General features: G+C 59.9%; 49 protein-coding genes, 1 tRNA gene, 1 pseudogene and 1 riboswitch (1 of these 52 running past the window's edge). Of the genes and pseudogenes, 29 read left to right on the top strand and 22 right to left on the bottom strand.

From position 1 onward, the window contains the following. The 6 genes from mapR to RGM3321_RS06770 form a co-directional block, all read left to right on the top strand. Positions 1–903, top strand: partial view of a GntR family transcriptional regulator MpaR gene (gene mapR / locus RGM3321_RS06795; protein WP_244392242.1) — the 3' portion only. 507 nt of this gene lie to the left of the window's left edge; 903 of the gene's 1,410 nt are visible here — the last part of the coding sequence; its start codon lies beyond the left edge, outside the window; it ends in the stop codon at positions 901–903. 541 nt (positions 904–1,444) lie between these two features. Continuing rightward, positions 1,445–2,434 carry an aldo/keto reductase gene (locus tag RGM3321_RS06790; RefSeq protein WP_244392241.1) on the top strand — a complete coding sequence of 330 codons (990 nt, stop codon included), beginning with the start codon at positions 1,445–1,447 and terminating at the stop codon, positions 2,432–2,434. 57 nt (positions 2,435–2,491) lie between these two features. Then, complete coding sequence (locus RGM3321_RS06785) at positions 2,492–3,484, top strand: aldo/keto reductase (protein WP_244392239.1); 993 nt, start codon at positions 2,492–2,494, stop codon at positions 3,482–3,484. Between the two features lie 65 nt (positions 3,485–3,549). After that, positions 3,550–4,029, top strand: coding sequence for a cupin domain-containing protein (locus RGM3321_RS06780; protein ID WP_244392237.1), 480 nt, complete (start codon positions 3,550–3,552; stop codon positions 4,027–4,029). Between the two features lie 125 nt (positions 4,030–4,154). Beyond that, positions 4,155–4,817, top strand: a complete 663-nt coding sequence (locus tag RGM3321_RS06775) for a carboxymuconolactone decarboxylase family protein (RefSeq protein ID WP_244392235.1) — start codon at positions 4,155–4,157, stop codon at positions 4,815–4,817. 2 nt (positions 4,818–4,819) lie between these two features. Beyond that, positions 4,820–5,902 (top strand): alpha/beta fold hydrolase, encoded by a 1,083-nt coding sequence (locus RGM3321_RS06770; RefSeq protein WP_244392233.1) that lies wholly within the window; start codon positions 4,820–4,822, stop codon positions 5,900–5,902. 145 nt (positions 5,903–6,047) lie between these two features. On the opposite strand, the gene RGM3321_RS06765 is transcribed toward RGM3321_RS06770, so the two are convergent. Then, positions 6,048–6,123, bottom strand: a tRNA-Asn gene (locus RGM3321_RS06765). 245 nt (positions 6,124–6,368) lie between these two features. On the opposite strand from RGM3321_RS06765, the gene RGM3321_RS06760 reads away from it, so the two are divergent. Further along, positions 6,369–8,366: a methyl-accepting chemotaxis protein gene (locus tag RGM3321_RS06760; protein ID WP_244392231.1), complete on the top strand. Its 1,998-nt coding sequence runs from the start codon at positions 6,369–6,371 to the stop codon at positions 8,364–8,366. A gap of 41 nt (positions 8,367–8,407) precedes the next feature. Here the strand turns inward: RGM3321_RS06760 and RGM3321_RS06755 are convergent, their stop codons facing one another. Genes RGM3321_RS06755 through RGM3321_RS06735 form a run of 5 tightly spaced genes read right to left on the bottom strand, consistent with a single transcriptional unit; the run spans position 8,408 to position 14,963 of the window. Further along, complete coding sequence (locus RGM3321_RS06755; protein WP_244392229.1) at positions 8,408–9,262, bottom strand: energy transducer TonB; 855 nt, start codon at positions 9,260–9,262, stop codon at positions 8,408–8,410. Further along, on the bottom strand, positions 9,259–9,705 hold the full coding sequence (tolR, locus tag RGM3321_RS06750; RefSeq protein ID WP_244392226.1) for a protein TolR: 447 nt from the start codon (positions 9,703–9,705) through the stop codon (positions 9,259–9,261). Before tolR ends, RGM3321_RS06755 begins: the two co-directional genes overlap by 4 nt. 9 nt (positions 9,706–9,714) lie before the next feature. Further along, entirely contained in the window at positions 9,715–10,425 is a 711-nt protein-coding gene (tolQ, locus tag RGM3321_RS06745) for a protein TolQ (RefSeq protein ID WP_244392223.1), read from the bottom strand. Between the two features lie 55 nt (positions 10,426–10,480). Then, positions 10,481–12,409, bottom strand: coding sequence for a phytase (locus RGM3321_RS06740; RefSeq protein ID WP_244392218.1), 1,929 nt, complete (start codon positions 12,407–12,409; stop codon positions 10,481–10,483). Between the two features lie 37 nt (positions 12,410–12,446). Next, positions 12,447–14,963, bottom strand: coding sequence for a TonB-dependent receptor (locus RGM3321_RS06735; RefSeq protein WP_244392213.1), 2,517 nt, complete (start codon positions 14,961–14,963; stop codon positions 12,447–12,449). A gap of 750 nt (positions 14,964–15,713) precedes the next feature. Between RGM3321_RS06735 and RGM3321_RS06730 the strand changes: the two genes are divergently transcribed. Both RGM3321_RS06730 and RGM3321_RS06725 read left to right on the top strand, forming a co-directional pair. Continuing rightward, the gene (locus RGM3321_RS06730; RefSeq protein ID WP_244392209.1) at positions 15,714–16,628 is read left to right on the top strand and encodes a GGDEF domain-containing protein; all 915 of its coding nucleotides are present in this window, start codon (positions 15,714–15,716) and stop codon (positions 16,626–16,628) included. Between the two features lie 9 nt (positions 16,629–16,637). Continuing rightward, a complete protein-coding gene (locus tag RGM3321_RS06725) occupies positions 16,638–17,675 on the top strand; it encodes an AraC family transcriptional regulator (RefSeq protein ID WP_244392206.1) in 1,038 nt (345 codons plus the stop codon). 7 nt (positions 17,676–17,682) lie between these two features. On the opposite strand, the gene RGM3321_RS06720 is transcribed toward RGM3321_RS06725, so the two are convergent. Genes RGM3321_RS06720 through RGM3321_RS06710 form a run of 3 tightly spaced genes read right to left on the bottom strand, consistent with a single transcriptional unit; the run spans position 17,683 to position 19,941 of the window. Next, positions 17,683–18,357 carry a response regulator transcription factor gene (locus RGM3321_RS06720; RefSeq protein ID WP_244392203.1) on the bottom strand — a complete coding sequence of 225 codons (675 nt, stop codon included), beginning with the start codon at positions 18,355–18,357 and terminating at the stop codon, positions 17,683–17,685. A gap of 19 nt (positions 18,358–18,376) precedes the next feature. Further along, a complete protein-coding gene (locus tag RGM3321_RS06715; RefSeq protein WP_244392201.1) occupies positions 18,377–19,246 on the bottom strand; it encodes a phosphatase PAP2 family protein in 870 nt (289 codons plus the stop codon). Beyond that, positions 19,246–19,941 carry a histidine phosphatase family protein gene (locus tag RGM3321_RS06710; RefSeq protein ID WP_244392198.1) on the bottom strand — a complete coding sequence of 232 codons (696 nt, stop codon included), beginning with the start codon at positions 19,939–19,941 and terminating at the stop codon, positions 19,246–19,248. The genes RGM3321_RS06715 and RGM3321_RS06710 overlap by 1 nt, the downstream gene beginning before the upstream one ends. A 519-nt stretch (positions 19,942–20,460) precedes the next feature. Between RGM3321_RS06710 and RGM3321_RS06705 the strand changes: the two genes are divergently transcribed. The 7 genes from RGM3321_RS06705 (at position 20,461) to RGM3321_RS06675 (ending at position 27,829) form a co-directional block, all read left to right on the top strand. Next, a complete protein-coding gene (locus RGM3321_RS06705; RefSeq protein ID WP_244392195.1) occupies positions 20,461–21,615 on the top strand; it encodes a mandelate racemase family protein in 1,155 nt (384 codons plus the stop codon). 86 nt (positions 21,616–21,701) lie between these two features. Beyond that, on the top strand, positions 21,702–23,324 hold the full coding sequence (locus RGM3321_RS06700) for an ABC transporter substrate-binding protein (protein ID WP_244392192.1): 1,623 nt from the start codon (positions 21,702–21,704) through the stop codon (positions 23,322–23,324). A gap of 40 nt (positions 23,325–23,364) precedes the next feature. Beyond that, positions 23,365–24,402 (top strand): ABC transporter permease, encoded by a 1,038-nt coding sequence (locus RGM3321_RS06695; protein ID WP_244392188.1) that lies wholly within the window; start codon positions 23,365–23,367, stop codon positions 24,400–24,402. After that, the gene (locus tag RGM3321_RS06690; protein ID WP_016981374.1) at positions 24,402–25,307 is read left to right on the top strand and encodes an ABC transporter permease; all 906 of its coding nucleotides are present in this window, start codon (positions 24,402–24,404) and stop codon (positions 25,305–25,307) included. The genes RGM3321_RS06695 and RGM3321_RS06690 overlap by 1 nt, the downstream gene beginning before the upstream one ends. 49 nt (positions 25,308–25,356) lie before the next feature. Beyond that, positions 25,357–26,196 (top strand): ABC transporter ATP-binding protein, encoded by an 840-nt coding sequence (locus RGM3321_RS06685; protein ID WP_244392260.1) that lies wholly within the window; start codon positions 25,357–25,359, stop codon positions 26,194–26,196. 10 nt (positions 26,197–26,206) lie between these two features. Next, complete coding sequence (locus tag RGM3321_RS06680) at positions 26,207–26,971, top strand: ABC transporter ATP-binding protein (RefSeq protein ID WP_244392186.1); 765 nt, start codon at positions 26,207–26,209, stop codon at positions 26,969–26,971. A 135-nt stretch (positions 26,972–27,106) separates the two neighbouring features. Continuing rightward, positions 27,107–27,829 carry an oligogalacturonate-specific porin KdgM family protein gene (locus RGM3321_RS06675; RefSeq protein WP_057411655.1) on the top strand — a complete coding sequence of 241 codons (723 nt, stop codon included), beginning with the start codon at positions 27,107–27,109 and terminating at the stop codon, positions 27,827–27,829. 196 nt (positions 27,830–28,025) lie between these two features. Here RGM3321_RS06675 and RGM3321_RS06670 read toward each other — a convergent pair whose 3' ends face one another. After that, positions 28,026–28,760 carry a FadR/GntR family transcriptional regulator gene (locus tag RGM3321_RS06670; RefSeq protein WP_244392184.1) on the bottom strand — a complete coding sequence of 245 codons (735 nt, stop codon included), beginning with the start codon at positions 28,758–28,760 and terminating at the stop codon, positions 28,026–28,028. 108 nt (positions 28,761–28,868) lie between these two features. On the opposite strand from RGM3321_RS06670, the gene RGM3321_RS06665 reads away from it, so the two are divergent. The 5 genes from RGM3321_RS06665 to RGM3321_RS06645 all read left to right on the top strand — a co-directional run bounded on the left by RGM3321_RS06665 (position 28,869) and on the right by RGM3321_RS06645 (position 34,867). Next, complete coding sequence (locus RGM3321_RS06665; protein WP_244392182.1) at positions 28,869–29,585, top strand: FadR/GntR family transcriptional regulator; 717 nt, start codon at positions 28,869–28,871, stop codon at positions 29,583–29,585. 18 nt (positions 29,586–29,603) lie between these two features. After that, positions 29,604–29,804: riboswitch (cobalamin riboswitch) on the top strand. A 129-nt stretch (positions 29,805–29,933) separates the two neighbouring features. Next, positions 29,934–30,947, top strand: a complete 1,014-nt coding sequence (locus RGM3321_RS06660) for an ABC transporter substrate-binding protein (protein WP_244392180.1) — start codon at positions 29,934–29,936, stop codon at positions 30,945–30,947. Then, positions 30,944–31,966, top strand: a complete 1,023-nt coding sequence (locus RGM3321_RS06655) for an iron chelate uptake ABC transporter family permease subunit (RefSeq protein ID WP_244392178.1) — start codon at positions 30,944–30,946, stop codon at positions 31,964–31,966. Before RGM3321_RS06660 ends, RGM3321_RS06655 begins: the two co-directional genes overlap by 4 nt. Then, positions 31,963–32,754, top strand: coding sequence for an ABC transporter ATP-binding protein (locus tag RGM3321_RS06650; RefSeq protein ID WP_244392176.1), 792 nt, complete (start codon positions 31,963–31,965; stop codon positions 32,752–32,754). The genes RGM3321_RS06655 and RGM3321_RS06650 overlap by 4 nt, the downstream gene beginning before the upstream one ends. A 106-nt stretch (positions 32,755–32,860) precedes the next feature. After that, entirely contained in the window at positions 32,861–34,867 is a 2,007-nt protein-coding gene (locus RGM3321_RS06645) for a U32 family peptidase (RefSeq protein WP_244392174.1), read from the top strand. A gap of 59 nt (positions 34,868–34,926) precedes the next feature. Here RGM3321_RS06645 and RGM3321_RS06640 read toward each other — a convergent pair whose 3' ends face one another. Continuing rightward, on the bottom strand, positions 34,927–35,421 hold the full coding sequence (locus tag RGM3321_RS06640; protein WP_244392172.1) for a GNAT family N-acetyltransferase: 495 nt from the start codon (positions 35,419–35,421) through the stop codon (positions 34,927–34,929). A gap of 592 nt (positions 35,422–36,013) precedes the next feature. On the opposite strand from RGM3321_RS06640, the gene nirB reads away from it, so the two are divergent. Together nirB and nirD are read left to right on the top strand one after the other, a co-directional pair. Continuing rightward, complete coding sequence (gene nirB / locus RGM3321_RS06635; protein WP_244392170.1) at positions 36,014–38,575, top strand: nitrite reductase large subunit NirB; 2,562 nt, start codon at positions 36,014–36,016, stop codon at positions 38,573–38,575. After that, positions 38,575–38,961: a nitrite reductase small subunit NirD gene (gene nirD, locus RGM3321_RS06630; RefSeq protein WP_244392168.1), complete on the top strand. Its 387-nt coding sequence runs from the start codon at positions 38,575–38,577 to the stop codon at positions 38,959–38,961. Before nirB ends, nirD begins: the two co-directional genes overlap by 1 nt. A gap of 68 nt (positions 38,962–39,029) precedes the next feature. On the opposite strand, the gene RGM3321_RS06625 is transcribed toward nirD, so the two are convergent. Then, complete coding sequence (locus RGM3321_RS06625; RefSeq protein ID WP_244392167.1) at positions 39,030–40,028, bottom strand: alpha/beta hydrolase; 999 nt, start codon at positions 40,026–40,028, stop codon at positions 39,030–39,032. Positions 40,029–40,274: 246 nt separating this feature from the next. On the opposite strand from RGM3321_RS06625, the gene RGM3321_RS06620 reads away from it, so the two are divergent. Then, a complete protein-coding gene (locus RGM3321_RS06620) occupies positions 40,275–41,204 on the top strand; it encodes a LysR family transcriptional regulator (protein WP_244392165.1) in 930 nt (309 codons plus the stop codon). On the opposite strand, the gene pstB is transcribed toward RGM3321_RS06620, so the two are convergent. The 4 genes from pstB to pstS form a co-directional block, all read right to left on the bottom strand. After that, entirely contained in the window at positions 41,205–41,984 is a 780-nt protein-coding gene (pstB, locus tag RGM3321_RS06615; RefSeq protein WP_002553918.1) for a phosphate ABC transporter ATP-binding protein PstB, read from the bottom strand. Continuing rightward, on the bottom strand, positions 41,984–42,868 hold the full coding sequence (gene pstA, locus RGM3321_RS06610) for a phosphate ABC transporter permease PstA (protein WP_002553919.1): 885 nt from the start codon (positions 42,866–42,868) through the stop codon (positions 41,984–41,986). The genes pstB and pstA overlap by 1 nt, the downstream gene beginning before the upstream one ends. Continuing rightward, entirely contained in the window at positions 42,865–43,860 is a 996-nt protein-coding gene (gene pstC, locus RGM3321_RS06605) for a phosphate ABC transporter permease subunit PstC (RefSeq protein ID WP_003371940.1), read from the bottom strand. Before pstC ends, pstA begins: the two co-directional genes overlap by 4 nt. A gap of 81 nt (positions 43,861–43,941) precedes the next feature. Further along, positions 43,942–44,961 carry a phosphate ABC transporter substrate-binding protein PstS gene (gene pstS / locus RGM3321_RS06600; protein ID WP_244392163.1) on the bottom strand — a complete coding sequence of 340 codons (1,020 nt, stop codon included), beginning with the start codon at positions 44,959–44,961 and terminating at the stop codon, positions 43,942–43,944. 518 nt (positions 44,962–45,479) lie between these two features. On the opposite strand from pstS, the gene RGM3321_RS06595 reads away from it, so the two are divergent. Then, the gene (locus tag RGM3321_RS06595) at positions 45,480–45,764 is read left to right on the top strand and encodes a hypothetical protein (RefSeq protein ID WP_244392161.1); all 285 of its coding nucleotides are present in this window, start codon (positions 45,480–45,482) and stop codon (positions 45,762–45,764) included. Between the two features lie 93 nt (positions 45,765–45,857). Next, positions 45,858–46,160: a hypothetical protein gene (locus RGM3321_RS06590; protein WP_244392160.1), complete on the top strand. Its 303-nt coding sequence runs from the start codon at positions 45,858–45,860 to the stop codon at positions 46,158–46,160. On the opposite strand, the gene RGM3321_RS06585 is transcribed toward RGM3321_RS06590, so the two are convergent. After that, positions 46,136–47,839, bottom strand: coding sequence for a VRR-NUC domain-containing protein (locus tag RGM3321_RS06585; RefSeq protein ID WP_244392158.1), 1,704 nt, complete (start codon positions 47,837–47,839; stop codon positions 46,136–46,138). The genes RGM3321_RS06590 and RGM3321_RS06585 overlap by 25 nt on opposite strands. A 169-nt stretch (positions 47,840–48,008) precedes the next feature. Between RGM3321_RS06585 and RGM3321_RS06580 the strand changes: the two are divergent. Beyond that, positions 48,009–48,523, top strand: a pseudogene (locus tag RGM3321_RS06580) (nucleoside 2-deoxyribosyltransferase). Positions 48,524–48,537: 14 nt separating this feature from the next. Here the strand turns inward: RGM3321_RS06580 and RGM3321_RS06575 are convergent. Beyond that, entirely contained in the window at positions 48,538–49,440 is a 903-nt protein-coding gene (locus RGM3321_RS06575; RefSeq protein WP_244392157.1) for a LysR family transcriptional regulator, read from the bottom strand. 106 nt (positions 49,441–49,546) lie between these two features. Between RGM3321_RS06575 and RGM3321_RS06570 the strand changes: the two genes are divergently transcribed. Continuing rightward, entirely contained in the window at positions 49,547–50,635 is a 1,089-nt protein-coding gene (locus RGM3321_RS06570; RefSeq protein ID WP_244392156.1) for an AbrB family transcriptional regulator, read from the top strand. Between the two features lie 23 nt (positions 50,636–50,658). Here the strand turns inward: RGM3321_RS06570 and RGM3321_RS06565 are convergent, their stop codons facing one another. The 4 genes from RGM3321_RS06565 to RGM3321_RS06550 all read right to left on the bottom strand — a co-directional run bounded on the left by RGM3321_RS06565 (position 50,659) and on the right by RGM3321_RS06550 (position 56,192). Next, positions 50,659–51,903, bottom strand: coding sequence for an AGE family epimerase/isomerase (locus RGM3321_RS06565; protein WP_244392154.1), 1,245 nt, complete (start codon positions 51,901–51,903; stop codon positions 50,659–50,661). Between the two features lie 125 nt (positions 51,904–52,028). After that, the gene (locus RGM3321_RS06560; protein ID WP_058407774.1) at positions 52,029–53,654 is read right to left on the bottom strand and encodes a methyl-accepting chemotaxis protein; all 1,626 of its coding nucleotides are present in this window, start codon (positions 53,652–53,654) and stop codon (positions 52,029–52,031) included. Positions 53,655–53,849: 195 nt separating this feature from the next. Further along, positions 53,850–54,989 (bottom strand): glycerate kinase, encoded by a 1,140-nt coding sequence (locus RGM3321_RS06555; protein WP_244392152.1) that lies wholly within the window; start codon positions 54,987–54,989, stop codon positions 53,850–53,852. A gap of 111 nt (positions 54,990–55,100) precedes the next feature. Next, the gene (locus tag RGM3321_RS06550) at positions 55,101–56,192 is read right to left on the bottom strand and encodes a sugar diacid recognition domain-containing protein (protein ID WP_244392150.1); all 1,092 of its coding nucleotides are present in this window, start codon (positions 56,190–56,192) and stop codon (positions 55,101–55,103) included. A gap of 230 nt (positions 56,193–56,422) precedes the next feature. Between RGM3321_RS06550 and RGM3321_RS06545 the strand changes: the two genes are divergently transcribed. Further along, complete coding sequence (locus tag RGM3321_RS06545) at positions 56,423–57,517, top strand: alpha/beta fold hydrolase (RefSeq protein ID WP_244392259.1); 1,095 nt, start codon at positions 56,423–56,425, stop codon at positions 57,515–57,517. Positions 57,518–57,671: the final 154 nt, after the last annotated feature.

Genomic DNA, 57,671 nt, shown 5'->3' with positions numbered 1-57,671 from the left:
GACGAACTGGTGATCACCAACGGCGCGATGGAAGCCCTGAACCTGTGCCTGCAATGCGTCACCAAGCCCGGCGACCTGGTGGCCATCGAAGCACCTGCGTTCTATGCCTGCCTTCAGGTGCTGGAGCGGCTCAAGCTGAAAGCCGTCGAAATTCCTGTGCATCCGCGTGACGGCGTGGATCTGGACTCTTTGCAGGACAGCCTTACACGCCTGCCGATCAAAGCCTGCTGGTTCATGAGCAGCTTCCAGAACCCACTGGGCGCGAGCATGACCCAAGCGAAAAAACTCAGGCTCTACAACCTGCTGGAACGCAAGCAGATCCCGCTGATCGAGGACGATGTGTACGCCGAGCTGTATTACGGTGCCAATGCACCCCATCCGGTCAAAAGCCTTGATCACAGCGGGCTGGTAATGCACTGCAGCTCGTTTTCCAAGACCCTGGCTCCCGGCTACCGTGTTGGCTGGGTGGCAGGCGGGCGTTTTACCGAACAGATCAATCGGCTGAAACTGATGACCACCATTTCACCTTCTGTCCCCGCCCAGGCAGCGATTGCCGACTACCTCAAACATGGCGGCTACGACCGCCACCTGCGCAAATTGCGCGACACCCTCGAACTGCAACAAGGCGCGATGCTGGCCGCTGCCGCTCGTTATTTCCCGGCAGCGACACGCGTCACCCGCCCCGCTGGCGGGTACTTTCTGTGGTTCGAATTCCCCGGGCAAGTGGACTCGCTGCAGGTGTTCCAGATGGCCCTGGCCCAAGGTATCAGTATGGCACCCGGCCCGATCTTCTCGGCCTCGCAGCGCTTCAAGAACTGCGCACGCCTGAACTACGGCACGCCCTGGGATGAACGCAGCGAGCAGGCCATGGCGATGCTTGGACGAATCATTGCGTCGTTCTGAAGTATTTATGTTCGGCCCGCGCACAACTGATCCGTATTTTTAATCTGTTTCTGAATCTGTACCAGAATCTGCCTGCGCAGGATAATGGCCACGCATTAAAACACGCAGGACAACCGTCAGAGCCCGGAACCTGCGACTCGTTACAGACAGACCGATCGGCAGGAGACGCTCATGGGCAAGCTCGGACTTTCATTGATAGGTTTTTTGTTGTTGGCGATAGCGGTGGGTTTGCTGGGGACTATTTCGCCGTATTGAGCATTGATTATCGCCGTCATGCTCATCGCTCACGGTTATACACACTTCCTGATGACTATCGCGCCCATGCTGCGTATGGGCGCGAAAATCTGCTCCAGGCTCGTTCAGCAGCCGATTAATTAGTTTTCCTCATATACCCTTGCCGATTTACCCGTCTAGTACCGCTGCCTTCCCTCGCATAACTTCCTCTCGACCGATGTTGCTGCAGTGCAATCGTCACTGAGAACAGCCCATCCATGTTTTTTCGCCCGCGAGCTCTGCTGGTTCGCTCCACGGGAGGCACACGATGCAAAAACGCAATTTAGGCAACAGTTCTCTTCAGGTATCGGCGCTGGGCCTTGGCTGCATGGGCCTTAGCCACGGTTACGGTCCGGCTACCGAGACAGGCAAAGCCGTTTCGCTGATTCGCTCTGCCGTAGACCTCGGCATTACTTTTTTCGATACCGCCGAGCTGTACGGTCCTTACCTGAATGAAGAAGTAGTGGGCCAGGCCCTGGCGCCGGTTCGGGATCAGGTCGTGATCGCCACCAAATTCGGCTTCACATTCGGCGAAGACAACCGGCAGCAGATTCTGAACAGCCGCCCGGAGCATGTCAGGGCGGCTGTCGAGGGTTCACTGCGCCGAATCAAGACAGACTACATCGACTTGCTGTATCAACACCGCGTTGACCCCGATGTACCTATCGAAGACGTGGCTGGAGTCGTCAAGGAGCTCATCGCCGAAGGCAAGGTCAAGCATTTCGGCCTTTCCGAGGCAGGCGTGCAAACCATCCGACGAGCGCATGCCGTTCAGCCGGTCACTGCGCTGCAAAGTGAATACTCACTGTGGTGGCGAGAGCCCGAGCAGGAAATCTTTCCAACGCTCGCAGAGCTGGGTATCGGCTTTGTACCGTTCAGCCCGCTGGGCAAGGGTTTTCTCACCGGGACGATTTCGGCGGATGCCTCGTTTGGCAGTGATGATTTCCGCAGTGTGGTTCCACGCTTCACTCAGCAAGCGCTGAAGGCCAACCAGAATCTGGTTTTTCTATTGGGCGAGATCGCCAAGCAAAAAGGCGTGACGCCTGCCCAGATCGCACTTGCCTGGCTGCTTGCACAGGCGCCCTGCATTGTTCCGATCCCCGGAACGACCAAGCTGCATCGCCTCGAAGAAAATGTCGGCGGTGCGTCTATCACCCTTTGCGAAGCTGACCTGCAGGCAATCGCTTCGCTTCTGGCACAGATCAGCATTGAGGGCGACCGCTACTCCGAGTCTCTCAAAGCTCGTGTGGGTCGCTGAGGGAGGGGTTCCCACGCTGAATAACACGCTAACTTCATTTCCGGACAGGAGATTGCAATGAAAACCCGCATACTGGGCAACTGCCTGGAAGTATCCGCTCTGGGCCTGGGCTGCATGAGCATGACCTCGGCCTATGGCCCGGCCGCCGACCGGCAGGCCATGATCAGCCTGATCCGCAGCGCGCACGAACGCGGGGTCAACTTCTTCGATACCGCGGAAGCCTACGGCCCGTTCAGCAACGAAGAGCTACTGGGCGAAGCCTTGCAGCCGATTCGTGATCACGTGGTCGTAGCCACCAAATTCGGCTTCGATATCGACCTGATCAGCGGTGCCAGAGCCGCGGGCACAAACAGTCGCCCGGAGCATATTCGCGCCGTTGCCGAAGCGGCGTTGAAGCGCCTGCGCACTGACCGCATTGATCTTTTCTACCAGCACCGCGTCGACCCCTCTGTCCCCATCGAAGATGTTGCAGGCACCGTCAAAGACCTGATTGCCGAGGGCAAGGTCAAGCATTTTGGCCTGTCCGAGGCGAGTATCGATACCGTTCGCCGCGCCCATGCGGTGCAGCCGGTGACAGCCGTGCAGAGCGAATACTCGCTGTTCTGGCGTGGTCCTGAGCAGGACCTTCTGCCTGGGCTTGAAGCGCTCGGGATCGGTTTCGTGCCGTTCAGCCCACTGGGTGCGGGGTTCCTGACCGGAAAGATCGACGAGCACACGCAGTTCGATGCCTCGGACTTTCGCAGCGTCGTACCGCGCTTTTCCCAGGAAGCACGCCAGGCCAACATGGCGCTGGTCGACGTCGTCAAGGCGGTTGCCCAGCGCAAGAACGCTACGCCTGCGCAAGTGGCGCTGGCCTGGCTGCTGGCCCAAAAGCCCTGGATCGTCCCGATACCCGGCACCACGAAACAACATCGCCTTGATGAAAACCTCGGGGCAGTCGAGCTGGAACTGACTGCGGAGGACTTGCACATGATTCACGAGCAGACAGACCGCATCGCTCTACTCGGTGATCGCCTGCCCGAAGCGGCGCTGAAGATGACCGGTCTGTGACCGCACATTGATGAAGGCTGCTGCCAATGCGCAGCAGCGTCCCTTCCCTGTCAGGAATTATTCCGATGAAAACCCTGATTGCCCTGCCTGCTGTCTTCTCGTTGGTCACCGGAGTGGCGCATGCCGAGCAGTCTGCGGACATCCGCATTACCCGTGCAGGCACGCAGCCTTCCATTCAAGGCAGCGCCGAAAACTTTACCGGCGCAGTGCGTGTTGACAGCCTGTTCAAGGCAGACAGTCCAGCCCGCATTGGAGGCGGCACGGTGACCTTCGAACCTGGCGCACGTACCGCCTGGCACACCCATCCGCTCGGGCAAACGCTCATCGTGGTTGCCGGTGTCGGCTATGTGCAAAAAGAAAGTGGGCCTCGTCAGGAAATACGTCCCGGGGACGTGGTCTGGATCCCGCCATCGGTACGCCACTGGCACGGAGCGACGGCCACCAACGGCATGACGCATATCGCGCTGGCAGAAGCTTTGGAAGGTAAAGCTGTTACATGGGCCGAAAAGCTCTCCGACACAGAATACGAGGGCATGCGCCAATGACAACGTCGCTTTTCGGCTCAGTACTTCATCGCAGAGCCCGGCCACTGGCTGCTTTACTGGCAGCGTGCCTCGGATTGGGAAATGTAACAGCCGCTGTCGCTCAGGAGCATGCGCCAGCGCCCGCCATGACAAAAACGACGCCACCGGCTGGCACGCTGTCTGGCAAGCAGCAAGCCATTCCATTGATCGCCGCGTTCATGGCGACCAGCGACATGCCAAAGCTTGAATCAGCGTTGAATCAGGGGCTCGACGCTGGCCTATCCATCAGTGAGGCCAAGGAGATTCTGGTTCAGCTCTACGCCTATGCCGGGTTTCCACGCAGCCTCAATGCGCTGAACGAACTGATGAAAACGGTCGAGGCGCGCAAACAGCGCGGCATTCAGGACGCACCCGGAAACGAACCCGGCCGGGCGATCCCCACAGGCGAGGCGTTGCGTGAGGCAGGAGTAGCCAATCAGACACGCATCTCCGGCGGCACCGTCAAAGGGCCTTTATTCGACTTCGCCCCTGTCATCAATCAGTTCCTGCAAACCCATCTGTTCGGCGACATCTTCGAGCGCGACAACCTCGACTGGCAAAGCCGCGAGCTGGCCACCGTCGGCGCCCTGGCAGCAACGCCGGGTGCCGAGCCGCAGTTGCGTTCCCATATGCTGGCGAGCATGAGGGTGGGTTTAAGCGCTGCACAGTTGCGCGAAGTGACCAACATACTTGCCGAACAGGCAGATGAAACCATCGCCAGACGCGCACGCGAGGCGCTGACACAAGCACTCGAAACGTCAAAGGAATGATCATGAACGTGGCAAGAAACCTTCTGGCGCTTGCTATGGCGGGCATGCTGGCAGCCTGTGCGGTGAGTTCCAGCGAACCGGGCAATAACAGCGCGCCACTGGCGATCCAGAAACAAGGCAGCTTTACCGCCGGTGGCGAGATGATCACTGCACCGGGCACTTTCAACCCGCGCAAACCCATGCAGCCCGATGGCCAGACTTACCACGGGGACCATGCCTATGTGTTTTATCAAGTGCCGGTCAACGCACGAAAACTGCCAATCGTCATGTGGCATGGCGCAGGTCAGTTCTCCAGGACCTGGGAAACTACCGCTGATGGCCGTGAGGGTTTTCAGAATATATTTCTGCGGCGCCGGTTCGGCGTCTACCTGATCGATCAGCCGCGCCGCGGCGACGCCGGTCGCAGCATGGTCGAGGCAACACTCAAACCCACACCGGACGAGCAACTCTGGTTCAACCAGTTCCGCATCGGCCTGTGGCCCGAGTACTTCAATGGCGTGCAGGTTGCTCGTGATCCCGGCACACGCGAGCAGTTTTTCAGGGCCATGACGCCAAACACCGGGCCATTCGATATGAACGTCATCTCTGACGGGGTATCGGCAATATTCGACAAGATCGGCCCCGGTATTCTGTTCACTCACTCCCAGGCGGGCGGCCCGGGCTGGCTGACGGTCATCAAGAACGAAAAGGTGAAAGCCGTGGTGGCATTCGAACCCGGCAGTAGCTTCGTCTTTCCAGAGGGTGAAGTTCCGGCACCGATCCCCAGTGCATTCGATACGGTGCAGGGTGTCGGCGTGCCCATGGCCCGATTCACGGCGCTTACGCGGGTTCCGATCCTGATCCTCTACGGCGATAATATTCCCGACCAGCCCATTGACCTGCCGGCCCAGGACAGCTGGCGCGCCCGACTCGCGATGGCCCGCTCATGGCGCGACACCGTCAACCGGCATGGAGGCGACGTCACGCTGATTCACCTTCCTGAAATCGGCATCAGGGGCAATACGCACTTCCCGATGTCCGACCTGAACAACGTCCAGATTGCAGACCTGGTAGCGAAGTTTCTCGCCGAGAAGAATCTGGACTGACAGGTCATCGGCAACGCACGGTGGTTTTTCTGCCAAGTCAATGACTTGTGGCGTTGCCAGAGCTCGGCGCCAAAACGAAAAAACCCGCCAGAAGGCGGGTTTTTGGTGTTTCAAAGATTTTTAAAGTCTTCTCTGAAACCTTGTCTGGCTCCACGACCTGGACTCGAACCAGGGACCCAGTGATTAACAGTCACTTGCTCTACCAACTGAGCTATCGCGGAATGAGCGCTATGTTACTGATTAGGAAAAGGAAGTCAAGCGAGGGGCTGAAAAATTTTCTGCGTTGCGGCTTGCGCGATATCGGTTGTCCTGATGCCCCCACGGGAGAGTACCTCTAGTGCCCTACGCGACACGGGACGTAGCTGATCGTACTGAAGTTGGCAGTTCTGTCACATCAAGAAACATCTATCCCGGTCGACATCTGAGTCAGGTAATTCCTTTCCTACGGACCAGGTATAACAACAAAATGGCCTCGCTCAAGACAGTACAAGCTCGCTACACCGCAACCTTCGTAGGATTCATGGCGCTGGTCATTGTTCTGACGGGGTATGGCATCGGTCAGTTCGTGTCCCCCAGGCTTACAGCCAACGATGAAAACATGCTGACCGCCAAGGCGGCAGACATCAGCAATGAGATAAAGACTGAACTGGCACGCGTGCAGGCACAGGCGCGGGTGATCACTGAACTGGTGCCGCAACTGTCCAGTGACGATATCGACCGCCTGCTGCCGTTCATGGTTAACCAGTACGGCGAAGCCAAGGTGTTTGGCGGCGGGATATGGCCTTTGCCGAACGTGCGCACGCCCGGTCGTGCCAAGCACAGCACCTTTTACCATCGCGATGCGTCGGGTAAGTTGATCGTCAACACCCACTGGAACTCGCCTGAGTCGCTTAACTATTTCGAACAGGGCTGGCATAAAGGCGGCTTGAACTCCCCTGCTGGCCAATGCGCCTGGGCGCCAGCCTATCAGGACGCCGCCAGCCCGGAGCCGCGTACCAACTGCGCCATGGCGATCACCAAGGACGGCCAGCCGTGGGGCGTGTCGACCATCGACGTGACGCTGGGCTTCTTCAACAAGCTGGTTGAAGCCAAAGAGCAGGAAGTCCACGGCCGGATCATGATCATTGAGGCCGATGGCAAGATTCTGTCCAACGTGCCGGGCAGCAGCGACAAGATCGTGCTGCGCAATGTCTCCGAACTGGCGGCGCAATCGCCGTTCATCAATGGCATCAAGTCGGCACTCGCCGTCAAAGGTACTGGCACCTCGCGTCTGACCTACCAGAACAGCGATGGCGAGGAGTCAACCCTGTTTCTGATGCCAGTTGCTGGAACGCCCTGGTTGCTGGCCGTTTCGCAAAACACCGATCTGCTGAAAAGCCAGAGCGAAACCGTCCTCAAGACCCTGGCCTGGCTGCAGATCCCGATGGTTCTAGTGCTGCTGGTGCTGATGATCGTTGCGTTGCGCACGCTGATGAACCGTCTGGGCGTACTCAAAACCAACATCGACACGTTGTCGGCCGGTGATGCCGATCTCACCCGGCGCATTGCCGTCAAAGGGCACGATGAAGTGGATCAGGTGGGTGAGTCGGTCAACAACTTCATTGCCTACCTGCAACGCATGATGCTCGACGTCAGCAGTTCCACCCGCGAAATCGCCAGCGGCATCGAGCAGCTTCGCAGTCAGGCGGGCGCTACCAATGCCATTCTGATCCGCCACGCCAACGAAACCGATCAGGCCGTTACCGCGATTACCGAGATGTCCTCCACCGCGGATGAAGTGGCCCGCAGCGCGGCGCAGACCGCAAGCTTCACGCAGTCCGCCAACGAGAACGCGCAGGTATCGAAAACCGTGGTTGAAGACGCTTCTGACAGCGTAAATGCACTGATCAGCGAGGTCGATTCGGCCACCAGCAAAGTGCAGTCGATGGAGCAGGACGCCAAGCGCATCAACGCGGTGCTGGCGGTGATTGGCGAAATCGCCGGGCAGACCAACCTGCTCGCGCTTAACGCGGCCATTGAAGCCGCGCGCGCCGGCGAACAGGGCCGTGGCTTTGCGGTCGTGGCCGATGAAGTGCGCGCCCTCGCCGCTCGCACCCAGGCCAGTACGTCGGAGATCAACGAAATGCTTGGCAGCCTGCAACAAGGCGTCAGCGCCGCAGTAGCTGCGATGGAGAAAACCCGCCATAGCTGCCAGACCACGGCGGGCAAAACCACCGCCGTAACAAGCGGCCTGGACGACATGACTCGCTCGGTTCTGCAGATCAACGACCTGAGCACGCAAATCGCCACAGCGGCCGAAGAACAAAGCGCGGTGTCCGAGGAAATCAGCCGAAACATCATTGCCGTTCGCCACATCGTCGAAGAGCTGGTCGAAGGCGGCTCCAGCAACGAACGCAGCACCGCTGCCCTTTCCGAGTCCAACACTCGCCTGATTGCGCTGGTACGGCGCTTCAAGGTCAGTTAAAACCTCTGCGAGCCTGTCGCAGCATGCGTCAGGCCCGCTTTCTACTTGATCCGGTAGTGGAAGGTGTTCTTCACCCCGGACACGCTCACCGCCCTGCCCTCGACAACCCGTGGCTGATAACGAAAGGTCTGCGCTGCGGCCAGTGACGGACGGATGAACAATGGATGGCACGCACCCTGCACTTGCGGGTTGACCACCGTGCCTTGCGGCGAAACGTCGTAGACAACCGTGCAATCGCCCTCGATGCCTTTGTCCAGAGCCCGTTCGGGATAGTCCGGAGCCTCCTTGCTGAGCGGCTGATACTGGCTGCTGTCAGCGGCGGTCTGCTGTTGTGCTGATTGCTGCGCCTGGCGGGCGCGCTCGGCAGACTGACGCGCCTGTTCGGCCTGACGTTGTTGCTCAACCTGCTGACGTTGCTGTTCGGCCAGCCGCTGCTGTTCCTGGCGCTTTTGCTGCTCGGCCTCGTGCAGGCGCTGAACGCTCTGCTGCTGTTCACGCTCGCGCTTTTGCTCGTCAACGCGCTTGCGTGCCAACGCCGCCTGTTCGACCTGGCGCTGCGGCTCTGCCTGTGGTTTCGCAGCCTCCACTGGCGGGGTGATCGGCAGCGAGGCCGGTGCAGGTGCAGGTGCAGGTGGCGGCACCTGAACAGGCTCGACAACCGGCGCAGCGGCGACTGCAACCGGCTCAGGCGCTGGCGGCAAAATCACTAATTGCGTGGTCAGGGTTCTGGTCTGTGCGGGCGGTGCTTCGTGCGGGCTCCAGCCGAACATAAGACCGCCCAGCAGCGCGCCATGCAATGTCAGCGCGACGGCAGCGGCCAGGCCATTGCTGCGCAGCCAGGGCCCATTCACCCATTCGCGGCGCGGCAGGTGGTAATCCAGGGCCAGGGTGTTCATTGCGGGGCCTCGGTCACCAGCCCCAACTGCGTTACGCCACTGCGTTGCAGCGCCGCCATGGCGGCGACTACCCGGCCATAATCAGCCTTGTCATCGGCACGGATGAACACTTGCGTGTCCTTGCGCTCGGTAACCAGTCGGGCAATGCGCTCCTGCATGTCTTCAAGGCTCGCGGCCTGATCGGTCTGCGCCTGAGTATCGACCGTGTCGCCCAGGTTCCAGTAATAGCCGCCCTGCGCCTTGACGGACAGGGTCACGATGCGCTGCCGGGTATCACTGGCGAGTGCTTCGCTGGCGACTTTGGGTAACTCGATTTTCACGCCTTGGGTCAGCATCGGAGCCGTGACCATGAAAATCACCAGCAGCACCAGCATCACGTCGATATAGGGCACAACATTCATTTCGGCTTTCGGACCATGTTTGCGTTGCGGTTTGACCAGCATGACAAGTCCTCAGGCCGCAGCGGCCATGTTGCGGGTCAGGCCTTGCAGGGTGCGGTTCAGGCGCACCTGCAGTTCATTGCCGAAGCTGTAGTAACGGGCCGTGAGCGTCTGGCCACGCGCGGCAAAGCGGTTGTAGGCGATAACGGCAGGAATGGCGGCGAACAGGCCGATGGCCGTGGCAATCAAGGCTTCGGCAATACCCGGCGCGACCGTCGACAGTGTGGCCTGCTGCACTTGAGACAGGCCGATGAAGGAATTCATGATCCCCCAGACCGTGCCGAACAGGCCGATATAGGGGCTGACCGAGCCGACCGTGGCGAGAAACTGCAGGCCTTTTTCCAGTTGCAGCTCCTGCTCGCTGATGGCGACCTGCAATGCGCGTTCGACGCCTGTCAGCACCACGTCAGGCTCGATGCCGGGACGTGGCTTGAGTTGCACGTACTCGGCATAACCGGCGTTGAAGACGCGCTCGATACCGTCAGCGCCCTCCTGAGCCGAACGGCTCTGGGCGTACAGCGGTGCCAGCTCGGCTTCAGCGCGAAAGCGCTGCTGAAACGCATCCAGTGTCCGCTCGTAATGGCCCAGCGCAAGACTGCGCTGAATGATCAGGTACCAGCTGACCAGCGAAGCGAGCAACAAAATCAGCATCACGGCCTTGACCAGCAGGCTGGCATCGCTGATCAGGCCCCAGATGGTCATGTGTTCGAGGGTGGCGTGCATCGTGGTAGTCCTCTGTAATGGAACGAATGATTAGCACCGCTTGATGACAAACGACTTACGGCAGCTTCAAGGTTTTCATCACCTCGGCCCACGGCACGAACTTGAAGTTCTGCGCCTGCTCGGGCATGCGTTTGCGCCCGTCCTGAACCACCAGCATGCCTTTGCTCCAGGGGCCGCCGAGGTTCATGGAGGTCACTTCGATGCCGTCGGTTTCCGAGGTGCCGTCAATCCCGGCGTTCGCATTGAGAGCTACCCGAAAAGCGCCGCGCAGTGTGTAAGGCGGCTCGGCATCGACCACCACGTAACTGTCGTTGCCCTGGCTGGAGATCACCAGATAGTCGTGCTTGTAACTCTGATACAGCGCCAGCCCCTCGACATCGGCATGCACCGCCTCGCCCACCTTGATCACACTGGAAAGCGCAGCGGGCTGATCCGCCCGCGCATCGACTTCCCAGACGCCAACGTCCTCTTCACCGAGAAACAGGCGTTGACGCTGATCATCGGCCACGCAGCCTTCCGGCTGGGTGTCGACCTTGAAGCTGCGTACCAGCTCGCCTTTCGCCTTGCCGTCGGACGCGCTGAGCCGATACTGGAGAAAGCTGCCGTCTTTACCGTTGGCGAAGGCGTACAGCTCGCCACTGGCAGGTTTGAACAGGCAGACGCCATAGATTTCCGCCAATGGCGTGGGGATCTCTCCCGCTTCACGAATGATGCCGCTGGCCCGGTCGATGCTGAACAGGCTCAGGCTGTTGTGATCCCGGTTACTGGCCACCGCCAGATCAACGCTTTTCTTGCCGAGCATGAAGCCTGGGCGTATATCGACGTTGTTCAGGCGGCCTACCGGCAACTCCTGCAACTGCTTGCCACTCAGGTCATAAGTCAGCAGGCCCTGTTTTTTGTTGGTGCCCAGCACGCGGCTGAGCGCCGGATTTTTCAGGTGGACCCAAATGGCCGGGTCGTCGGCGGCATCACCCTGACGCCCGACCGGCTGGCTCTGACTCGCCGCCATGACAGTCGGCAACGGCTTGGCGACAGTCACCGGTTTGGGCGACCAGTTCAGTTCACCCTGGTACAGGCGCTCGCCGTCATTGTCGTTAACCAACACCTGCAAGCTGTTCTTGCCCTCACGCACAGAAAGTCCTTCCGGCTTTTTCAGGCTCATCAGCGACAGATCGGCCACCGGCGTCCAGCTCTCCAGCGATTCCTGCTGCTGATAGAGATGCAATGCCTTGCCTTTCGGATCCAGCGCCAGCAAACCGCCCGGAACAATGGCCATTGCCCCCGCCGCCTGTTTCAACTCGCCAAACGGTTCGCGCAGGGCCACAGGCTGACGCGCGACATCGGCCTCGGGGTGCGCCGGGTAGGCCCACCAACCGATGTTTTGTTCATTGACGAACAACCTGTGCGCAGCGTCATCGACCTGACAAAACTCGGCTTTGGGTGGTAGCGGCAGGTTGCGCACCAGGCGTGGCTCGCCATTGAGCCGGTTGTTCGCACCAATCAGCCATTGTTCGCCCTTGCCCTCTTCGCCCACCAGAAAAACAAACAGGTTGCTGGCGTCATCGCGGTACAGGCACAGCCCGGCCACTGAATAATCGCGTGCGGGCAGATAAACCGGCTTTGACCAGTGTGCTTCGGTCGGATCGAGCTGGGTCAGCATGGCCCGCTGGCGGGCATTATCCAGCGTTGCAATGAGCACACTTGAGCCTGTGTTACGGCTGTCGAGCCCTTGAAACGACCCCGGCATTTTCGCCAGCTCGCGACCCTGCTCATCCAGCAGCAACAGACCGGCCTTGACGCTCGCGGCCAAGCGGCGGGTGCCGTCACTGCCCGGCAGAAAGCTCGCCGATTGAGCCTTGAACGACGCATTTTCAGCCCAGCGTGTCAGGTTCAGGTCCATCGGCGGCGAAGCGTGCGCAGCCCCGGCCGCAAGGCAAAGCAATAGCGCCAGGCACGCTGGCTTGGGCGATAACGAAATAATCATGAACGGTTGAATCCTTTGAATGAGCGCGTCAGGTCGATCAGAAGTGAGTGAAGGTCAGGCCAACTTTGTAGGTCGGGCCGTACTCTTCATACTGGCCGTTGTAGGCGCGATGGCCGCTGTAGACGAAATACGGCTGATCGGTGAGGTTCTGCGCCTCGAAGCTGACCTTGAGGTTCTTGGTCAGTGAATAGCGGGCGCTGAAATCAACGAAGGTCTGCGCATCCACGTACTGGTCGTGGTCCTTGTCCCCGATCGCAGCCAGCTCGTAGAGATAGGCCGACTTGTAGTTGGCGGACAAGCGCAGACTCAGCTTGTCGTTCTCCCAGCCGAGCATGACGTTGCCGACGGTTTTCGACTGACTGGGCAGGTCGATGTCGCGCTTGCGATTGGTGCCGGTGCTCTGGTCGAAACCGTTGATGCTGGCGTCGGAACGGCTCAGCGTGGCGTTGGCGCCCAGCAGCAGACCGTTCCATGGCGATGGCAGCCAGTCGAGCTTCTGCGAGTAGGCCAGTTCCAGGCCGTAGAGCTTGGCCTTGTCGCCGTTGGCGTAGGTGTTGGCTTCGGAGAAGTTCGCCCACTGCCCAGCGCCCGCCAGGTCAGTGTTGTAGACGAAATTCTGGATGTCCTTGTAGAACACGAACGCCGACACCGTCCCCGCCCGGCCCATGAAGTGTTCGACGCCCAGGTCAAGGTTGCTCGACTCCAGCGGCTTCAGATTCGGGTTACCGAAAGAGGCTTCGTCATCATCGATCACAAAGCCCGGCGCAAGCTGCCCGAACGTCGGGCGCACCACGGTTTTGGTCCAGGCGGCGCGCAACTGGGTGCTCCTGTCGATCTGATAACGGGCATGCAGGCCCGGCAGCCAGTGGTGATAGCGGCGGTTGGTGGTACTGGACTCGAACGCGCCATCACGCACACCGGTGCCCTTGGCGTCCATTTCAGTGCCTTCGTAGCGCAGGCCGGCGATGAAGCGCCACTTATCGACATCCAGGGTATTCATGAAATAACCGGCATTGATGTCTTCGTTGATCTTGAAGTCATTGGCGCGGCTTTCCGACTCGTCGTAGGCGTCGGCGGCGTTCAGGCCGCCGATCAGGCCCTTGATCGCAGTGGGGCTGATGCCGCTGCCGAAGTTGCCCAGTCGATAGTCGATGGTGCCTTTCTGAAACTGTGTCAGGTTGAGTTGCTGGTCGCTGATACCCTGCTCATCGAAATCTTCGTATTTCCAGACTTCCAGATCGTTGCTTTTGTCGCGTCGGCTGACCTTGCCACCAAACTTGAACTGCGAGGCATAGCCCTTGAAATCGTAATCACGGGCCAGATCGAGGCGCAGGTTTTTCTCGGTGTCCTTGGTGTACTGCTTTTCCCGGTCGACCTTGTCCAGGGTAAAGTTCGAATTGTCGTAGAACGAGGGATCGACGATGGGCCTTGGCTTGTCGCGGTCGTAGAAACCTGTGTCGGCAAAATCATCGTTGCCCACGAATGTGGCCCCGGCGATATGGCTGGGGCTATCTTCACTGGACTCGCTGTAACCGGCCTGACCGCTGAGCGTCCACAGGCCGACCATACGCTCGCCACCAAACACGTAGGACTGGATTTCCTGGGTTTCGGTGCGCGCCTTGAGCTTGCGCGTACCCTCGGCATCGCCGGTCTGCCCTGCACTCTGGGCATTGGCAAATTCGAAACCGTTGGTGGTGCGCACCTCATCATCCTTGAAACGGCTGTACAGGGTGCGCAGGTAGTATTTACTGAGGTCATCGGGTTTGTAATCGAAGTTAAGACCACCACCGGTGCGCTCGCGGCTGATGTCGTAGTCGCGTTGTTCAAACGATTGCAGGCGCGAGCCGTCCCAGTCTCCGCCGGTCTCGACGTTGTCGGAGCCGAAATCACGTTTCTGCCAGCTCAGTGCTGCCGCCACACCGAAGTTGTCGATGCCGTCGCCAAGGCTGAAACGATTGCTCGCCGCGCCGGAAAACTTGGGGCTGGTCTGGTGGGTGTTCTTGTCGTAGCTGGCTTCGCTGCTGCCGGTGTAGAACAGCCCTTTGTGGTCGAAAGCAGAGAGGCTTTCAACATCGACTGTGCCGCCCAGCGAGTTGGCGTCCATATCCGGGGTCAGGGTTTTGATCACTGACAGTGACTGCACCAGTTCGGCAGGCAGCACATCCAGCGCTACGGCGCGTCGGCCACTTTCCGGGGCGGGTACCAGCGTGCCGTTGATGGTCACGCTGTTGAGGTCGGGCGCCAGTCCCCGAACAGTGACAAAGCGCCCCTCGCCCTGATCGCGCTCGACGCTGACGCCCGGCATGCGTTGCACTGCCTCGGCGACGTTCTGGTCCGGTAACTGCGCAACACCGTCGGCATGCACCACGCTCTTGATACTGTCGGAGCTGCGTTGCTCCTTGAGCGCGTTGTCGATACTCGCCGCCTGCCCGACCACTTGCACATGCTCGGTGGTATCGGCTTCGGCCGCCTGCAAACGTTCGCTGGCAATGGCGAATGCCAGCGCGCTGAGTGTGAAGCCGACCAGTTGAGCCCTGCTGCGACGCCTGTGCATGTAAGTCCTCCCCATAATCCCGACAGGCCAGGCAAATGACCCGGCAACTGGAGGCGCAAGCTAGAGTCGCGCAGTGACGGTTCTGTGACAGGTAACGGGCGCAGGGGCTGAAAGCACGGGATTTTAGGGGGACTGGGCAAGTAAATGAGCTGATTTGACTTTCAGGCGGGGCTGGCCGGAATCAAAAGCCGATGTTCGTTCCAACGCTCCGCGTCACACAGCGGTTCTGTGGTTTCAGGTAGATTGGAGTTTGACTCAGGTCACCTTTGCGCCCTTACGGCGCCCTACTTTGAGGGACCGAAGTAGGCAAAGTCCCCGCTCCTGTTTCCGGCCCGACTTCGTCGGGTTCCTTCGCCCTGTCACTGATCCGGGGGTCGCCGCAACGGGCCATCCATGGCCCGGTGCGGCTAGCCTGGCGTCCTGCCAGGCTACCCCCGAATCAGCGCCAGGACTCAGCCGTCACTTACGTCGCAATCTGCGTCGCCAGTGCCACCGTGATCGAGAAGCACGTATGGCGACCTCCAGCAGACGCAGCATGACATTGCGCTGCTCCGGAGACTTGTGACGCAAAGCGTCACGAACCGCATGCGTTTGGCAGGCGAACCAGCCGGGTGGCGGTCAGGCGCGTAGAAAAAACCTGCAACACACGTGAGCTGATTCGACCTTTCGCGGTCCGCGTTACCCGTAACCGAAGTGTCATGTACATCTGTTCTGCTGGCCGATAACCAGCATCTCGGGAGCCGTCTTTTCATGTTCAGGATCATCCAACCCCATCGCTGGAAACTCGCTGCGCTGATGGTCGCCTCCAATCTGGGCCTGCTGGCCTTTCTGGCATTTGGCAACGTCAAACAGGTCAGCGAATGGCAATGGCTCGACATCGTCGGCGAAGGCGGCTCTGCGCTGCTGTCACTGGTCTGGCTGTTTCTGGTGTTCAAGAGCCGGCCAGCCGGTCGGGTCACCAATTACCTGTCAACAGGCCTGAGCTGTGTGTTCTTCTCGTGGTGGATCGACGCGCTGGACGAGTTCATTCGCCTGCCCAGCCAGATCCATTGGGGGCACTGGCTGGAATCCGGACCGATGCCAGTCGGCCTGATCCTGCTGACCCTCGGCATCTACCACTGGCATCGCGAGCAACTGGCGATCAGTGCGCAGATGGAAAAACGCGAGCGTGGCTTTCGTGAGCATCGGCTTTACGACAAGCTCACCCCGCTGGGCAGTGCCGACTATTTGAAACGCCAACTGGTCGTCAGCCTGGAACAGAGCCTCTGCCAGCAGCAACCGTTGTCGCTGCTGGTAGTGGACGTGGATGACTTCAGCGCGATCAATAACGCATTCGGTCATGCCGAGGGCGATGAGGTTTTATCCGCGCTTAGCCATCTGCTGGTACTCAACCTGCGCCGCCATGACCTGCTCTGCCGTCTGGCGGGCGACCGCTTTGTGGTGTTGTTGCCCAATACCGGAGAAAGTCAGGCGAAACTGCTCGCGCTGGAGCTGCAACAGGCGGTTGCCAGCCTGGCGCACAAGACCCGGCAACAGGGTGAACGCATTCAACTGTCGGCCAGCGTGGCGGTGGTCATGGCCCTCAATGAAACGCCGGACAACCTGCTGCGTCGCCTCAACCTGTCGCTGGCCCGCGCCCGACGTCCCCTGACCCGTACTGCCTGAGCGACTGCCGTGACCCTCAAAAGTGACTGGTACGAAGCCGACAGCCGCTTCATCCCCGGACATTACCAGCCGGCTACGCTGATTGATCTGGCCTTGTCGCGCGGGATCGACAGCCATCGCCTGCTCAAAGGTACCGGCCTGTTCTACGAAGACATCGTTGCGGGCAAGACGCGGCTCAGTGCGCAGCAATTCTTCGTTCTGATCGGTAACGCGCAACGCCAGGTGGATGCCGACGACACCAGTTTCCTGTTCGGCCAGCGACTGTTTCCCGGCCATTACGGCGCTGCAAGCCATGCGCTGCGTCATGCGCAAAACCTGCATCAGGCGCTGGAAATTCTCATCCACCAGCACGCGCTGCTCAGCCCGTTGCTGACGCCGCGTCTGGAGCTGGATGAGCATTTTGCCTACCTTTACTGGCTGGACAGCTGCGGCGCGGGCGAACAGCAACGCTTCCTGCTGGAGACCGGTATGACTGCACTGGTCGCGATGAGTCAGTTGCTCAGCGGGGAACGCCTGCCGTGGGAGTGCAGTTTCTGTCACGAGGAGCCGCACTACATCGAACAATACTGGGTTCATCTGGGCGAGAACACGGCATTTGGCCGCCCGCTGGACATGATGCGCCTGCCCCGGCATTACCTCACCCGCGCATGGCCAGGCGCATCGCCCATCGCCGTGCAGGTCGCACAACAGGAGGCCGCCGGACAACTCGCTGCACTGGGTATGCCATTCAGCCTGCTGGACCGGTTGCACCAGCACCTGCGTGACAATGCGCGCCAGGCTACCAGCCTGGAACAGGTTGCACATGCCTTCGCCATGAGCCCGGCTACGCTGAAGCGCAAGTTACACAAACATGGCACCAGTTTTCAGGCCCAGCACGACCTGGCGCGCAAGCATGTCGCGCTGTACCTGTATCAGATCAAGGGGCTGAGCAACGAGGCTGTGGCTGACTACCTGAACTTCAACGACCCGGCCAACTTCCGCCGCTCGTTCAAACGCTGGACCGGCAGTACACCGACCTTGATCCAGCGTCTGTTCAATTTCGACTGAACAGGCTTCAGCGCTGTACACACAACTTGTAACCCAGGCCATGAGCGGTATGCAGCAACGGCGTCTCGTGGGCGCCGTCCAGTACCCGCCTGAGGATATGAATGTTGCTGCGCAGGCTGCTGCTGTTAGGGGCATCACGCCCCCAAAGCACTTCTTCCAGCTCGGATCGTTTCACGATATGGGGACTTTTGCGCATCAACAATTCCAACAGTTTCATGTTGGTCGGGTTGAGCTTCAAAGGCACACCATTGCGGGTTATCTCAAGGGTATCCAGATCGAAGTGCAGGTCAGCGACCACCATTACCCGGTTATCCTTGCGCTGGCGTCGGCCCACCACCGCTTCGACCCGGGCGAGCACTTCGGACATCGCGAACGGCTTGGTGATGTAATCATCGGCACCCACCTTGAAGCCGGTAAGACGATCATCCAGCTCATCCCGCGCACTGAGCATCACAATGGCGACTTCCGACTTCGAATACTGGCGCAGACTGCGGCAGATCTGGTTGCCGTCGATGCCTGGCAACATGATGTCGAGAATGATCGCGTCGAAGCGCTTCGACGCCGCCAGATGCAGCCCGCTCAGGCCGTCCAGCGCCCCTTCTACCGCGTGCCCCCTGAGTTCGAAGAATTCCAGCAGGTTATCGTGGATGTCACGGTGGTCTTCAATAACCAGAATGTTCATTGCAGCGCCTTCTTGTTTTCTACCCGGCCGAGCGGGACCCTGTTGCCATTGAATCGGCAGGTTGAGTAAAAAATTCATCACGCCGACCGGAAACCGCAGCGTTACGAATTGGCTGTTGCAACCTGGATCGTCCATAAAAGCACAGTGCGACCAGCAGCGTGCTCAGCCACACCACGATACCCGCCCAGAACGTGTGCGACATAAAGTGCCAGCCTTGCAGCACCCGCGTAGTGCCGTAGATCATACCGAGCACGAGAATGCCCGCCAGCAGGATGTTGGAATGCTGCCAGCAGTAGCGCCGAGCCACGAAGTACAAGGCCAGCAGACTGAATGCGCTTGACGCATGACCGCCTGGCCAGCAACGCCCGGCACCGGCTTCATGCAGAAAATTGAAGTTTCGGAACCACTCGATGTGCGCCTCGCGGCCACCGTACAAGGTGGTTTCAACGGGGCAGTACACACTGGTGTGGCTTTTCAGGTAATGGATCATGCCGGTGCTTAGCGCAAAGGCCACGATCACGAAAAAGAAGTCCAGCCGATGCCTGCGCGTAAAGCGCAGAAGCGCCTCTGTCCGGGAACCCGACAGGCGCCTCATGAAGCGCGAACCGGGCTTTTTTTCCAGTAAAGGCCAGATAAACGACAGCATCGCACCGATGATCGCCAACTCTCCGGTCCAGTCCGGGATGATTCGCGCCCACTTGTGCGTGATGGTCTCGAACAGGTGCATCTGCCCGATGGGAAATACTCCGGCTGCCGAATCAAAAGACAGGTCACTCAACTGTCGGTCAATACTGGTCAGGTCGAATGTCACGAAGACCAGTAGAGCGAAAAACACGGGCACACCCAGGTTGACGGCGTAAAACCGCAGCCTGGGGCTGGAAGATGTCATCAATTGAGTTGCTCGCTGTCGAGGTTTGCCCATTGCCCGGAAGTCAGCGAGCCGAGAATTTTTGGCCGGTGGGTACCATCCATCTGCACGAAAAATGCCTGGGCGTACTCACTTGAACGCTCGCCGCCGATCACGCCGACCTTGCGTTCGAACTGGTCGATGCAGCCACTGTGAGTTACCAGCACCAGATTCTCGCCACTGACCTTGTGGTCTTCCACGACCTTCATGAAACCGCCGTCGCAGTCGTTGATCCAGTCCTGAGCGGCCACGGAATGGCCTGCCAGAAGTTGTGCAGTCTGTTGAGTGCGGGTCTTGGGGCTGGCGATCATGCGCACATGGTCCATGCCCATTTTCTGCAAACCGGCGCCCACGGCCAGTGCCGCATCCCGCCCGTTGGACGTAATGCCGTCAGCATCGCTCATGCAGGGGTTGGTCGAGCGGTCGCAGCGTTCGGCGTGCCGAACCATCACCACTACATCACCTTGCCGCCAATGCTCGCGAAGACCGGAAACCTTCAGGTTGCTGCCAATGCCCAGATCCACCACATGCACGCTTGAGAACGCCGTATAAAACCAGGCGCAGATCGCCAACAGTACGACAGTCACCGTTATCGAGACGATGTGCTGATGCACTTTGAGGCGCTGCTGAATGCCCGAATCGGCAAGCACATTTTTGTTTATTGTCGTGTCAGCCAAGTGACCACTCCTGCCATGAACCTATGTGTGGTGTTGACTCGGGAGGTGCCCGATGTCTTCACCGCTCCCGTGCAGGCAAGATAGGTTCAGCATCGTGCTGACGCAGTGAAGAGGATGTGAAAAACATGTTGTGGCCCAGCGCCATGTTTTTTACGTAAGCCCTGAAAACGGGGCTTTGCGGCTTTTCTGACTTGAACATGAAGATAATTTAAGCGTTTTGCGGAAAATTCAGCGCGCCGCCCTGCCCTGCATGGGGCGTTCCTGGCGTGACGGCAGGTTGCGTGCAGGGCTCAATGTTATTGCAGAGCCAAAGGTATAACGACTTAAACGCTATCATCACGCTCGGAAACCCTACACCAGCCATCGCGATTCGCTCATAACCGCCTATAACGCCCATGAATACGGGAAATAGTCGTCATACGACTATTGACATCGTCCTACAAGGCTGTAAATAATCGCCTCAATGTTGTATGACGACATACTAATAACCTGATAACAACAATATCCATGAAGGTCCTCATGAAAATCACCTCGGTCAGTGTCGACGTTTTTTCCTTCCCTTCACGCCGCGCTGTAGACAGCGCAGGTCATGCCCATCCAGGCGAAGAAAAACCGGTCAGAATGGCCATGCTGCGTATCGCCTGTGACGAGGGCAGCGAAGGATTTTCCTTTGGCCCGCCCGAACTGATCCGCCCACACATCATCGAGTCATTCGTGAAAAAGGTGCTGATCGGCCAGAACCCGATGAATCGTGAAAAAATCTGGCAGGAACTGGCTCACTGGCAACGCGGCAGCGCCAGCCAGTTCACCGACCGTGCGCTGGCACTGGTAGAGCAGGCGCTGTGGGACCTTGCCGGACGCGCCTTGAAACTGCCCGTGCACAAATTGTTGGGCGGCTATCGCGACAAGGTACTGGCCTATGGCTCGACCATGTGCGGTGACGACTTGCCCGGCGGCCTGTCCACCCCGGACGAATACGGTCAGTTTGCCGAAAAGCTGGTAAAGCGCGGTTACAAAGGCATCAAACTGCACACGTGGATGCCGCCGATCTCGTTCGCGCCCGACCCGCGCATGGATGTGCAAGCCTGCGCTGCGGTGCGGGAAGCGGTCGGCCCGGAAATTGCCCTGATGCTCGACGGGTATCACTGGTACAGCCGCACCGACGCGCTGTACATCGGGCGTGAACTGCAAAAGCTCGACTTCGCCTGGTTCGAAGAGCCGATGATGGAAGACTCTGCCGAATCCTACGCCTGGCTGGCGGCCAACCTGGACATTCCGGTGCTTGGCCCGGAAAGCATTGCCGGCAAGTACCACAGCCGCGCCAGCTGGGTGACCAACAAGGCCTGCGACATCCTCCGCGCTGGCGTGGCTGGCGTCGGCGGCATCGGGCCGTGCCTGAAAGTCGCGCATCTGGCCGAGTCGTTCGGCATGGACTGCGAAGTGCATGGCAACGGCGCTGCCAACCTCGCCGTGGTCGGCGCGATCAGCAACTGCCGCTGGTATGAACGCGGCCTGCTGCACCCGTTTCTTGAATACGACGATGTACCGGCCTACCTCAATACGTTGGTCGACCCAATGGACAGCGACGGTTTCGTGCACCTTTCCGGGCAGCCCGGACTGGGTGAAGACATCAACTTCAGCTATATCGAGACACACACCGAACAACGTTACTGACTGGCAGCATTGCGAAGGGCACGCCGAGCGCCCTTCGCTCGACATCTCGACACAGCGTCTTATAAATATAAAAAAGGACTGCCCCCATGAAGCTCTGGCTCAAGCGCCTGCCCTGGCTGCTATGCCTCGCCCTGACGGCGACACTCGTGCACACTCCGCCCGCCCTGGCGCGCGGTGAAACACCGGTCGATCAACTGGTGGTCGGCATGAGCATGATCAACCTGCTGTCCCTGGACCCGGCAGGTGCCACCGGCCTTGAGGTGTCCGAGGTCAACGCCAATGTCTATGACATGCTGCTGGAACAGGACGCTGCCCGCCCCGACCAGTTGATTCCGGCACTGGCCGAGCACTGGGAAATCAGCCCCGACCGCATGCGCCTGACCTTCCATCTCCGCCCGGGCGTGACGTTTCACTCCGGTAACCCGCTTACTGCACAGGACGTTGCCTGGTCGCTGCAACGTGTGGTCACACTCAACAAGGCGCTGGCCTCGACCTGGAAAGCCTACGGTTACACCGCTGGCAACGTCAGCGAGCTGATGCGCGCCGAAGGACCATCGACCTTCGTGCTTGACCTGCCCAAAGCCACCGACCCCATGCTGGTGCTCAACACGCTGGCAACCTCGCCCAGCGCCTTCGTCATTGATCGGCTGACCGCGTTGCAGCATGCCAGGGGTGATGATCTGGGCGCCGCCTGGCTGACCACCAACACAGCGGGCTCCGGCGCATTCAAGCTGGACATCTGGCGTGCCAACGACGTGATTCTGATGAGCCGCTTCGAGCAATACTGGCGCGGCCCGGCCAAACTGCGTCGGGTGATCATGCGCAACATGACCGAATCCCAAGCGCTGCGTCTGATGGTGGAGCGCGGAGACCTGGACGTGGCGCGCGGCATGGCGGCCACCGACATCAAGGCACTGACCCGCTCGAAAGACGTCAATGTGCAGACCATCCCGCGCGGCACTCTGTACTACGTCGCACTGAGCATGGAGCAGCCACTGTTTCAGGATATTCGGGTGCGCCAGGCGATTCGTGCGCTGATCGACTATCAAGGCATCAACTCCGTGGTCATGCCGCATTACGGAGTTATCAACCAGCGCCCGCTGCAACTGGGGCTGGCGGCCAGACTGGATGATCCGGGCTATGCGCTCAACGTCGCCGAGGCCAGGCGCCTGCTGGCCGAAGCCGGGCACCCGAATGGCTTCAAGATCACCATTCGTTCGCTGACCGATTCGCCCTTCATCAACATCGCCACCAGCCTGCAATCGACCCTCGCCCAGGCAGGCATTCAGGCGTCGATCATTACCGGCACCGGCAACCAGATCTACGGCGCAATGCGCGACCGGCGCTTCGACATTCTGGTCGGGCGTGGCGGTGGCGGTGCCGAGCGCCATCCGCACTCCAGCCTGCGAGCGCTCATCTACAACCCGGACAACCGCGAAGAAGCCAGGTTGAGCAACTTTCAGGGCTGGCGCACCTCGTTCTACAACGCCGAGATCAACCAGTTGATCGAGCAGGCCGAACGCGAGCGTGACGCCAGCCGGCAGCTGGCCGACTACCAGCGCATCCAGACCCTGTATGACCAGAAAGCCGGGCCGATCATGCCGATTTCGCAGATGACCGATGAAGTGGTTATTCACGCCGATGTCCGGCATTACCTGGGTCACAGCGCCGCGACCACGCGCCTGCGTGACGTCTACAAGCAACGCTGAACTCATGCGTTCAATCGCTCAAGCCAAGGCAGGAATAACCATGTCGAGTGCATCGATTTCAATTTGGAGCAGTCGGGTTGCCCACGGCACCCGTCGCAGCGGATCAGTGGCGGCGACCCTGTTCGGCCTGCTGTTGCTCACTTTCTTCATTGGCCGGGTCATGCCGCTGGACCCGGTGCTGGCCATCGTCGGCCCCGACGCAGATGCGGCCGCCTACGCTCAGGCGTATCAGGAACTGGGCCTGGACAAACCGCTGACCACCCAGTTCGTCATGTACCTCAGTGACCTGCTGCACGGTGATCTGGGCAAAGCCCTGCTGACCGGCCACCCGGTGATAGACGACATCGTGCGGGTTTTCCCGGCCACGCTGGAGCTGGCGACGCTGGCAATCCTGTTCGGCGTGTTGCTGGGTTTGCCATTGGGGGTGTATGCAGCCACCCATCAGGGCCGTAGCGGCGACCATATTGCCCGGGTCATCACCCTGTTTGGCTATTCCACGCCGATCTTCTGGCTGGGCATGATGGCTTTTCTGGTGTTCTACGCCTGGCTGGGCTGGGCCGGAGGGGTCGGACGCATTGGCCTGGCTTATGACGGCCTGATCGAAACCCGCACCGGCCTGTTGCTGGTCGATACCGCGCTGTCCGGCGACTGGGAGGCCTTTCGCAGCGCACTGCGCCACATCCTGCTGCCTGCGGTAATCCTCAGTTTCAATTCGGTGGCGTATATCAGCCGCATGACCCGCAGCTTCATGCTCGAACAGCTTTCGCAGGAATACATCATCACCGCCCGGGTCAAGGGCCTGTCGCAGCGACGCATCGTCTGGGGCCATGCGTTCCGCAACATTCGCGTGCAACTGCTGACCATCGTCGCCCTCGCCTACGGCGGCCTGCTGGAGGGCGCGGTGCTCATAGAAACCGTGTTCGCCTGGCCCGGCTTTGGCCAGTACCTGACCAGCAGCCTGCTGCTTGGCGACATGAATGCCGTGATGGCCTGCGTCCTGCTGATCGGGTTGATCTTCGTGATCCTCAATCAGATCAGTGACGCCCTTTATAAAGTCTTCGACCCGAGAACCCGCTGATGACGACTTCCATTGCAAGCAGCGCCACGCCCATGGTTCAGGCGCCAACCTCCAGCCTTGCGGCACTGGCCGCCAGCAGTGCGCGCCTGATGCGTTTTCTGTTGCGCAACCCGATGACGCTGGCAGGGCTGATCGTCATCGGCACGCTGATGATCGTCGCATTGTTCGCGCCGTGGATCGCCACTCACGACCCGCTGGCTCAGGACCTGTCGGCCGCGCTGCGCATGCCCGGTGCACAGAACTGGTTCGGCACCGATGAGTACGGCCGCGACGTGTTCAGCCGACTCGTCTACGGCTCGCGCATTACGCTGTACATCGTGATGCTGGTGACGGTGATCGTCGGCCCGATCGGCCTGCTGATCGGCACTGTGTCCGGCTATTTCGGAGGCTGGGTCGACAGCCTGTTCATGCGCATCACCGACATCTTCATCTCGTTCCCCAGTCTGGTGCTGGCACTGGCCTTCATCGCCGCCCTGGGCCCTGGCCTGGAACACGCAGTCATCGCCATCGCCCTGACTGCGTGGCCACCGATCGCCCGCCTGGCGCGGGCCGAAACCCTGTCGTTGCGCAACGCCGATTTCGTTGTCGCGGTGAAGCTACAAGGTGCCTCGGCAGTGCGGGTGATCGGCCGTCACATCATTCCGATGTGCCTGTCTTCGGTGATTATCCGCCTGACCATGAACATGGCCAGCATCATTCTTACCGCCGCTGCACTGGGCTTTCTCGGCCTCGGCGCACAGGCGCCGCTGCCGGAATGGGGCGCGATGATCTCCAGCGGCCGTCGTTACATGCTGGAAAGCTGGTGGCTGGTGGCGGCACCCGGCGCAACCATCATGCTGGTCAGTCTGGCGTTCAACCTGTTGGGCGACGGATTGCGCGATGTACTTGACCCACGCAGCGAATGACACGCATCGAACAATAATAAAAGGGGCTAACACCATGTCACACACAGCCATGCCACAGATAAAGCTTGCAGTAGAAGATTTACGCGTCGAGTTCAGTCATGCGGGTAAGGTCACGGCAGCCGTTCGCGACGTGTCATTCAGCCTTGGACGGGAAAAGCTGGCGATTGTTGGCGAATCGGGATCGGGCAAGTCCACGGTCGGTCGCAGCCTGCTGCGTCTGCATCCGGCAACGGCCAGGGTCACGGCGAAAACCCTGCGTTTCGGCGATATCGATTTACTTGAATGCAGCGAAAAACAGATGCAGAGCATTCGCGGGCGGCGCATGTCGATGATCATGCAGGACCCGAAATACTCGCTGAACCCGGTGATCAAGGTAGGCGAACAGATCGCCGAAGCCTATCTGGCACATCACAGGGTCTCGAAAAAGGAGGCCCGCGAACGCACGCTGGACATGCTCGCCAAGGTGCACATCCGCGAACCGGCGCGAGTCTACGAACTGTATCCCCATGAAGTTTCGGGCGGTATGGGCCAGCGGATCATGATCGCGATGATGGTGATCACCGACCCGCAAGTGATCATCGCCGACGAGCCGACTTCCGCACTGGATGTGTCGGTGCGCCGTCAGGTGCTCAACGTGCTGGAAGAGCTGGTCAGCGAGCGCGATCTGGGCCTTATCTTTATCAGCCACGACCTGAACATGGTCCGTCACTTTTGCGACCGGGTGCTGGTGATGTACGCCGGGCGGGTGGTGGAATCGCTTAACGCCAGCGAGCTGGATCAGGCGCGTCATCCCTACACTCGAGGCCTGTTGGCCGCCCTGCCCAGCCTGGATCACCCGCGTGCCAGCCTGCCGGTTCTGCAACGCGATCCCCTTTGGCTCACTCACTGAGAATGCTCCCATGGCAATGATCACAGTCGATTCACTGAACCTGAGCTTCGGCGCTGGCCCAGCGCTGAATCAGGTGCTGCGTGACGTCAACCTGCAGGTCGAGCGAGGCCAGTCGTTCGGCCTGGTCGGCGAGTCCGGCTCGGGCAAGACCACCGTACTGCGCTGCCTGGCAGGACAATATCATCACTGGAGCGGCGCACTGAGCGTGGCCGGCCAGACCGTACAATGCAAGCTCGATGCCAGTCACTACCGCACCGTGCAGATGGTGTTTCAGGACCCCTATGCCTCACTGCACCCGCGCCACACCATCGACGCGGCACTCAAGGAGCCATTGAGCATTCACCGGATCGGTGACCGTGACCGTCGCGTCTGTGAAGTGCTGAACAAGGTCGGCCTCAACGAGAGCTTTCGTTTCCGTTACCCGCATCAGCTGTCCGGCGGCCAGCGCCAGCGTGTCGCTATTGCAAGGGCGCTGATTCTAGAACCACGTGTGCTGCTGCTCGACGAACCCACCTCGGCACTGGACGTTTCAGTGCAGGCCGAAATTCTCAACCTGCTGGCCGACTTGCGTCATCAGCAAGGCCTGACTTACCTCATGGTGACCCACGACCTCGGCGTAGTGGCGCACTTGTGTGACCGGGTTGCGGTCATGCAGCAAGGCCAGGTGCTGGAAACCCTCGACAGCAGCCAGTTGATCAACAACCAGGCTCGGCACGAGTATTCGCGACTGCTGATTCAGGCCAGCCGCGACATGGACCTGCGTCCGACGGGATGACCCGCCGCCGGGCTCACGACCGCTGAACCCGTAACCCTGCCGACACTGTGATCCCCGGCCCTCTCGGCCAAGGGATCCGGCTGCCTGCGATTTGCCTCAACACACCCAAAACAGCCATCAAACAAGAATAAAAAAATGAAAAAATCACTCGCACTGATCTCTCTGACTGCTCTGTTCCCCGGCGCCTGGGCGCATGCCGACAGCGCGTACATCAACTACCGTCACCAATATGCAGAAAGCACCCGCATGCATGCTGACCGGGTCAAATTCGGCAGCCGGCTGGACAGCGGCTGGGGCTTCGAAGGCGAGCTCAAATACAAGACCGCAGGCGACCGCCAGGACGTAGCGTTCGACAACACCGTCGGCAACGGCCACGAATTGACTGTCAGCTATCAATACCGGCTCGACGACAAATGGCTGCTGACGCCTTCGTTTGCGCTGGAAAGCATCGAGAAATCGACGGCCTATAAAATGGGCCTGAAACTGGGTTACAAAGTAAACGATCAGTTGAGCGTGTCAGGCCGTTACCGCTACGACTCGATCAAGCTGGACAGGGACAAGGTCAACCATGAAATGCCTGACAACCAGATGGATGATCAGTCGATCAATCGTTACGACGTCTGGGTCAACTACGCCAGCAAAGGCCCCTGGGCGTACGAGTATCAGTTCACCTACTTCGACGCCGATTACATCCGCTACGACAACGGCAAGACCGACTACGAACAGAACGCGGCCTTCAAATACAAATGGGACAAGCACTGGGTGCCGTTCTTTGAAGTCGGCGACATCAAGGTGGATTCCGAAGATGACAAGCGCCAGCTGAGATTGCGCGTGGGCGTGCAGTACAACTTCCTGTAGCGCATCCCCACTGGAGCATGATGAACGATAATCTCACTATCGTGCCGACGCTCCGCGTCGCATGCCGTTCTGGACGCTCTGCGTCCTCTTTCGAGCATGTGGTGCAGCGCAGGTTTGTGACGCGGAGCGTCATCCAAGGCATTCCTACGCTGGAGCGTGAGGAACGAGAGGTGTCTGGCAGAAACTCCGCAATCGCTCAGTCGCTGTACAGCGCCTGAGTGCGGCGCAGGCGCATGCGGCTGCCGTTGAGGTGCAGATACATCGCCGAGCGCGCTGCGTCGACGTTGCCTTCGGCGATGGCGTTGTAGATTTGCCGGTGTTCGGTGTTGATTCCGGTCAGGTAGGCGTTGCGATCGCTCTGCCCTGTGTAGGCCGAGTTCATCCGCGTGCGGGGAATCAGCTTGGTGCCCAGATGCTTCATGATATCGATCAGGTACGCATTGCCTGACGCCTTGGCGATCTTGAGGTGAAATTGAAAATCGGCATTGATGGTGGTTCCGGATTTCTGCGGACCTTCGAGCAGCGCATCGAACGCCCGCTTGAGCTCAAGCAACGCTTCAGGGCTGCGTCGTTGCGCAGCCAGCCCTGCCGCCTCGACTTCCAGGCTCAAGCGAAACTCCAGCAGGTTCAGCACATCGGACAAGGTGGCGATGGTCGCAGGCCCTACCGAAAAACCTTCAGGCGGTGGCATATCGAGAACAAAGGTGCCGACGCCATGCCGGGTTTCCACCAGCCCCGCGGCCTGCATCCGCGACAGCGCATCGCGCACCACCGTGCGGCTGACACCCTCGGCTTCCATGATGTGGATCTCGGAAGGCAGTTTCTCGCCGCGCACCAGCACACCGTCTCGCATGCGCTGGGCGAAGCGGTCGACCAGGGTTTCTGCCAGGCGTCGATGGTTCTTTTGCGAGGAAAGTGCGTTGTCCGACATTGCAGCCTCAGTTCTGTCCGATACGCGAGTATAGGCTGCGATCCCCACACAAAACACGCCTTGAGTACGGTTATACTCAGCCACCCGACACGGACCTGATCACCCGCCATGGAACAACCTTCCGCATCAAAAGGCCGTCGCTCCAGCCTAACCCAGCAACTGGTCGCCGAGTTTTCGCGCAGAATTCGCGAAGGCGAGATCCAGAGCGGTGAAAAGCTTCCTACCGAACAGGTGATCATCCGTGAAACCGGGGTCAGCCGCACCGTGGTTCGTGAAGCGATGTCGCGTCTGCAAGCCGAAGGTCTGGTCGAAACCCGGCATGGCATCGGCACCTTCGTGGTCGATGCAGCGCAGCCAGGTAATTTCCAGCAGGTTGAACCGCCAATCGGTACACCCGCAGACGCGGTATCCATCATCGAGCTGCGCCTGAGCATCGAGCCGGAATCTGCCGCGCTCGCTGCTCTACGCCGCACGCCCGAGCAACTGGATGCCATCCGTCAGGCACTCGATGAGTTGCATCGCTGCGCGCGCCTGGGACACGACACCATGAAGGCCGATTTCGAGTTTCACCGGCAGATATCACTGTGTACCGCCAACAGCTTTTTTACCGATGTGATGAGCCAGCTCGGCAGCAGCATCCTGCCTCGTACCCGCAGCGGCTTTGGCAATATCGCGTCGTTGCACGCAGAGGACGATCCGGGCATCCAGCAACGTGAACAGGAGACCATCTTTGACGCCATTGTCCATCAGGACCGTGATGCCGCCCGAGCCGCGATGCGCCTGCATCTGATCAACAGTCTGCTGCGCCTGCGCGCAAAGGATTAGCCACTAAAACGCTTATCGTTTACCATGCCGCCCGTCGGTTTCCGAGAGGAACTAACAGGGAATTCGTACGCTTTGTCTGCACAAGGCCAAAACGAAACTGCCCCCGCAACTGTAGGCATCGAGCCTGCTCCATGACTGCCACTGGATTCAGCTCCGGGAAGGCCGGAGCCCGGCGATGACATGCCAGTCAGGAGACCTGCCGACCTGCTTCAACCCACTAACCGGCGGGGTGTCCGGGAAGGACATCCGCACGCGGCGGCATTTTCCGTTGTGCCCGGTCACTTGCCGGGGATGTGTTTCCTGATGTGCATTGCGCCTTGGCACCTGTTCCAACGGAGACCGCATTTCATGTCGCTGCCCCGCCTTGCCGCACTTGCCGCCAGCCTGACGCTGTCCACCATAACCCTCGCCGCCCCCACTCAGTATCCGCTGACCCTTGAAAACTGTGGTTCGACCCTGACGTTCGCGTATGCACCGACCAAGGCAGTGACCATTGGTCAGGCCGGTACTGAAATACTCTACGAACTGGGCCTGGGCGACCGGCTGGTGGGCACGTCGCTGTGGTTCAACAACGTTTTGCCACGCTTCAAGGCGCAGAACGACAAGGTAGAACGTCTGGCCGACAACGACCCAAGCTTTGAGGCGGTGATCGGCAAACGTCCGGAACTGGTGACGGTGCAGCTGGAGTGGATGGTTGGCAAACAGGGCGTGGTCGGCACACGCGAACAGTTCCATGACCTGAAAATACCCACTTACATTCTGCCGTCCGATTGCGAAGGCAAAAACAATCTGGTCGGTGCCGACGGCACACGCCTGGAGCCGTTCCGCATCGAAACCATCTACAAGAGCATCGAGCAACTGGCGCAGATTTTCGATGTACAGGACCGCGGTGACACGCTGGTCGCCGACCTCAAGGCCCGCCTGAGCGCCGCGATTGCCAATGTCAAACAGAACAAGGCGAACGACGTCTCGGCGCTGTTCTGGTTTTCCAGTTCGGATCTTGCCAGCGATCCTTTCGTGGCAGGCCGCAAAGGCATCCCGGATTTCATGCTCAACAGCCTGGGCATGCGCAATATCGTCCAGTCCGACGAGGAATGGCCGACCGTGGGCTGGGAAAGCATTGCCAAGGCCAACCCAAGCATTCTGGTGATTGCGCGCATGGACCGCCGCCGCTTCCCGGCCGACGACTACCTGAAGAAAATCGAATTTCTCAAGAGCGATCCGGTGACGCGCAACATGGACGCAGTCAAGCATGAGCGGATCGTGATCATCGACGCCGAGGGCATGCAGGCCGGTCTGCGCCTGTTCACCGGGTTCGAGGAACTGGCTGACGCCGCCAACCGTTTCAACGCGGCACAATGAGATTACCAGTAGCGTTGGGCCATGTGCTCTGGGTCTCGGCAGTGCTGGTACTGGCGATCATGATCGGTGCGGCGATTGGCGAAACCTCGATCAGCCTGCCGGTGGTTTTTCAGGTGCTGGCCAACAAACTCTGGGCAGCCAGCTACGTGCTCGACCCTATCGATGAGGGCATTGTCTGGAACTACCGGCTGACCCGCGCGATTGTCGCGGCAGCCTGCGGGGCCGGGCTGGCGATCTGTGGCGTGGTGCTGCAATCCTTGTTGCGCAATCCGCTGGCAGACCCGTATCTGCTGGGAATTTCCGCCGGGGCCTCGACCGGCGCGGTGCTGGTCGCCATTCTGGGCTTTGGTGCAGGGGCCATTTCGATGTCGGCAGGCGCTTTTGTCGGCGCCGTGGCGGCGTTTTCGCTGGTCGCTCTGCTAGCGCACTCGTCGCGAGGCACCACTGCAGCCGGGCAGATCATTCTGGCCGGGATCGCCGGTTCACAGCTGTTCAATGCCCTGACATCATTTCTGATCACCAAATCCGCAAGCTCGGAGCAGGCACGCGGCATCATGTTCTGGTTGCTGGGCAATCTCAGCGGTGTGCGCTGGCACTCTGTCTGGCTGGCAGTGCCGACGGTGCTGGTCGGTCTGCTGGTGTGCCTCTGGCACCGGCGAGCGCTGGACGCGTTCACCTTCGGCAGCGACTCGGCGGCGTCACTGGGGATTGCCGTACGGCGCGTGCAGATCATCCTGATCGCGACCGCAGCCCTGGTCACCGCAGTGATGGTGTCGATCGTTGGCTCCATCGGTTTTGTCGGGCTGGTGATCCCGCACGCGGTGCGTATGCTGGTCGGTGTGCGCCACGCACGGCTGGTGCCGTTGAGTGCATTGAGCGGCGCACTGTTCCTGATCGCTGCCGACATCCTCTCGCGCACGCTGATCAAGGGGCAGGCGCTGCCGATTGGCGTCATTACCGCCCTGATCGGCGCACCGGTCTTCGCTTTGATACTTATCCGGGGCAATAGCACTCGATGAACGCGTTTCCTCAGCAGGTCAACGCAGCGGTGCTCGGTTGCTCCGGTCTGGGTTATTCGGTACGCGGTACTGCGCTGCTGCGCGAGGTCGACCTGAGCATTGCAGCGGGAGAAACGCTGGCCGTGGTCGGCCCTAACGGGTCGGGCAAATCCACCCTGCTGAAACTATTGGCCGGTATTCAGAAGCCGGTCAGCGGCAGCGTCAGGCTGGGCGGGCAGCCACTCGAGTCAATGAGCCGCAGAGATGTAGCGCGCCTGCTGGCAGTGGTCGAACAACAGGCAGAAACCAGCGACGCCGTGACTGTACGGGATGCCGTCGAACTGGGCCGCACGCCGTGGCTGTCGGCACTCGAGCCGTGGAGTACCAACGATGACGCAATCGTTCGTCAGGCTTTGCAGGATGTGGACATGCTGCACATGCAGAAACGTGCCTGGCACACCCTGTCCGGCGGCGAGCGGCAGCGCGTGCACATCGCCAGGGCGCTGGCGCAACGACCCAGGATCCTTCTGCTGGACGAACCGACCAATCATCTGGATATCCAGCACCAACTGACCATCCTCGGCTTGGTCAGGGCCTTGCCGGTAACCACTGTGATAGCCCTGCACGATCTGAATCAGGCGCTGGATTGCGACCGCGTGGCGGTCATGGAGAAAGGCCGGCTGGTCGCACTGGGTGCGCCGGTCGAGGTGCTGACCCCGGAACGCCTGCTGAGCACCTTCGGCGTTGTGGCGCACTGGCTGACCGACCCGTTCGACGGCGCGAAAATCCTGCGTTTGCGCTCTCACTGAAGACACGCCGATGGTCAGCCGGTCACCTGGCGCATGCTTCAACAGGTGCACCGCGCGGCCTGTGGCACTACAATGCGCGCTTTGCCCGCCGCAGGATCCCGTTGCCATGTCGTTACCCAAGCACCACCTGGAATTGCTCAGCCCTGCGCGGGATGTAACCATCGCCCGTGAAGCCATCCTGCATGGCGCCGATGCGGTGTACATCGGCGGGCCGAGCTTTGGTGCGCGACACAACGCCTGCAACGAGGTCAGCGACATTGCCGAGCTGGTCAAATTCGCTCATCGCTATCACGCGCGGATCTTCACCACGATCAACACCATCCTGCATGACGACGAACTGGAACCAGCCCGCAAGCTGATTCACCAGCTCTACGACGCAGGCGTGGACGCGTTGATCGTGCAGGACCTCGGGGTCATGGAGCTGGACATTCCGCCCATCGAGCTGCATGCCAGCACCCAGACCGACATCCGCACCCTGGGCCGGGCGAAGTTCCTCGATCAGGCCGGTTTCTCGCAACTGGTGCTGGCCCGCGAGCTGAACCTGCAGGAAATTCGTGACATCGCCCGTGAAACCGATGCCGCTATCGAGTTTTTCATTCATGGCGCGCTGTGCGTGGCGTTCTCCGGGCAGTGCAATATTTCCCACGCGCAAAACGGCCGTAGCGCCAACCGCGGCGACTGCTCGCAGGCTTGCCGCCTGCCCTACACACTCAAGGATGATCAGGGCCGCGTCGTCGCCTTCGAAAAGCATCTGTTGTCGATGAAAGACAACAACCAGAGCGCCAACCTGCGCGATCTGGTGGACGCAGGCGTGCGCTCGTTCAAGATCGAAGGTCGCTACAAGGACGCAGGCTACGTCAAAAATATAACCGCCTATTACCGCCAGCGTCTGGACGAGATTCTCGAAGACCGTCCGGACCTGGCACGCGCTTCCAGCGGCCGTACCGCACACTTCTTCGTGCCAGACCCGGAGAAGACCTTTCACCGCGGCAGCACCGATTATTTCGTCAGTGACCGCAAGATCGACATTGGTGCGTTCGATACGCCGACGTTTACCGGTCTGGCAGTCGGCACCGTCGAAAAACTCGGCAAGCGTGACCTGATCGCTGTGACCCATGAGCCGCTGTCCAACGGTGACGGTCTCAACGTGCAGATCAAGCGTGAAGTGGTGGGCTTCCGTGCCAATATCGCCGAGCTTAAAGGCGAGTTCGAAGAGGACGGCCAGAAGCGCTGGCGCTACCGTGTAGAACCCAATGAGATGCCTGCGGCCCTTTCCCGTGTGCGTCCCAACCATCCATTGAATCGCAACCTGGACCACAACTGGCAGCAGGCGCTGCTCAAGACCTCGGCCGAGCGCCGCATCGGCATTCAGTGGCAGGTCACCCTTCGTGAAGACCACCTGCGCCTGGAAGCCATCAGTGAAGAAGGTGTGAGCGTCGCGGTAAACCTTGACGGTCCGTTCGGCGCAGCCAACAAGCCCGGGCAGGCGCTGGATCAACTGCGTGACCTGCTCACTCAGCTGGGCACCACGATCTACCATGCTCAGGATGTCAGGCTCGACGCGCCGCAGGCGTTCTTCGTGCCCAACTCGCAGCTCAAGACCCTGCGCCGCGATGCCATCGAGGCGCTGACCGAAGCGCGCATCAAGGCGCATCCGCGCGGTGGCCGCAAGGCCGAAACCACCCCGCCGCCGGTTTACCCGGAGTCGCATTTGTCGTTTCTGGCCAACGTCTACAACCAGAAGGCCCGCGATTTCTACCATCGCCACGGCGTACAGTTGATCGACGCGGCCTACGAGGCCCACGAAGAAACCGGTGAAGTGCCAGTGATGATCACCAAACACTGCCTGCGTTTTTCGTTCAACCTGTGCCCGAAACAGGCCAAAGGCGTGACGGGCGTGCGCACCAAGGTCGCGCCCATGCAACTGGTGCAGGGTGATGAAGTGCTGACCCTGAAATTCGATTGCAAACCTTGCGAAATGCACGTGATCGGCAAAATGAAAGGTCACATTCTCGACCTACCGTTGCCCGGCAGCGCTGCGGCTAAATCGGTGGTCGGCCACATTACCCCGGAAGACCTGCTCAAGACTGCGCGTCAGCGTTCTACACGCTGATACGTATGAGGGGGGGGTTGGCGCCCTGCCAGCCCCTTGCGTCTTCTGAAAAAAACCTCTTAAAGCACGCGCTCCATGTGGGTCGTGTTCCACACCGGATCGCTCTCCACATCGGTCACGGCAAAGCCCTGTTTCTCCCAGAAACGGATCGCACCCGGCAGAAAAGGATGGGTGTGCAGATAAAGCACCTCTATCCCACCAGCTTCGGCATGCGCCCAAAGCGCCTGGCACAAGCGGCTGGCCAGCCCGTCGCCGCGAAACTCCGGCGTGACGAACAGGCGTACGATCTCCACGGTTCTGCGGCCAATATGGTTGAGCTGCGCAAAACGATGGTCATAAGGCAGATAGCCCACCGCAGCGATGATCTGCCCTTCGCAACGGGCGATCAGAAACTTGCCGTCCTTGCCATTAAGGTAAACCTGCTCGAAACCGGCCAGATCGGGCGGAACGGTGACGGTGTCGAGCAAGGGAAAGATCCCGGCACGTGCACGCATGACGAAATCGACGGTGTGCGGGATCTCGGAGGGGTGTACCTCAGTAATAGTGATGTTCATGAGTACGGACTTATTGGGGGAATTGCAGGGTGAGACAAATGTTACGCCAGACTTGGGCTTTTGAAAGCACGGCTTAACTATAGAGCAGGCGGCGCGGCGCAGAATTGTGACGCGGAGCGTCACGACAGGCATTCCCACGCGGAGCGTGAGGAACGATATGTGCCTGGAGCGACTGGGGCGCCCAGAGGCAAAAACGCCGATTATCATGAGCGGGCAATGCGGCGCACAGCTTTACAGCGCAACCTCTTCGACGCGCACCAATGCAAGGCAGGAAAAATAACGCGCCAGACACCTCGTAAACGCTGCACAGCCTTGCGGGCATTGCCAATGCGCGTCTGAACCGCTGCAACCGCAAGCTGGCACAGCCCCTGCATGATGTTGGATAACCCCACCATGAATGTGGTTGGGCCGCCCCGGTTGATCGACGTTGATCGCCAGTCTCGCAGAGACCAGAGGGCCACATGGGGGCATCCGGCAACGTGGCTTGATGGCGTCCCCGAATAAGAGAACAGGCAAAGGCGCCTGGAACCGAAAGGTTCCGGGCGCTTTTTTTTGCTTCAAAAAACCTGATTGGCCTCGGCCGGGACTTGCTATGAACACCACAGTCTTCCCCCTGAACGATGTAAAAACCCTGATCGTCGTCGGTAATGGCATGGTCGGGCACCATTGCGTCGAGCAGTTGATCGCAGGCGGCGCACTGGAGCGTTATCGCATCCATGTATTTGGCGAAGAAGCACAGCGTGCCTACGACCGCGTGCATTTGTCCGAATACTTTACTGGCCGCGATGCCGAGTCGTTGGCCATGAGTGAAATGTCTGTATACGAACAACCTGGCCTGACGCTGCACTTGGGCGTACCGGTGCTTGAGATTGACCGTGATCGTCATGAAATCATCACTGCCGAAGGCTGCTTCAGCTACGACAAGCTGATCCTGGCCACCGGCTCCTTCCCGTTCGTACCGCCGATCGAGGGCGCACAGGGCAACTCGCGGCTGGTCTATCGCACGCTTGAGGACCTGGACACCATTCGCTACGCCGCCTCGAAAGCTCGTCGTGGCGTGGTAGTCGGCGGGGGTCTGCTCGGGCTTGAAGCGGCCAATGCACTGAAATCGCTTGGTCTGGAAGCCCATGTTGTCGAGTTCGCCCCGCGCCTGATGCCGGTGCAACTGGACGAGCATGGTGGGGCTGCCTTGAAAGCGCGTATCGAAGCGCTGGGCGTCGGCGTACACCTGTCACGCGCCACGCAGTCGATCAGCGACGGCAAGCAATACCGCTATCGCATGAACTTCGCCAATGACGAATTTCTGGAAACCGACCTGATCGTGTTCTCTGCCGGTATACGCCCGCAGGACGCGCTGGCTCGCCAGTGTGAACTGCAACTCGGCCCGCGTGGCGGTATTGCAATCGACGAGCACTGTCGCACCAGTGACGCCGATATCTATGCAATCGGCGAGTGCGCGGCCTGGAACGGCAGTGTATTCGGCCTGGTGGCACCCGGTTACCAAATGGCCCGTGGCGTCGCCGCACAGTTGTGCGAAAAGGACACTGATCCGTTCTTTGGGGCCGACATGTCCACCAAGCTCAAGTTGCTGGGCGTGGATGTCGGCTCCATCGGTGACGCGCACGGTGCACTGGCCGGGGCCATCAGTTATCGCTTCATTGACGAAGCCACCGCCAGCTATCGCCGGCTGGTGGTGTCGGCAGATGGCAAGCAAGTGCTCGGCGCGGTGCTGGTCGGCGACAACAGTTATTACGACACCCTGCTGCAATACGCCCAGAACGGCATCACCCTGCCCGCCGACCCGTCCAGCCTGATCCTGCCGCGTGGGGAAGGCGCACCGACGCTGGGTGCCGATGCCCTGCCCGCCACCGCGACCATCTGTTCCTGCCATAACGTCAGCAAGGGTTCTATCTGTTCGGCAATCGACAATGGCTGCACCGACCTCGCCGGGATCAAGGCCTGCACCAAAGCAGCCACCGGCTGTGGTGGCTGCACTGCGCTGCTCAAGCAGGTGTTCGAACATGAGTTGATGGCGCGCGGTGTGGCGGTCGACAAAAGCCTCTGCGAACACTTCGCCTATACCCGCCAGGAGTTGTACTCGATGGTCCGCGTCGAAGGCATCGAGACCTTTGACGAACTGCTGACCCGCCATGGCAAAGGCGCGCATGGCTGCGACATCTGCAAACCTGCGATCGGCTCGATTCTCGCTTCGTGCTGGAACCGCCCGATCACCGAACCTTCGCTGGTGCCACTGCAGGACACCAACGACACCTTCATGGCCAACATGCAGAAAAACGGCACCTACTCGGTCGTACCGCGTATTCCGGGTGGAGAAATCACCCCCGACGGCCTGATCGCGATTGGTGCCGTGGCCAAGAAGTACGACTTGTACACCAAGATCACCGGCGGCCAGCGTATCGACCTGTTCGGCGCGCAACTGCATGAGCTGCCGGACATCTGGAGTGAGTTGATTGAGGCGGGGTTCGAGACCGGACATGCCTACGGCAAATCGACCAGGACGGTGAAGTCCTGCGTCGGCAGCACCTGGTGCCGCTATGGCGTGCAGGACAGCGTCGCGATGGCACTGCGCATCGAGGACCGTTACAAGGGGCTACGCTCGCCGCACAAACTCAAGTTCGCCGTATCCGGCTGCACCCGCGAGTGCGCCGAAGCGCAGAGCAAGGATGTGGGTGTGATTGCCACCGAGAACGGCTGGAACCTTTACTTGTGCGGTAACGGCGGCATGCGTCCACGCCACGCCGAGCTGTTCGCCACCGACCTGGATGACCAAACCCTGATTCGTTATATCGACCGTTTCCTGATGCTCTACATCCGCACCGCCGACAAGCTGCAGCGCACCTCGGTCTGGCGTGAGTCGCTGGAAGGCGGCCTCGACTATCTCAAGGCGGTCATTATCGACGACAGCCTGGGCCTGGCCGCCGAGCTGGAGTCGCAGATGCAACTGGTGGTCGACCGCTACGAATGTGAATGGGCCAACGCCCTCAAGGACCCGGAAAAACTCAAGCGCTTCCGCACCTTCGTCAACGACGGGCGTGCTGACCCCGACGTGCAGTTCGTCAAGGAACGCGCCCAGCGGCGTCCGGCAAAACCCGAAGAGCTGGCTCTTATTCCGTTGTTCAAGGAGGTGGTGTGATGAACGCGTCTCAGACAAAACGCACCGGCGACAATGCGCCAGCGGCAGCGCAGCAGCACTGGCAGCCCCTGTGTGGACGTGCGGATCTGGTCGCCAATTCAGGCGTCGTTGCGTGGCTGGACGGCGCGCAGGTCGCACTGTTCTACCTGCCCGAAACTGCACAGGGCGAGCAGCTCTTTGCCATTGATAACCGCGATCCCAAATCGGGGGCCAACGTGATCGGGCGTGGTCTGATCGGGCAGATCGCGGGCGAACTGGTCATCGCCTCGCCGTTGTACAAGCAGCACTTTCGCCTGCACGACGGCAGCTGTATCGAATACCCGGATCAGCGGATCGACGTCTGGCCGGTAAGACTCAAGGGTGATCAGGTAGAGATTGCCGTTTAATCGGCAGTGCCGGTCGCAGACAACCTGGTCGCTATCGGACCAGGTTGCCGCGTGGCGTGACGTGCAGCTTATTGAAGTTCGGAGACCAGTGCCTTGTTGAAGCCTTGCGGGTCTTCCATCTGCGGGGCATGGCCCTTGCCCTTGAATTCCACCAGCCTGGCGCCCGGGATCATCTGCGCCACCTGCTTGCCCAGTACCTTGTAATTGCCGATCTTCGCCTTGACCTCAGGCGGGGCGATGTCACTGCCGATGGCAGTGGTATCGGCATCACCAATCATCAGCACCGTCGGCACCTGCAACCTGGGGAACTCGTAGAACACCGGCTGGGTGAAAATCATGTCGTAGATCAACGCCGAGTTCCAGGCCACGACCTTGTGACCCGGCCCTTTGTTCAGACCGGCCAGCATGTCGACCCACTTGTCATACTCAGGCTTCCAGCGGCCGTCGTAGTAGGTCTTCTGCTCGTAGGCGCGAATGCCTTCGGCGGTGGTCTTCAGCTCTCGCTCATACCACTGGTCGACGCTGCGGTAAGGCACGCCGAGTGCTTTCCAGTCTTCCAGACCGATAGGGTTGACCATCACCAGCTTCTCGGTCTGCTTCGGGTACATCAACGCGTAACGCGTGGCCAGCATGCCGCCCGTGGAGTGACCGACCACCGACACCTTGTCGAGGCCCAGTTTTTCCAGCAGCGCGTGGGTGTTCATCGACAACTGCTGGAAGCTGTACTGGTAGTGCTCCGGCTTGGTCGAGGTGCAGAAACCGATCTGATCCGCTGCGACGACGCGATAGCCCGCTGCACTCAGTCCCTTGATGGTGTCTTCCCAGGTCGCAGCGCAAAAGTTCTTGCCATGCATCAGCACCGCCGTGCGGCCATTGGCCTTGGCGCTGGGCGCGACGTCCATGTAACCCATTTCCAGTGTCTGGCCCTGGGACTGGAAACTGAATTTGTGCAGCGCATGGGGGTACGTGAAACCTTCCAGTTGCTGGCCGTAACCGGGCGTCTCAGCCAGTGCTGCGCCTGACAGCGTCAACGACATCAACATGCCGGCAATCTTTGCAGCCCGCATAAGGGGCACCTCCTATAATAGAGTCGAATTCTCGAACCGCTGAACTGCAAGCGGCGGACCTGCAAGTAGACCCTGTTTCCCACAACAGATTCGCCCTTTTCCTGCCAACAGAACCGTAAGCAGACGTTTCTTCACGCAGATTTCCGACGATGGCAAAATGCTGGACGCCTCCTGCCGTGCCTGCCTAGACTGGGCCGTCCGTTACAGGCCGTCGCGGCCATCCGGGTCTGACGCCAAGGAACAGCAATGAATCGAAATGAACTGCGCAAGGCCGACATCAACCTGATGGTGGTATTCGAAACATTGATGCAGGAGCGTAACGTCACCCGCGCAGCCGAAAAACTGTTTCTCGGCCAACCCACGATAAGCGCCGCACTGAATCGCCTGCGCAGCCTGCTCAATGACCCGTTGTTCATCCGCGTAGGGCATCGTATGGAGCCGACCGCGCGTGCCCATGAAATTCTCAAGCACCTGACGCCAGCGCTGGACGCCATGTCTACCGCGCTGAGCCTGACCACCGATTTCGATCCCTCGGTCAGCAAGATGACTTTTCGCATCGGCCTGACCGACGACGTCGAATTCGGCCTATTTCCCGCCATGCTCAAGGCCATCCGCGAGGAGGCGCCTGGCGTGGTGATCGTGGTCAAGCACGTCGATTACCTGAATATCTCCGAAGTGCTGATGTCCGGAGACATCACCGTCGGCGTCTGCCTGACCCGTGAGCTGCCGGCCAATGCCAAACGCAAGACGCTGCGCAACGTGCAGCCACGGCTGGTACGCGCCGACAAACCGCGCGGCCCAATGAGCATCGACGAATATTGTTCACGACCTCATGTGGTGGTGTCGCACGTGGCCAGCATCAGCAGCTTTGCCGATGAGTGGCTGACCGCACTGGGTCGCAAGCGTCAGGTCGTGCTGTCAGTGCCGCAGTTCGCCACCCTGCCCGCACTGATGGCTGGCACCGACATGATTTCGGGCCTGTCCGACTACGCGGCCAAGGCCATGAGCGCATTGGGTTTGCTGTATGACGAGCCACTGCCCTTCCCCACGCCGGGGCTGGACCTGTCGATGACATGGCTGAGTGTGATGGACAGCGACCCTGCCGAGCGTTGGCTGCGCAGCAGAATCGAGGAATTCATGGGCGAGCGCCAGGAAGCGCCCGCCCTGGCCGGATGATCAGCCGAAACGACCGGTGATGTAATCTTCGGTCTGGGTCTTGGAGGGCTTGGTGAAGATGGTATCGGTGTCGCCGTGCTCGATCAGTTCACCCATGAACATGAAGGCGGTGTAGTCGGAGCAACGCGCCGCCTGCTGCATGTTGTGGGTCACGATGATCACGGTGAACTGCTCCTTGAGTTCAGTGATCAGCTGTTCGATACGCCCGGTCGAAATCGGGTCAAGTGCCGAAGTGGGCTCATCGAGCAGCAACACCTGAGGGCGCAGCGCGATGGTGCGGGCGATGCACAGACGCTGCTGCTGACCACCGGACAGACCGGTTGCGCTCTGCTTGAGCTTGTCCTTGACCTCATCCCACAACGCCGCGCCACGCAGTGCCTGCTCGACGCGATCTTCCATTTCCCGACGCGACAGCTTTTCGTGGTGCTTGATGGCATAGGAAATGTTGTCGTAGATCGACATCGGAAACGGCACCGGCTTCTGGAACACCATGCCCACATGACTGCGCAGGCGGTTCATCGAGTAGCCAGGCGCCAGGATGTTTTCGCCATTGAGCAGCACTTCGCCGCGCGCTTCCTGTTTCGGGTACATCGCGTAGATACGGTTGAAAACGCGCAGCAGGGTCGATTTACCGCAGCCCGACGGGCCGATGATCGCAGTGATGCGCTTCTCGGGGATGGTCATGTCGATGGACTTCAACGACTTCTGGTTGTTGTAGAAAAACTCCAGACCGCGCACTTGGATCTTGGTCTTTTCGTTGGCCAGGGAAAGGTTGTTCATCAGGACGCCCTATTGCGCAGAAGAATTAAGCGAGACAGCAGACTCAGTATCAGTACGAACAACGTCATGACCAGCGCACCGGCCCATGCCAGGGAGTGCCAGTCATCGAACGGGCTCATGGCGTACTGGAAAACCACCACCGGAACACTGGCGATTGGTTTGAGCAGATCACTGCTCCAGAACTGGTTGCCGAAAGCGGTGAACAGCAGCGGCGCGGTTTCGCCGGTGATACGTGCCAATGCCAGCAATACGCCGGTAACCACACCCGCCTTGGCCGCACGCAGAACGATTTGCAGGGTCAGCTTCCATTGCGGCACACCCAACGCCAGCGCGGCTTCACGCATGGTCGAGGGTTGCAGTTGCATCATTTCGTCAGTGGTACGCACCACCACCGGGATTACCAGCAATGCCAGAGCCAGCGCCCCGGCAATCGCCGAAAAGCCCACCTGATGGCCTGTCACTGCGTTGAGCGGCAGTACCACAACGGTATAAACGAACAGGCCGAGCACGATGGAAGGTGCCGAAAGCAGGATGTCGTTGATGAAGCGTACTGCGTTACCCAGCTTGGTGTAGCGGGCAAACTCGGCTAACCAGATACCGGCCATCAAGCCGATTGGCGTACCGATCAACAGGCCTATGCCCGACATCAGCACGCTGCCGTAGAACGCGTTGGCCAGGCCACCCTCGGTGCCAGGTGGCGGGGTCATGCCGGTGAACAACTGCAGGTTGAGCGCGTCGATACCCTTGATGATGGTGGTCAGCAGAATCCACACCAGCCACAGCAGGCCGAAGGCAGTGGCACCACAGCTGAGCACCATCGCAATCTTGTTCTTGATGCTGCGAACCCGATACAGGCTCTCGCTGCCTGTCACATCCTTACTCATAACCCCTCCTTACGCGAAAGGCGCGACAGCATCAGACGTGCAAGGGCCAGCACGATGAAGGTGACCACAAACAACAGGAAGCCAAGGGCGATCAGTGCCGAACGGTGCAAGTCGGTATAGGCCTCGTTGAACTCGTTGGCGATCACCGAAGCAATGGAACTGCTCGGCATCATCAGCGATGCAGAGAACTGATGGGCGTTGCCCAGTACAAAGGTTACCGCCATGGTTTCGCCCAGCGCGCGTCCCAACCCGAGGAACACACCACCGACCACTGCCGAACGGGTGTAAGGCAGCACGATGTCCCAGACCACTTCCCAGGTCGTGCCGCCCAGTGCGTAGGCCGACTCTTTGAGGGCCACGGGCACGGTACGAAAGACTTCCTGCATCACAGAGGTAATGAACGGCGTGATCATGATTGCCAATACGATACCGGCGGTCAGCATGCCGATACCCAGCGGCGGGCCCTGAAACATCGGACCGATCAGCGGCAGTGCGCCGAGGTTTTCGGTGATCCAGGGTGACAGGTGTTCAGCCATGAACGGGCCAAAGACAAACAGCCCCCACATGCCGTAGATGATCGAAGGGATACCGGCCAACAGCTCGATGGCCGAGGCAATCGGCATGCGCAACCATGGCGGAGCCACTTCGGTCAGAAAGATTGCAATGCCAAAACTCACCGGTACGGCGATCAGCAAAGCCAGAAAAGAGGTAACCAGAGTGCCGTAGATCGGAACCAGTGCGCCGAACTTGCCGGCGTTTACGTCCCACTCGGTGCTGGTCAGAAAGCCAAACCCGAAAGTCTGGAATGCCAGACTGCCGCCCCACAGGGTCGACAAGGCAATACAACCCAGCAAAGCAAGCACCAGCATCGCTGCAGCCTGCAATGAACGCTTGAACCACAGGTCATGACGATGATCCCGTTTGGCGCGCTTCTCGCCCTCGGACTCACCAGCGGAGACGTTAGCGGACAGGTATTGGGTGTTTTCAGTCATGTTGAGGCCACTCGCAAGGAAAAGCCCCTGTCACCGAGCCGATATCGCGGCTGATGACAGGGGTGGTACGGGTTGAATCACTTACTTGGTGAATTCCGTTTTCCAGTAGCTTTCCACGCGATCAACCAGCGATTTAGGCAATGCTACGTATTCCAGTTTCTCGGCCTGCTGCTGGCCGTTTTCCAGGGACCACTTGAAGAAGTCGAAAGCCGCGGTGCTTTTCTCTTCGTTCTTGGCTTTCTTGTACATGATGATCCAGGTGGTCGCGGTGATCGGCCATGCAGCCTCACCCGGCGCGTTGGTCATGATCAGGTTGAAGTCTTTGGCGCTTGCCCAGTCGGCGGTGTCAGCAGCTGCTGCGAAAGCCTTGGCGTCTGGTTTGATAAATTTGCCAGCCGCGTTTTTCAGCTGAGTGTAGGACAGCTTGTTGGTGGTCGCGTAGGAGTATTCGACGTAGCCGATCGAACCCTTGATCTGCTTCACGTAGGCCGAAACACCTTCGTTACCCTTGCCGCCCACGCCTGCTGGCCACTGTACGGTCGAACCGAACTTCAGCTTCTCGTTCCACTCTGGGCTGACTTTGCTCAGGTAGTTGGTGAAGTTGTACGTGGTGCCCGAACCGTCCGAACGGTGAACGACGGTGATGGCGGTATCAGGCAGTTTGACGCCCGAGTTCAGCGCAGTGATTGCCGGGTCGTTCCACTTCTTGATCTCGCCCATGAAGATCTTGGCGATGGTTGGACCGTCCAGCTTCAGCTCGCCACTTTCGACGCCTTCGACGTTGACGATCGGCACGATACCGCCGATCACGCTCGGGAACTGACCCAGACCGCCGGCCTGCAGGTCTTCTGCGGACATCGGAGCATCGGATGCACCGAAGTCAACGGTCGCAGCCTTGATCTGGGCAATACCACCACCCGAACCGATGGACTGATAGTTGATACGGTTATCCTTGCTCTTGCTGTAGTCCTGGGACCACGCCGAAATAACCGGGTAGACGAAACTCGAACCAGCGCCTGTTACATCAGTCGCGTGAGCCACACCGCTAAGGCACAGCGATGCGATCAGAAGCGACAAGCGTTTTTTAGTCAGCAGAATCACGGTAATACCTCAGTCCAGGAGATTGTGTGGTGGTCCACTTAAGGAGGCCCGAGGCTGATTTAAAACCTCAAATGTTGCTGTTTAATGACAATCCAACGAATCGTGTCCGGAGGGGAACTTTTTTGTAAGTGATTTCCTACGTCACTGGCGATGAAAACCCCTTTAAAAGCCAATGTTTACGGGCTATTCACGCTCCATCAAGCCAAATAGCGTTCTGCCACCACTCATCAGATAGCGAAATGCCACCTGCGTTATAAAAATGTAAGAAAGTGTGATTTTAAGAATCGTTGTAAATGACCGAGCGGTCACGTTATAGCTAAATCAACTTAAAACTCCGCTGTCGACGGTATTCAGGGGTGCATGGATGACCGAAAAAAGCGCGCGATCACTCTCAAGGTGGATAGCAACGGCGTAAGGCTTGATGCATGGAAGATATCTACCGTTCGTCGGGTTCGACGGCACCTATGGCCACTGGCCAATGACCAACGTGAGTACTTTAAAACAACGGAGTAAGCACCATGATCAAGACAAAACTGACTGCCCTGACTCTTGCTGGCCTGATGGCTGTAGCTTCGGGTGCCGCCTTTGCCGAGTCGACCACTACCCCTGAAACCCCGATCAACAAGAATGCGACCAAGCTGCCGGGCACCAATACCCAGCCGATGGACCGCACCTCGTCCGAGACCCCAGGCGCGCAGACTGAAAGCAAGGAAGCGGCAGCCGAGCGTTCGATGAAGCACGACAAGACGACACACGGCACGCACGACAAGAGCACCCCCACTGAAAAGACCAAGACTCAGTAATCAGGCGTCTTACGCGGGCAGGACCATGCCCTGCCCGCAGGTCCACCCTTCTAGCGGCACCGTTTCAGTCCCTGTACTTACGGAGGTTGCATCATGATCAGGAATAGATTGGGGGCCATAAGCCTCGCAGCATTTTTGGCCCTCTCGGGCACCAGCTCATTTGCCGGGTCGACCGGCCCGACCAACCCGGTAGGCGACAGCCCTAGGGTCCCAGGCACCGGTACGGAAAAGAACGTCGATGGAACCAGCCCCGGCGCACCAGGCACAAGCCCCGGTACCAAAGGCATGGATCCCTTGCCCGGAAACAACGGCAGTGCGGATGACAAGCCTCATGACTCGAAACACCCGCATGATGCAGATCACCAGGACAGTCAGGACGGGCACAAGGCCCCTTGATGGTCTGACAGGTCGCTACTGACACAAGCACTGTCGTCAGTTGCCCATTGCACGTAACACACCTCCACCGGCATGCCATGCTCGGCACAGAAGTCCAGCCAGCGCAGTTGGTTGTCCTGGAGGCGGTCACCCGGCCCCTTGACCTCGATCATTCGATAACGACGCTGTTCCGGAAAGAACTGGATCAGGTCGGGCATCCCTGTCCGGTTGGCTTTTATGTCCTGCAACAGGCGACGAAACCAGCGAAGCAAGTGCGCTGCCGGCAGGCAATAGAGCGCCTGCTCCAGAAGCTCCGGTGTCAGCGCTCCCCAGAATACGAAGGGTGATTGCAGGCCGTATTTGCTTTCAAAATGCTCACGAATGGTCGCCAGGTATTCACCTGACTCCAGTTGCGTCAGGCACGCATCGAACAATGCCACCCTGCGCTGATAGAAATCCGGGCTGTACAGGTCGCTGGGCGCACTGTGAAACGGGTGAAAGAATGCGCCCGGCAAGGGCGCGAAAATGGCCTTCCAGCACAGCAGACCGAACAGGGAATTGACCAGCGCATTCTCGACGTAGTGCACTTCCCCTCCCTGCTCTTGTTCAAGGTGCTGGCGTATCAGACGCTCGACACTTATTCCCGATACTGGCGTGATCTGAACGTCCAGCCGCGCAATGGCCTGCACGTTGCGCTTGCGCGCGCCCGTCAGGCCGAGCTTGCGTTGCAGCCGCGGCAGGACGCGTGACAGGTGCTGGACCTCGGCATCATTTTCAGGAGCGAGACGGGCCTGTTCCGCCAGCGTCAGCGCCGCTGTGTACTCGGCATTGCGTTCCAGCACCCGAATCTGTCGCGAACGCGCACCGGGATAGCTGGACTGACGGTACACCGCCATCGCCAGAGGCCAGTCCTGCATGCGCTCAGCCTGTTGCCCGAGGCGAAACAGCAGTTTGGCGCGACGCATATTCAACCAGGCATTACCGCACTGGACCGCGATGACCCGCTCGGCCAGCGCATGCAGCTCGACGCAGGTTTCCAGCGCCTCTCGACAGGCATGCAATTGCAGGCACACATCGATGTCAGCGCGCTGATTGATGACGCGCGACTGCACCGAAAACTCGACCTTTTCGTAGCGGTAGATGCCCAGATCAGCCAGCACGAACTCCGACCACTCCTGATACAGATTGCCGAAGTACAACAATCGCAGGCGGTCACAGAGCGGCATGATATTCAGGCCAAATACGGCGTCAGACAACGTTGGGTGCCATTGCTCAAGTGCCTGCGGCGCTTCATACAACGGCTGCAAGCGCTCCAGCCATGCCTGCTTGCGCTCTGGCCCCTTGACCGCATGGGCTTTGAAGCACTGGGTCAGTTCGTCCCGGCGCAGCAACTGGAACAGTTCGCTCAAACCCAGTGGCGGGCTGGTGGCGACCCAACCCCGCTCCAGCAGCGGCTGCACCGCCTCATGGGGATCGCCGATCTCGACGTAACTCAGTTTGCTGGCCCGAAACAACACGCCCTTGCGCATCACCATGCGCACCAACAGGCCTTGGGCACACACGGGCACCTCGGCAAACTCGCTGATGAAGCGGCGCTCGGATGCGTCGAGCAGGTCGTCGTAGCGCCGGGCAATCCAGGCGAGGACCTGCCGGAAGTTTTCCAGGTAATAAAACGGATTGTCGAGCGGTGCAGTATTCAAGGCCAACGTTCACATGACGAATGAGCAGACTGGGCAAGGATACTGGTTATCCGTACAGATTCCAGCGCAAACACCTGCTAAGCGCCGGTCGGCCGATCAATGGCATGTATCGCGGCCAGATAGTCGGCCTTAGAATCAGCCGGATAACATCTGCAGTCGAGAGCCGGATATGCAAGCGCCACTGATTTATCTCGCAGGCTTCGACGTGTTCCGGCCCGACGCCGTTGAGTACGGACGCTACCTCAAGGCGTTGTGTTCGGCACACGGGCTTGAAGGCTTGTACCCTTTTGACAATGAAGTAACGCTCGGGCGCACGCCGCATGAAACTGCACAGCAGATTTACTCGATGAATGTCGCGATGATTCACCGCTGCGCTGCCGTGCTGGTCAACCTGAATGTGTTTCGCGGTCTGGAGCCGGATTCGGGCAGCGCATTTGAAGTCGGTATGGCGGTGGCATTGAACAAGCCCGTTTGGGCGTACTTTGAGCCGGTGACCTCGTTGCGCGAACTGGTTCCTCATGATGAACACGGGCTTGACCGCGACGGCTTCATGGTTGAGGACTTCGACTTGCCCCGCAACCTGATGCTCGCCTGTAGCTGGGCGGGACCAGCTCTACCGTGGAGCTGGGTGCCGAGGCACTGGCAAGGTACCTGAGTGGCTTTAAGGTCATGCCAGGCGAGTAGCTGAACGCACGCGCTCACCCCCACCCCAGAAAGTCCCCGCCGTTGTCACGCAGCATCTGCAACATGCCCTCTGCCGCTGGCGACAGGTAGCCGCCCTTGCGCAGGGTCACGCCGATGGTGCGTTTGAGAGTGGTCTGTTCCAATGGCACTTCACGCAGGTGCTGCATGGTCTTGCCAAACTCCAGCGACTCGCGGGCGATGAAGCTCAGCAGGTTGCTTTGAGCAATCAAGCCTGGCAACAGGGAGATCGAGTTCGCCTCGATCTGCACTGTCGGCAGAGGCAGGCCGTTGGCAGCAAAGGTTGCGTCCAGCCACTTGCGTGATGAAACACTGACCGGCGGCAGTACCCAGCGATACGCGCAGAGGTCACTCATCTTCAATGAGGTCTTGAAGATCGGGTGTTTTTTGCTGGCGACCACCACGGCTTCGTCCCTGAGTATGACAAAGCTGGTGACGTCTTCGCTGTCGGGTGCCAGTGCGCAGATGATCATGTCCAGTTGCCCTGAACGCAGCGACTCGCGCAAAAGGTCATCCTGGCCTATCACCAGCTTGAAGGTGACATCCGGCGTACGCTGCAATAAGGCCGAGGTCAGTTTCGGCATCAGGTATTCCGCCATCGTCGCGGCGCAGCCGACGCGAATGTTGCCCACCATGCCACTGGCGAAATCCCGTACCTCCCGTTGGGTTTGGGCGATGCTCTGCTGCAGTTCCTTGCCGCGTGCCTGCAACAGCTCCCCCACCGGGGTCAGCTTGATACGTCGACCGTCACGCTGAAACAACCGCGTTCCGAATGATTCCTCCAGCCGCTGAATGCTTTTTGTCAGCGCGGGCTGACTGCGATTGAGCTTTTCCGCAGCCCGCCCGAGATGGCCCAGCTCGGCAATGGTTTCAAAATAAGTCAGATCGCGCAGGTCCATATCTATCAACCAAAGTTATCAATTCATGATTATTAGAAAATAGACTTGATCGGTTGCCAAGTCGATACTGTTTGCATGTGATCCACCCGATTCAAGGAGAACGTCCTTGTCACACGCTTCACGCTTTTCGCTTTCCACCCTTGCCCCGCTGACTCAATGGACGGGCCTGATCCTGATGGCCGGTGCTGCCGGTCAGTTGCTCAAACTGTTCAACATGCCTGCCGCGATGTTCCTCGGCCCCATGCTGGTTGCTATCTGCTTTGGTGTGTCGGGTGCCACTATCCGCATGCCCAAGCGGGCGTTTCAGCTCGGCCAGGGCACGGTTGGTGTGCTGATTGCGCATGCGATGTCAGTCAGCGTATTGCTCACGGCGCTACAGTCCTGGCATGTCATGCTGCTGGCCACGATCCTGACCGTGGTGCTGAGCGCGGCGGTGGGTCTGGTACTGGTGCGCTTTGGCGGAATCCCGAGTAACACTGCCGCCTGGGGCACGTCGCCCGGCGCTGCTTCGGCGATGGTCGCCATGTCCGAGGATTACGGCGCAGACTCGCGGGTCGTTGCCACCATGCAATATGTGCGCGTGGTCTGCGTAGTCACCATCGGCGCGCTGGTCAGCCATTTCATCGGCGCACCGGATTCCGGCGCTGACCTGCACAGCACCGCAGCCGCCTTACCCAGTCTGAACCTGATCGACCTCGCCCTGAGCCTGGCAGTGATCGTAACGGGTGTAGCACTGGGCTCACGCTTGCCAGCGGGTGCCTTGCTGGTGCCGTTGATGCTGGGCGGCACGCTGCAACTGAGCGGCGTCATGCAGATCAGCATTCCTGACTGGCTGCTGCCAATCGGCTATGGCGCTATCGGCTGTTATGTAGGGCTGCGTTTCGACCGGCCGACAGTGCAATACGTGTGGCGGCGACTGCCGATGATGATTCTGGCCTCACTGCTGCTGATCGTATTGTGTGCGCTGTCGGCCTGGCTGATTGCAGCGATGATGGGCAAGGATTATCTCTCGGTGTACCTGGCAACCAGCCCGGGCGGCCTGGACACCATGGCCATTATTGCCATCGATACTCATGCCGATGTCGGCTTCGTGCTGGCCATGCAGACCCTGCGCCTGTTCGGAGTGATCCTGACCGGCAGCTTCCTGGCCCGGCAGATTATCCGCCTGAGCGACAAACGCATCCCTGCGCTCTGATTGCCGATGCCAGGCTCAGCCGTTCACTCATGCCACGCCAGAGCACTGGCCAGGCTGGGTGCCAGCGGCAACACCGGCAACAGCGTGGCCTGATAGGCGTGATAAAGGTCCGGCTTGCCCGGCCAGATATCAGCACTTGGTTCGTTGCGCTCGTTCAGCTCATGGCGCCAGCTGCCATGCTCATGATCGATGAACAGGGTCTCGTTGAACTCCCAGAAGCAGCGATACCAGTCTTCATACTGTTGCTCGCCGGTACGTTGCAGCAACGCGGCGGCAGCAGCGGCCGCTTCGCAGTGGGTCCAGTGCAGACGATGACGGACCACTGGCTGGTTCTGCCAGTCGAGGGTATAGACGATACCCGGCGCACCGTCGACATCCCAGCCGTAGCGGCAGGCATTGGCAAACAGCTGGCGGGCGTCATCCAGTAACCATTCCGGATTTGAACGCCCGGCGTGACGGCGCGCAGCCTCCAGATGCAGCACCAGCCGTGCCCACTCGAAGGCATGCCCCGGCGTGGTGCCGAACGGCCGGAAGCCGTCGGCCGGGTTTTCGCGGTTGTAATCGGGCAGCGGTTGCCAGTTTTGTGTGAAGTGCTCGATGACCTGAAAATTGTTGGCCCCGGCATGTTGATGGATCACCCGCTCGACAATGCTCAGCGCCCGATCGAGCCATTGAGCATCGCCAGTCACGTCGGCCAGCGCGAGGAAGGCTTCCGTGCTGTGCATGTTGCTGTTGGCGCCGCGATAGGCTTCTTCGTTGCTCCAGTCCTGCGCGAACGACTCACGCATGGCACCTTCCTGCTCGCTCCAGAAACGGGTCTGGATGACTTGGATGGCTTCGGACAGCAATGCCTGCGCGCCAGGCCGCCCCGCTACCACGGCAGAACTGGCCGCCAGTGCGACAAAAGCATGCAGATACGCCTGTTTGTCGGTTTTGCCGCCGTCTTCGAGCGCGGTACTGAACCAGCCATCGTGTTCGGCATCGCGCAACGGGCCACGCAATGCGGCGATGCCATGGTCGACCAGTACAGCACAGCCGGGTATGCCTTGCGCATGGGCCATGGCAAAACAGTGGGTCATACGTGCGGTATTCATGGTTTCGGCCGTGGCGCCGACCATCAGACGGCCGTAGTCATCAAGACTGCCAAAACCGTTGTCGAGCCGGGAAGCCTTGGCGAAGGTCAACAGACGGCTGCCTTCCAGTGCCAGCCATTGGTGATGGGCTGGCGAGCGCAGCCAACTGCTGAAGGTGTGATTATCATTATCCATGACGCGATGCCGCCCCCTTCGATAAGGTTGTGCCCAGACTGTACCGGAGGTCATTTCGACCGAGGGCATAATGCGCGCCCGGTCGATCGTCGGCAAGCAGACACAACCTGTATCAATGTAGGGTTTTACACCTTGAAGCGTGAGACCACCTGATTCAGGTCAGCGGCAAGGCGCGACAATTCATGGCTCGACGCACTGATCTGGTTGGCACCCTGAGTCGATTGCATGGACAGATCGCGAATGTTGACGATGTTGCGGTCGACTTCGCGCGACACTTGCGCCTGTTCTTCCGCAGCGCTGGCGATTACCAGATTACGCTCGGATATCTGATTAATCGACGACGTGATTTCACTCAACGACTCGCCCGCGCCCTTGGCCAGCGCCAAGGTCGAATCGGCCCGGTCGCGGCTGGTGTTCATCGAGTCGAGCGCCTGCGCAGAACCGCTGCGCATGGCATTGACCATCGAGTCGATTTCCAGCGTCGACTGCTGGGTGCGATGCGCCAACGCACGAACTTCATCCGCCACTACCGCGAAACCACGGCCCGACTCGCCCGCACGCGCCGCTTCGATGGCCGCGTTGAGCGCCAGCAGGTTGGTCTGTTCGGCAATCGAGCGGATCACGTCCAGCACCTTGCCGATATCCTGAGACTGATTGGCGAGGTTTTGCACCAGTGTCGAGGTGGCCTGCACGTTGTCGGTCAGTGTCTGGATCGACTGCACCGTCTCGATCACCCGCGTCTGGCCTGCCAGTGCCGAGGTGCTGGACTGGGTGGAGGCGTCCGACGTGGACACTGCGTTACGCGCAACTTCTTCTACCGCCGAGGTCATTTCGTTGATCGCCGTGGCGGCCTGATCGATCTCTGCATTCTGCTGGTTCAATCCGCGATAGCTGTCCTCGGTGACCGAGTTGAGTTCGGTGGCCGCCGACGCCAGCTGGGTAGCCGAGCTGCCGATGTGGCGCATGGCTTCACGCAGATTGACCTGCATCATTGCCAAGGCACGCAGCAATCGGGTGACTTCGTCTTCGCCGTCGACCTCGATGGTATGGGTCAGGTCGCCGTTGGCAACCTGCTCGGCAGCAGTCACGGCACGTTGCAACGGGCCCACGATGCTGCGCGTCAGCCAGAGCGCCAGACCGATGGTGCACAATGCAGCGAGAACGACAAAGACAATGACGATGTCACGCGATTTGTCATATTGGGCTTCGGCCGACTTGCCTTCGGCATCGACCTTGGTGACATAGAAATCAGCCAGATCATTGAGCTGCTTGCCGGAACCATCGACGATCTGTTTCATATCGACCAGCAGCAGCTTGTTCAGACCGGTGCTGTCGCCCTGCCCGGCGAGAACAAAAGAGCGATCCAGCGCGCTACGGTATTGGCCCATGGTGACCATGAACTGGTCAGTCAGGGTCGTCTCTTCAGGGGTGTCGACGAACGTCTTGAGGATGCCCAGCTTCTTGTCCAGATCACCCAGACGTACGTCCAGCTGCCCGCGATAGGTCGGAATGCTCGCAGGGTCGGTGTCCAGCGCCATGCGCAAGGAGATGGTCCGGATACGCAGCATGATTTCCCGGATATCGTTGACCACTCGCATGCTGGGCAGCCAGTTGGTCTCTACCGCCACTTCGCTCTGGCGAATGGTCGACATCTGTGCCAGCGCGAACCAGCCAAGTAAAGCCACCAACAGGGAAATCAGGGTAAAACCCAGACCGGCACGACGAGCGATTGTGAGTGTGCGTAGATTCATGACCAGTGCTCTTTTGTATTTGGAGGGCAGTATTTGGAGGGCAGTATCTGACGCGAAGTTGTCAGACAACCGAGAGCATATCGTCCCTGTCCGACACTTCTTTAGGATTGCCGGTGATCATTTAGGCTTTTTACTCGAAAGGCAGATCGACTACCCGGACCGAAGCTGTGCAAAGCGCTGCCCGGAGTGATGCCTTCAGCGTTTTGCCGCCATTTGCCAGAGCCGCGCCAGGTCACGCGCGCGCTCATGCAGCAGGCGACTGGTATCGCGACAGGCCTGTTCAAGGCTCATCGGCCCGCTGACCAGCGCGAAGGCCGCGCCAATACCGTGCGGGTAAAGCTGTTCGTAGCCTTCGCCCAGAGTTCCAGCCAGCACGATCACTGGCACTTGCTGGCGCTGCGCGACGCGTGCGACGCCAAGCGGCGTCTTGCCGCGCAAGGTCTGCGCATCAAAACGGCCTTCGCCGGTAATGACCAGGTCGGCCCCGGTCAACGCCTGCTCCAGCCCGGTCAGCTCGGCAACGACCTCAACGCCTGCGCGAAACGAGGCATTCAGATACGCCTTGGCAGCAAAGCCCATTCCGCCTGCCGCACCGCTGCCAGGGCTGTTGCGCAGGTCCAGCCCGAGGATCTGCGCCGAATGGTCCGCGAAACACCCAAGTGCGGCATCCAGCGCCACAACCTGCTCGGGCGATGCGCCTTTTTGCGGGCCGAAGATATGCGAGGCGCCATTCGGTCCGCACAATGGATTATCGACGTCAGCGGCAATCTCAACGTACACGTCAGACAAGCGCGGATCGAAGCCGCTCAGGTCGATACGGGCCAGATCGGCAAGCGCGAGACCGCCCGGTGGCAAGGGCTGATCGTCGGCATCGAGAAAGCGTGCGCCCAATGCCGAGAGCATGCCGCTGCCGCCGTCGTTGGTTGCGCTGCCACCGATGGCCAGAATCACGCGACGGGCCCCCGCATCCAGTGCCGCCGAGATCAACTGGCCCGTGCCTGCTGTGCTGGTCACACAGGCATCGCGCTGTGCCAGCGTCAGTAATTGCAAGCCGCTGGCCATGGCCATTTCAATGATTGCGGTTCTGCTCTCGGCCAGCCAGCCCCACTGAGCCTGGACCGGATCGCCCAGCGGACCGCTGACCCGGGCGCTCATCAGTTCACCATTGCAGGCCGCCAGCAGCGCTTCAATGGTGCCCTCCCCGCCATCTGCCATCGGGCATTTGATCAGTTGGGCATGCGGCCAGACCTCGGCCAGACCACTGGCGATGGCCTCGGCAACGGCCTGCGCGCTGAGGCTGTCCTTGAACGAGTCGGGGGCGATGACTATTTTCATTGTTGTTCTCCATATCCGATGCTCGCATGCTCTCATCCGCCACCTGGTTTTCCGCCAGCCCTTCGCACAATGATCGGCAGCCGTTATCGGGCATTTGAACAAAAACCGTGTTCAGTCGTGACGGGTGATCATCTGCGCGCCCAGATACAGACGCAGCAGGTCATCGGTCTTGTAAGGATCACAGCCCGTCAGCTCGCCGATCTTCTCCAGCCGGTAACGCAGGCTGTTGCGATGGATGCCCAGGGCTTCGGCGCAGGCCTGGCTTTCGCCGCTGTACTCGAACCATTTGCACAGGGTGTCAAGCAGTTGTACGTGGTTATGCAAACGGCCAATCGGCTCGGCGACGTCTTCGGCCAGCCAGTCGTGACGGTAGCGCCAGAACAGCACCTGCAAACGGTACGCCTCAAGACGCAGCAAGCGTTGCCCCGGCCGTGCCTGACTGGCGTAATCGAGCAGATCCCGCGCCGCCGCACAGGCATGACGCAAGGCGGGCAAGTCAGCAGACTGGGCCACGGTAGCCATGCGCAGCACCGGCCAGCTGTGCTCATCGAACTGCTTGAGCAGCAGCGCATCGTCACGCTCCTTGCCCGTCGCGCGGCACCAGTACAACAAGGTGGGCTCGCGCAGCACACACCAGCTGTCGGCGTAACGCGTGCCAAGCCAGGTTGCCACCTGGCTGGCAACCTGCCCTTGCTGGTCAAACTGGATCAGTATCACCTGACGCGCCACATGCGGCTGCAAACCGAGCTGGCGTGCTTCATCCACCAGGCTATCGGGGCAGTCCGGCAGCAGCAGGCGCGCCAGCAGGTCTTCGCTGCGCTGTACCCGCCATTGCAGGTCAGCCTGCTGACGGCGGTGCTCCATAAGCATCTCGGCGGTCATCTTCACCAACTCGCCGTACACCCGAACCTCGTCCGGCTCGCCGGTGATGCCGAGCACGCCCACCAACTGATGATCGAGCATCAGCGGCAGATTGACCCCCGGCTTGACGCCACCGAGCTGCAACGCCGCCAGCGAGTCGATTTCCACCACCTGCCGGTTGGCCAGCACCCGCTGCGCACCCTCATGACGGGTACACAAGCGCTCGGGGTCGCCGCTGCCGATAATGATGCCCAGATAGTCCATGACATTGACGTTGTACGGCAGAATGGCCATGGCCCGTTCGACGATGTCCTGGGCCAGCGCCCGATCAAGGGCGAACATGAAAAGCTCCAGACGCGTGGCGAGGCTTGCAATGGTTAGGCATATGGATACATTTTGTTGAAGTTATAGAACGCCCGAGTGTGCCTGAAAGTGGTCACCGGCGCGACGTACATGGCAGAGTGCCCGCGTCGACCTTTTGAACCTCCACACACGCGTGCACAGGTCCCCTTTTGATCAAATCCCGACTCGCCAGTCTGCTGTCGCTAGTGACCCTGCAAGCCTGCACGTCAATGGCAGAAAGCGAAGAGCCGAAACAGCGCTTTGAAGACTACCGTCAGCAGACCCTCGAGCTGATTCGCAACCAGCGTAACTTCCAGACCGCCGACCACCAAGCTGAACTGGACTGGAACGCGCCGCGCCAGTGGACCCCGAGCGGGACACCCAAGGGCGGCGTGCTGCTGGTGCACGGTCTGGGGGATTCGGCGTGGTCGTTTCATGACGTGGCACAGACGCTCGCTGCTCAGGGCTATCTAGTCCGAACCGTGCTGTTGCCGGGGCACGGCACCAAGCCCGAAGACATGCTCGACGTGCGCCTCGAACAGTGGCAGCACGTGGTACGCGAACAGGCGCAACTGCTCGGTCGTGAAGTGCCGAAGGTCTATCTCGGCGGCTTTTCCACCGGTGCCAATCTGGTACTCGATTACGCCTATGGGCACGACGAAATCGCCGGGCTGCTCTTGTTCTCGCCGGCATTTCGCTCCAACAGCGGCTATGCCTGGCTGACCCCGTGGATCGGCTGGGCACGCCCCTGGCTTGCCGCACCGAACCAAGGCCTGCGCCCAATGCAGACACCGGTTCGCTACATGAACATGCCCACCAATGGTTTTGCGCAGTTCTATCGCAGCAGTGCGCTGGCTCAGGACCGCCTGCATCAGCGGCGTTATGGCAAACCGGTATTCATCGCCATTGCCGAGCAAGACTCGGTACTCGACACTGATTACGTGCTGGATAATTTCAGCCAGCGTTTCAGCCATCCCGCCAGTCGCCTGATCTGGTACGGCGACCTGCCGGCCCGCGCTGCCAATACGCCGCGCGTCGAGATGCGCAAGGACTACCTGCCGGAATACCGCATCAGCCGCTTTTCACACATGGGCCTACTTTTTTCAGCGGACAATCCACTTTATGGCGTATCCGGTAGCCAGCGCATCTGCTGGAACGGCCAGAGCACGGCTGACACCGCCAGGTGCATGGCGGGCGAGCCAGTGTGGTATTCGGACTGGGGCTACACCGAGCCGGGCAAGATCCATGCGCGACTGACCTTCAACCCGTATTTCGAGTGGCAGACCGAGGTGATGCTCGGCGTGCTGAACGCAACACCCGAGTGATCAACCGCCGACCTTGTATTGTCGCTACCCCCCGGTGTCAGGGTAGTTGTCGTGTCCCCCGCTTTTTAAAAAGTATTCCGGGGGCGGCAAGAGTATGGTCATGCCTTTCTACTCAGAAGAACGTAAAGCTGCACTGCTGAAAATGATGCTGCCA

This window comes from Pseudomonas sp. RGM 3321 (genome assembly GCF_022836805.1).
Taxonomy (GTDB): Bacteria; Pseudomonadota; Gammaproteobacteria; order Pseudomonadales; family Pseudomonadaceae; genus Aquipseudomonas.
The sequence above is the reverse complement of the archived record's forward strand: the minus strand, read 5'-3'. Positions and strand labels throughout refer to the sequence as shown.

Coding starts and splice junctions, on each gene's coding strand:
- RGM3321_RS06790 (WP_244392241.1), top strand. CDS start 1,445: ATGCAAAAACGCAATTTAGGCAACAGTTCTCTTCAGGTATCGGCGCTG.
- RGM3321_RS06785 (WP_244392239.1), top strand. CDS start 2,492: ATGAAAACCCGCATACTGGGCAACTGCCTGGAAGTATCCGCTCTGGGC.
- RGM3321_RS06780 (WP_244392237.1), top strand. CDS start 3,550: ATGAAAACCCTGATTGCCCTGCCTGCTGTCTTCTCGTTGGTCACCGGA.
- RGM3321_RS06775 (WP_244392235.1), top strand. CDS start 4,155: ATGACAAAAACGACGCCACCGGCTGGCACGCTGTCTGGCAAGCAGCAA.
- RGM3321_RS06770 (WP_244392233.1), top strand. CDS start 4,820: ATGAACGTGGCAAGAAACCTTCTGGCGCTTGCTATGGCGGGCATGCTG.
- RGM3321_RS06760 (WP_244392231.1), top strand. CDS start 6,369: ATGGCCTCGCTCAAGACAGTACAAGCTCGCTACACCGCAACCTTCGTA.
- RGM3321_RS06755 (WP_244392229.1), bottom strand. CDS start 9,262: ATGAACACCCTGGCCCTGGATTACCACCTGCCGCGCCGCGAATGGGTG.
- tolR (WP_244392226.1), bottom strand. CDS start 9,705: ATGCTGGTCAAACCGCAACGCAAACATGGTCCGAAAGCCGAAATGAAT.
- tolQ (WP_244392223.1), bottom strand. CDS start 10,425: ATGCACGCCACCCTCGAACACATGACCATCTGGGGCCTGATCAGCGAT.
- RGM3321_RS06740 (WP_244392218.1), bottom strand. CDS start 12,409: ATGATTATTTCGTTATCGCCCAAGCCAGCGTGCCTGGCGCTATTGCTT.
- RGM3321_RS06735 (WP_244392213.1), bottom strand. CDS start 14,963: ATGCACAGGCGTCGCAGCAGGGCTCAACTGGTCGGCTTCACACTCAGC.
- RGM3321_RS06730 (WP_244392209.1), top strand. CDS start 15,714: ATGTTCAGGATCATCCAACCCCATCGCTGGAAACTCGCTGCGCTGATG.
- RGM3321_RS06720 (WP_244392203.1), bottom strand. CDS start 18,357: ATGAACATTCTGGTTATTGAAGACCACCGTGACATCCACGATAACCTG.
- RGM3321_RS06715 (WP_244392201.1), bottom strand. CDS start 19,246: ATGACATCTTCCAGCCCCAGGCTGCGGTTTTACGCCGTCAACCTGGGT.
- RGM3321_RS06705 (WP_244392195.1), top strand. CDS start 20,461: ATGAAAATCACCTCGGTCAGTGTCGACGTTTTTTCCTTCCCTTCACGC.
- RGM3321_RS06700 (WP_244392192.1), top strand. CDS start 21,702: ATGAAGCTCTGGCTCAAGCGCCTGCCCTGGCTGCTATGCCTCGCCCTG.
- RGM3321_RS06695 (WP_244392188.1), top strand. CDS start 23,365: ATGTCGAGTGCATCGATTTCAATTTGGAGCAGTCGGGTTGCCCACGGC.
- RGM3321_RS06690 (WP_016981374.1), top strand. CDS start 24,402: ATGACGACTTCCATTGCAAGCAGCGCCACGCCCATGGTTCAGGCGCCA.
- RGM3321_RS06685 (WP_244392260.1), top strand. CDS start 25,357: ATGCCACAGATAAAGCTTGCAGTAGAAGATTTACGCGTCGAGTTCAGT.
- RGM3321_RS06680 (WP_244392186.1), top strand. CDS start 26,207: ATGGCAATGATCACAGTCGATTCACTGAACCTGAGCTTCGGCGCTGGC.
- RGM3321_RS06675 (WP_057411655.1), top strand. CDS start 27,107: ATGAAAAAATCACTCGCACTGATCTCTCTGACTGCTCTGTTCCCCGGC.
- RGM3321_RS06670 (WP_244392184.1), bottom strand. CDS start 28,760: ATGTCGGACAACGCACTTTCCTCGCAAAAGAACCATCGACGCCTGGCA.
- RGM3321_RS06665 (WP_244392182.1), top strand. CDS start 28,869: ATGGAACAACCTTCCGCATCAAAAGGCCGTCGCTCCAGCCTAACCCAG.
- RGM3321_RS06660 (WP_244392180.1), top strand. CDS start 29,934: ATGTCGCTGCCCCGCCTTGCCGCACTTGCCGCCAGCCTGACGCTGTCC.
- RGM3321_RS06655 (WP_244392178.1), top strand. CDS start 30,944: ATGAGATTACCAGTAGCGTTGGGCCATGTGCTCTGGGTCTCGGCAGTG.
- RGM3321_RS06650 (WP_244392176.1), top strand. CDS start 31,963: ATGAACGCGTTTCCTCAGCAGGTCAACGCAGCGGTGCTCGGTTGCTCC.
- RGM3321_RS06645 (WP_244392174.1), top strand. CDS start 32,861: ATGTCGTTACCCAAGCACCACCTGGAATTGCTCAGCCCTGCGCGGGAT.
- RGM3321_RS06640 (WP_244392172.1), bottom strand. CDS start 35,421: ATGAACATCACTATTACTGAGGTACACCCCTCCGAGATCCCGCACACC.
- nirB (WP_244392170.1), top strand. CDS start 36,014: ATGAACACCACAGTCTTCCCCCTGAACGATGTAAAAACCCTGATCGTC.
- nirD (WP_244392168.1), top strand. CDS start 38,575: ATGAACGCGTCTCAGACAAAACGCACCGGCGACAATGCGCCAGCGGCA.
- RGM3321_RS06625 (WP_244392167.1), bottom strand. CDS start 40,028: ATGCGGGCTGCAAAGATTGCCGGCATGTTGATGTCGTTGACGCTGTCA.
- RGM3321_RS06620 (WP_244392165.1), top strand. CDS start 40,275: ATGAATCGAAATGAACTGCGCAAGGCCGACATCAACCTGATGGTGGTA.
- pstB (WP_002553918.1), bottom strand. CDS start 41,984: ATGAACAACCTTTCCCTGGCCAACGAAAAGACCAAGATCCAAGTGCGC.
- pstA (WP_002553919.1), bottom strand. CDS start 42,868: ATGAGTAAGGATGTGACAGGCAGCGAGAGCCTGTATCGGGTTCGCAGC.
- pstC (WP_003371940.1), bottom strand. CDS start 43,860: ATGACTGAAAACACCCAATACCTGTCCGCTAACGTCTCCGCTGGTGAG.
- RGM3321_RS06595 (WP_244392161.1), top strand. CDS start 45,480: ATGATCAAGACAAAACTGACTGCCCTGACTCTTGCTGGCCTGATGGCT.
- RGM3321_RS06590 (WP_244392160.1), top strand. CDS start 45,858: ATGATCAGGAATAGATTGGGGGCCATAAGCCTCGCAGCATTTTTGGCC.
- RGM3321_RS06575 (WP_244392157.1), bottom strand. CDS start 49,440: ATGGACCTGCGCGATCTGACTTATTTTGAAACCATTGCCGAGCTGGGC.
- RGM3321_RS06565 (WP_244392154.1), bottom strand. CDS start 51,903: ATGGATAATGATAATCACACCTTCAGCAGTTGGCTGCGCTCGCCAGCC.
- RGM3321_RS06560 (WP_058407774.1), bottom strand. CDS start 53,654: ATGAATCTACGCACACTCACAATCGCTCGTCGTGCCGGTCTGGGTTTT.
- RGM3321_RS06555 (WP_244392152.1), bottom strand. CDS start 54,989: ATGAAAATAGTCATCGCCCCCGACTCGTTCAAGGACAGCCTCAGCGCG.
- RGM3321_RS06550 (WP_244392150.1), bottom strand. CDS start 56,192: ATGTTCGCCCTTGATCGGGCGCTGGCCCAGGACATCGTCGAACGGGCC.
- RGM3321_RS06545 (WP_244392259.1), top strand. CDS start 56,423: ATGGCAGAAAGCGAAGAGCCGAAACAGCGCTTTGAAGACTACCGTCAG.